The 50,276-nt window shown below is 58.4% G+C and carries 62 protein-coding genes and 1 pseudogene; 36 read left to right on the top strand and 27 right to left on the bottom strand.

Annotated features, from left to right (window positions below):
* Nucleotides 1–162: 162 nt before the first annotated feature.
* From JCM25146_RS18400 to JCM25146_RS22450, 4 genes and pseudogenes are all read right to left on the bottom strand, one after another.
* Nucleotides 163–1,412 (bottom strand): annotated as a pseudogene (locus tag JCM25146_RS18400) (IS701 family transposase).
* Nucleotides 1,413–1,496: 84 nt separating this feature from the next.
* Nucleotides 1,497–1,820 carry a HigA family addiction module antitoxin gene (locus JCM25146_RS21405; RefSeq protein ID WP_081774809.1) on the bottom strand — a complete coding sequence of 108 codons (324 nt, stop codon included), beginning with the start codon at nucleotides 1,818–1,820 and terminating at the stop codon, nucleotides 1,497–1,499.
* Between the two features lie 9 nt (nucleotides 1,821–1,829).
* Nucleotides 1,830–2,105, bottom strand: coding sequence for a type II toxin-antitoxin system RelE/ParE family toxin (locus JCM25146_RS24895; protein ID WP_035372287.1), 276 nt, complete (start codon nucleotides 2,103–2,105; stop codon nucleotides 1,830–1,832).
* Between the two features lie 158 nt (nucleotides 2,106–2,263).
* Nucleotides 2,264–2,404 carry a hypothetical protein gene (locus JCM25146_RS22450; protein WP_159101980.1) on the bottom strand — a complete coding sequence of 47 codons (141 nt, stop codon included), beginning with the start codon at nucleotides 2,402–2,404 and terminating at the stop codon, nucleotides 2,264–2,266.
* Between the two features lie 451 nt (nucleotides 2,405–2,855).
* Between JCM25146_RS22450 and JCM25146_RS08985 the strand changes: the two genes are divergently transcribed.
* From JCM25146_RS08985 to JCM25146_RS08975, 3 genes are read left to right on the top strand one after another with little or no spacing between them, the layout of a single operon-like run.
* Nucleotides 2,856–3,692 carry a hypothetical protein gene (locus JCM25146_RS08985; protein ID WP_025827432.1) on the top strand — a complete coding sequence of 279 codons (837 nt, stop codon included), beginning with the start codon at nucleotides 2,856–2,858 and terminating at the stop codon, nucleotides 3,690–3,692.
* The gene (locus tag JCM25146_RS08980; RefSeq protein WP_025827430.1) at nucleotides 3,689–3,934 is read left to right on the top strand and encodes a hypothetical protein; all 246 of its coding nucleotides are present in this window, start codon (nucleotides 3,689–3,691) and stop codon (nucleotides 3,932–3,934) included. The genes JCM25146_RS08985 and JCM25146_RS08980 overlap by 4 nt, the downstream gene beginning before the upstream one ends.
* A gap of 25 nt (nucleotides 3,935–3,959) precedes the next feature.
* Entirely contained in the window at nucleotides 3,960–4,595 is a 636-nt protein-coding gene (locus tag JCM25146_RS08975; RefSeq protein WP_025827428.1) for a hypothetical protein, read from the top strand.
* 25 nt (nucleotides 4,596–4,620) lie between these two features.
* Here JCM25146_RS08975 and JCM25146_RS22025 read toward each other — a convergent pair whose 3' ends face one another.
* Both JCM25146_RS22025 and JCM25146_RS24890 read right to left on the bottom strand, forming a co-directional pair.
* Entirely contained in the window at nucleotides 4,621–4,902 is a 282-nt protein-coding gene (locus JCM25146_RS22025) for a hypothetical protein (RefSeq protein ID WP_148299029.1), read from the bottom strand.
* 5 nt (nucleotides 4,903–4,907) lie between these two features.
* Entirely contained in the window at nucleotides 4,908–5,123 is a 216-nt protein-coding gene (locus JCM25146_RS24890; protein ID WP_025827426.1) for an antitoxin VbhA family protein, read from the bottom strand.
* A gap of 233 nt (nucleotides 5,124–5,356) precedes the next feature.
* On the opposite strand from JCM25146_RS24890, the gene JCM25146_RS08960 reads away from it, so the two are divergent.
* Genes JCM25146_RS08960 through JCM25146_RS08945 form a run of 4 tightly spaced genes read left to right on the top strand, consistent with a single transcriptional unit; the run spans nucleotide 5,357 to nucleotide 10,958 of the window.
* Nucleotides 5,357–6,145 carry an ImuA family protein gene (locus JCM25146_RS08960; protein ID WP_025827424.1) on the top strand — a complete coding sequence of 263 codons (789 nt, stop codon included), beginning with the start codon at nucleotides 5,357–5,359 and terminating at the stop codon, nucleotides 6,143–6,145.
* A 16-nt stretch (nucleotides 6,146–6,161) separates the two neighbouring features.
* A complete protein-coding gene (locus tag JCM25146_RS08955; protein WP_051544167.1) occupies nucleotides 6,162–7,559 on the top strand; it encodes a DUF6504 family protein in 1,398 nt (465 codons plus the stop codon).
* A complete protein-coding gene (locus tag JCM25146_RS21400) occupies nucleotides 7,559–7,810 on the top strand; it encodes a hypothetical protein (RefSeq protein ID WP_081774808.1) in 252 nt (83 codons plus the stop codon). The genes JCM25146_RS08955 and JCM25146_RS21400 overlap by 1 nt, the downstream gene beginning before the upstream one ends.
* The gene (locus JCM25146_RS08945; RefSeq protein ID WP_025827419.1) at nucleotides 7,803–10,958 is read left to right on the top strand and encodes an error-prone DNA polymerase; all 3,156 of its coding nucleotides are present in this window, start codon (nucleotides 7,803–7,805) and stop codon (nucleotides 10,956–10,958) included. Before JCM25146_RS21400 ends, JCM25146_RS08945 begins: the two co-directional genes overlap by 8 nt.
* A 4-nt stretch (nucleotides 10,959–10,962) precedes the next feature.
* Here the strand turns inward: JCM25146_RS08945 and JCM25146_RS18390 are convergent, their stop codons facing one another.
* The 7 genes from JCM25146_RS18390 to JCM25146_RS08910 form a co-directional block, all read right to left on the bottom strand.
* On the bottom strand, nucleotides 10,963–11,457 hold the full coding sequence (locus JCM25146_RS18390) for a MucR family transcriptional regulator (RefSeq protein ID WP_081774807.1): 495 nt from the start codon (nucleotides 11,455–11,457) through the stop codon (nucleotides 10,963–10,965).
* Between the two features lie 98 nt (nucleotides 11,458–11,555).
* The gene (locus tag JCM25146_RS08935; RefSeq protein WP_025827417.1) at nucleotides 11,556–11,747 is read right to left on the bottom strand and encodes a hypothetical protein; all 192 of its coding nucleotides are present in this window, start codon (nucleotides 11,745–11,747) and stop codon (nucleotides 11,556–11,558) included.
* Between the two features lie 441 nt (nucleotides 11,748–12,188).
* Nucleotides 12,189–12,917, bottom strand: coding sequence for a replication initiation protein RepC (gene repC / locus JCM25146_RS08925; protein ID WP_025827414.1), 729 nt, complete (start codon nucleotides 12,915–12,917; stop codon nucleotides 12,189–12,191).
* On the bottom strand, nucleotides 12,890–13,516 hold the full coding sequence (locus tag JCM25146_RS08920; RefSeq protein WP_148299028.1) for a helix-turn-helix domain-containing protein: 627 nt from the start codon (nucleotides 13,514–13,516) through the stop codon (nucleotides 12,890–12,892). Before JCM25146_RS08920 ends, repC begins: the two co-directional genes overlap by 28 nt.
* 396 nt (nucleotides 13,517–13,912) lie before the next feature.
* Complete coding sequence (locus JCM25146_RS23750) at nucleotides 13,913–14,326, bottom strand: transglycosylase SLT domain-containing protein (protein ID WP_242401025.1); 414 nt, start codon at nucleotides 14,324–14,326, stop codon at nucleotides 13,913–13,915.
* Entirely contained in the window at nucleotides 14,221–14,550 is a 330-nt protein-coding gene (locus tag JCM25146_RS23745) for a hypothetical protein (RefSeq protein WP_242401026.1), read from the bottom strand. Before JCM25146_RS23745 ends, JCM25146_RS23750 begins: the two co-directional genes overlap by 106 nt.
* A 95-nt stretch (nucleotides 14,551–14,645) precedes the next feature.
* On the bottom strand, nucleotides 14,646–15,119 hold the full coding sequence (locus tag JCM25146_RS08910; RefSeq protein WP_148299027.1) for an SH3 domain-containing protein: 474 nt from the start codon (nucleotides 15,117–15,119) through the stop codon (nucleotides 14,646–14,648).
* Between the two features lie 128 nt (nucleotides 15,120–15,247).
* Between JCM25146_RS08910 and JCM25146_RS08905 the strand changes: the two genes are divergently transcribed.
* Nucleotides 15,248–16,237 (top strand): DsbC family protein, encoded by a 990-nt coding sequence (locus tag JCM25146_RS08905; protein ID WP_148299026.1) that lies wholly within the window; start codon nucleotides 15,248–15,250, stop codon nucleotides 16,235–16,237.
* Between the two features lie 505 nt (nucleotides 16,238–16,742).
* On the opposite strand, the gene JCM25146_RS08895 is transcribed toward JCM25146_RS08905, so the two are convergent.
* The 13 genes from JCM25146_RS08895 to JCM25146_RS22435 form a co-directional block, all read right to left on the bottom strand.
* A complete protein-coding gene (locus tag JCM25146_RS08895) occupies nucleotides 16,743–17,174 on the bottom strand; it encodes a type II toxin-antitoxin system VapC family toxin (protein ID WP_025827405.1) in 432 nt (143 codons plus the stop codon).
* Complete coding sequence (locus tag JCM25146_RS21390; protein ID WP_081774806.1) at nucleotides 17,171–17,446, bottom strand: antitoxin; 276 nt, start codon at nucleotides 17,444–17,446, stop codon at nucleotides 17,171–17,173. Before JCM25146_RS21390 ends, JCM25146_RS08895 begins: the two co-directional genes overlap by 4 nt.
* Nucleotides 17,447–17,561: 115 nt before the next feature.
* A complete protein-coding gene (locus tag JCM25146_RS08890) occupies nucleotides 17,562–17,903 on the bottom strand; it encodes an XRE family transcriptional regulator (protein ID WP_025827404.1) in 342 nt (113 codons plus the stop codon).
* A complete protein-coding gene (locus JCM25146_RS08885) occupies nucleotides 17,890–18,258 on the bottom strand; it encodes a type II toxin-antitoxin system RelE/ParE family toxin (RefSeq protein ID WP_025827402.1) in 369 nt (122 codons plus the stop codon). The genes JCM25146_RS08890 and JCM25146_RS08885 overlap by 14 nt, the downstream gene beginning before the upstream one ends.
* A gap of 57 nt (nucleotides 18,259–18,315) precedes the next feature.
* Nucleotides 18,316–18,786 (bottom strand): SH3 domain-containing protein, encoded by a 471-nt coding sequence (locus JCM25146_RS22020; RefSeq protein ID WP_148299025.1) that lies wholly within the window; start codon nucleotides 18,784–18,786, stop codon nucleotides 18,316–18,318.
* A gap of 80 nt (nucleotides 18,787–18,866) precedes the next feature.
* Entirely contained in the window at nucleotides 18,867–19,034 is a 168-nt protein-coding gene (locus JCM25146_RS22440) for a hypothetical protein (protein ID WP_159101979.1), read from the bottom strand.
* 78 nt (nucleotides 19,035–19,112) lie between these two features.
* On the bottom strand, nucleotides 19,113–19,403 hold the full coding sequence (locus JCM25146_RS21385; RefSeq protein ID WP_081774805.1) for a hypothetical protein: 291 nt from the start codon (nucleotides 19,401–19,403) through the stop codon (nucleotides 19,113–19,115).
* On the bottom strand, nucleotides 19,400–19,849 hold the full coding sequence (locus JCM25146_RS08875; protein WP_025827400.1) for a hypothetical protein: 450 nt from the start codon (nucleotides 19,847–19,849) through the stop codon (nucleotides 19,400–19,402). Before JCM25146_RS08875 ends, JCM25146_RS21385 begins: the two co-directional genes overlap by 4 nt.
* Nucleotides 19,850–19,860: 11 nt before the next feature.
* Nucleotides 19,861–22,155, bottom strand: coding sequence for a DotA/TraY family protein (locus tag JCM25146_RS08870; protein WP_025827399.1), 2,295 nt, complete (start codon nucleotides 22,153–22,155; stop codon nucleotides 19,861–19,863).
* 3 nt (nucleotides 22,156–22,158) lie between these two features.
* A complete protein-coding gene (locus JCM25146_RS08865; protein ID WP_025827397.1) occupies nucleotides 22,159–24,099 on the bottom strand; it encodes a hypothetical protein in 1,941 nt (646 codons plus the stop codon).
* Nucleotides 24,100–24,115: 16 nt separating this feature from the next.
* Nucleotides 24,116–25,291 (bottom strand): hypothetical protein, encoded by a 1,176-nt coding sequence (locus JCM25146_RS08860; protein WP_025827396.1) that lies wholly within the window; start codon nucleotides 25,289–25,291, stop codon nucleotides 24,116–24,118.
* Between the two features lie 6 nt (nucleotides 25,292–25,297).
* Entirely contained in the window at nucleotides 25,298–25,852 is a 555-nt protein-coding gene (locus JCM25146_RS08855) for a hypothetical protein (RefSeq protein WP_051544162.1), read from the bottom strand.
* The gene (locus JCM25146_RS22435) at nucleotides 25,849–26,007 is read right to left on the bottom strand and encodes a hypothetical protein (RefSeq protein WP_159101978.1); all 159 of its coding nucleotides are present in this window, start codon (nucleotides 26,005–26,007) and stop codon (nucleotides 25,849–25,851) included. Before JCM25146_RS22435 ends, JCM25146_RS08855 begins: the two co-directional genes overlap by 4 nt.
* 298 nt (nucleotides 26,008–26,305) lie before the next feature.
* On the opposite strand from JCM25146_RS22435, the gene JCM25146_RS22015 reads away from it, so the two are divergent.
* The 5 genes from JCM25146_RS22015 to JCM25146_RS08825 all read left to right on the top strand — a co-directional run bounded on the left by JCM25146_RS22015 (nucleotide 26,306) and on the right by JCM25146_RS08825 (nucleotide 30,072).
* Nucleotides 26,306–27,193 carry a hypothetical protein gene (locus JCM25146_RS22015; RefSeq protein WP_148299024.1) on the top strand — a complete coding sequence of 296 codons (888 nt, stop codon included), beginning with the start codon at nucleotides 26,306–26,308 and terminating at the stop codon, nucleotides 27,191–27,193.
* A 3-nt stretch (nucleotides 27,194–27,196) separates the two neighbouring features.
* Nucleotides 27,197–27,835 carry a DotI/IcmL/TraM family protein gene (locus JCM25146_RS08840; protein WP_025827389.1) on the top strand — a complete coding sequence of 213 codons (639 nt, stop codon included), beginning with the start codon at nucleotides 27,197–27,199 and terminating at the stop codon, nucleotides 27,833–27,835.
* 29 nt (nucleotides 27,836–27,864) lie between these two features.
* Complete coding sequence (locus JCM25146_RS08835; protein WP_242401024.1) at nucleotides 27,865–28,782, top strand: DotH/IcmK family type IV secretion protein; 918 nt, start codon at nucleotides 27,865–27,867, stop codon at nucleotides 28,780–28,782.
* Between the two features lie 208 nt (nucleotides 28,783–28,990).
* Nucleotides 28,991–29,860, top strand: coding sequence for a DotG/IcmE/VirB10 family protein (locus JCM25146_RS08830; RefSeq protein WP_025827386.1), 870 nt, complete (start codon nucleotides 28,991–28,993; stop codon nucleotides 29,858–29,860).
* On the top strand, nucleotides 29,857–30,072 hold the full coding sequence (locus tag JCM25146_RS08825) for a hypothetical protein (RefSeq protein WP_148299023.1): 216 nt from the start codon (nucleotides 29,857–29,859) through the stop codon (nucleotides 30,070–30,072). The genes JCM25146_RS08830 and JCM25146_RS08825 overlap by 4 nt, the downstream gene beginning before the upstream one ends.
* A 201-nt stretch (nucleotides 30,073–30,273) precedes the next feature.
* Here JCM25146_RS08825 and JCM25146_RS20750 read toward each other — a convergent pair whose 3' ends face one another.
* A complete protein-coding gene (locus JCM25146_RS20750; RefSeq protein WP_051544160.1) occupies nucleotides 30,274–30,834 on the bottom strand; it encodes a hypothetical protein in 561 nt (186 codons plus the stop codon).
* Between the two features lie 76 nt (nucleotides 30,835–30,910).
* On the opposite strand from JCM25146_RS20750, the gene JCM25146_RS18385 reads away from it, so the two are divergent.
* From JCM25146_RS18385 to JCM25146_RS08715, 23 genes are all read left to right on the top strand, one after another.
* Nucleotides 30,911–31,405 (top strand): hypothetical protein, encoded by a 495-nt coding sequence (locus tag JCM25146_RS18385; protein ID WP_051544157.1) that lies wholly within the window; start codon nucleotides 30,911–30,913, stop codon nucleotides 31,403–31,405.
* Between the two features lie 12 nt (nucleotides 31,406–31,417).
* A complete protein-coding gene (locus tag JCM25146_RS23740; protein WP_025827380.1) occupies nucleotides 31,418–31,978 on the top strand; it encodes a hypothetical protein in 561 nt (186 codons plus the stop codon).
* 21 nt (nucleotides 31,979–31,999) lie between these two features.
* Entirely contained in the window at nucleotides 32,000–32,389 is a 390-nt protein-coding gene (locus JCM25146_RS08810) for a hypothetical protein (protein WP_025827378.1), read from the top strand.
* The gene (locus JCM25146_RS18380; RefSeq protein WP_025827376.1) at nucleotides 32,389–32,919 is read left to right on the top strand and encodes a hypothetical protein; all 531 of its coding nucleotides are present in this window, start codon (nucleotides 32,389–32,391) and stop codon (nucleotides 32,917–32,919) included. The genes JCM25146_RS08810 and JCM25146_RS18380 overlap by 1 nt, the downstream gene beginning before the upstream one ends.
* A 265-nt stretch (nucleotides 32,920–33,184) precedes the next feature.
* Complete coding sequence (locus JCM25146_RS18375; RefSeq protein WP_148299019.1) at nucleotides 33,185–36,040, top strand: type IV secretion protein DotO; 2,856 nt, start codon at nucleotides 33,185–33,187, stop codon at nucleotides 36,038–36,040.
* Between the two features lie 41 nt (nucleotides 36,041–36,081).
* A complete protein-coding gene (locus tag JCM25146_RS08795) occupies nucleotides 36,082–37,026 on the top strand; it encodes a TrbG/VirB9 family P-type conjugative transfer protein (RefSeq protein WP_025827374.1) in 945 nt (314 codons plus the stop codon).
* 702 nt (nucleotides 37,027–37,728) lie between these two features.
* Nucleotides 37,729–38,016: a TcpQ domain-containing protein gene (locus JCM25146_RS08790; RefSeq protein ID WP_025827373.1), complete on the top strand. Its 288-nt coding sequence runs from the start codon at nucleotides 37,729–37,731 to the stop codon at nucleotides 38,014–38,016.
* A 44-nt stretch (nucleotides 38,017–38,060) separates the two neighbouring features.
* A complete protein-coding gene (locus tag JCM25146_RS08785; protein ID WP_159101977.1) occupies nucleotides 38,061–39,719 on the top strand; it encodes a pilus assembly protein PilN in 1,659 nt (552 codons plus the stop codon).
* Complete coding sequence (gene pilP, locus JCM25146_RS08780) at nucleotides 39,716–40,309, top strand: type IV pilus biogenesis protein PilP (RefSeq protein ID WP_025827370.1); 594 nt, start codon at nucleotides 39,716–39,718, stop codon at nucleotides 40,307–40,309. Before JCM25146_RS08785 ends, pilP begins: the two co-directional genes overlap by 4 nt.
* A 47-nt stretch (nucleotides 40,310–40,356) precedes the next feature.
* Nucleotides 40,357–41,457: a type 4b pilus protein PilO2 gene (pilO2, locus tag JCM25146_RS08775; RefSeq protein ID WP_159101976.1), complete on the top strand. Its 1,101-nt coding sequence runs from the start codon at nucleotides 40,357–40,359 to the stop codon at nucleotides 41,455–41,457.
* The gene (locus JCM25146_RS23735) at nucleotides 41,454–42,227 is read left to right on the top strand and encodes a hypothetical protein (RefSeq protein WP_025827366.1); all 774 of its coding nucleotides are present in this window, start codon (nucleotides 41,454–41,456) and stop codon (nucleotides 42,225–42,227) included. The genes pilO2 and JCM25146_RS23735 overlap by 4 nt, the downstream gene beginning before the upstream one ends.
* Nucleotides 42,194–43,126 (top strand): ATPase, T2SS/T4P/T4SS family, encoded by a 933-nt coding sequence (locus tag JCM25146_RS08765; protein WP_242401023.1) that lies wholly within the window; start codon nucleotides 42,194–42,196, stop codon nucleotides 43,124–43,126. Before JCM25146_RS23735 ends, JCM25146_RS08765 begins: the two co-directional genes overlap by 34 nt.
* A gap of 1 nt (nucleotide 43,127) precedes the next feature.
* Nucleotides 43,128–43,721, top strand: a complete 594-nt coding sequence (locus JCM25146_RS08760; protein WP_148299016.1) for a type II secretion system F family protein — start codon at nucleotides 43,128–43,130, stop codon at nucleotides 43,719–43,721.
* A complete protein-coding gene (locus tag JCM25146_RS08755; RefSeq protein WP_148299015.1) occupies nucleotides 43,721–44,098 on the top strand; it encodes a hypothetical protein in 378 nt (125 codons plus the stop codon). Before JCM25146_RS08760 ends, JCM25146_RS08755 begins: the two co-directional genes overlap by 1 nt.
* On the top strand, nucleotides 44,053–44,238 hold the full coding sequence (locus tag JCM25146_RS22005) for a hypothetical protein (RefSeq protein WP_148299014.1): 186 nt from the start codon (nucleotides 44,053–44,055) through the stop codon (nucleotides 44,236–44,238). Before JCM25146_RS08755 ends, JCM25146_RS22005 begins: the two co-directional genes overlap by 46 nt.
* A 19-nt stretch (nucleotides 44,239–44,257) precedes the next feature.
* Nucleotides 44,258–44,767, top strand: a complete 510-nt coding sequence (locus tag JCM25146_RS08745) for a type 4 pilus major pilin (protein WP_025827358.1) — start codon at nucleotides 44,258–44,260, stop codon at nucleotides 44,765–44,767.
* 10 nt (nucleotides 44,768–44,777) lie between these two features.
* Nucleotides 44,778–45,263, top strand: a complete 486-nt coding sequence (locus JCM25146_RS08740; protein ID WP_025827356.1) for a hypothetical protein — start codon at nucleotides 44,778–44,780, stop codon at nucleotides 45,261–45,263.
* Nucleotides 45,263–46,681, top strand: coding sequence for a shufflon system plasmid conjugative transfer pilus tip adhesin PilV (gene pilV / locus JCM25146_RS08735; RefSeq protein WP_025827353.1), 1,419 nt, complete (start codon nucleotides 45,263–45,265; stop codon nucleotides 46,679–46,681). The genes JCM25146_RS08740 and pilV overlap by 1 nt, the downstream gene beginning before the upstream one ends.
* Nucleotides 46,635–47,051 carry a hypothetical protein gene (locus JCM25146_RS22000; RefSeq protein WP_148299013.1) on the top strand — a complete coding sequence of 139 codons (417 nt, stop codon included), beginning with the start codon at nucleotides 46,635–46,637 and terminating at the stop codon, nucleotides 47,049–47,051. The genes pilV and JCM25146_RS22000 overlap by 47 nt, the downstream gene beginning before the upstream one ends.
* A gap of 122 nt (nucleotides 47,052–47,173) precedes the next feature.
* On the top strand, nucleotides 47,174–47,791 hold the full coding sequence (locus JCM25146_RS08730) for a transglycosylase SLT domain-containing protein (protein WP_025827352.1): 618 nt from the start codon (nucleotides 47,174–47,176) through the stop codon (nucleotides 47,789–47,791).
* 115 nt (nucleotides 47,792–47,906) lie between these two features.
* Nucleotides 47,907–48,233: a DotD/TraH family lipoprotein gene (locus JCM25146_RS08725; protein WP_025827350.1), complete on the top strand. Its 327-nt coding sequence runs from the start codon at nucleotides 47,907–47,909 to the stop codon at nucleotides 48,231–48,233.
* The gene (locus JCM25146_RS08720) at nucleotides 48,226–49,155 is read left to right on the top strand and encodes a type IV secretory system conjugative DNA transfer family protein (RefSeq protein ID WP_025827348.1); all 930 of its coding nucleotides are present in this window, start codon (nucleotides 48,226–48,228) and stop codon (nucleotides 49,153–49,155) included. The genes JCM25146_RS08725 and JCM25146_RS08720 overlap by 8 nt, the downstream gene beginning before the upstream one ends.
* Nucleotides 49,152–50,276: secretion/conjugation apparatus DotM-related subunit (locus JCM25146_RS08715; RefSeq protein WP_025827347.1), on the top strand; the 1,125-nt coding region annotated here is incomplete at its 3' end. The genes JCM25146_RS08720 and JCM25146_RS08715, both read left to right, overlap by 4 nt.

Here is a 50,276-nt window from a genome sequence, read left to right as displayed (position 1 = left end):
AGTTCGTTATGCGATGGATTTCTGCAATCCTGTCACTGGTCTTCTAGCACTACAGTTGCATTTTGTATTGTGAGTGAGCGCGGATGGCGTTGGCCTGATGTCTTCGTCGAAAGACAGACCATCTGAGGATGTGGGCTACGGGCAGTCTGCGTTGTGAGAGTTTTACGACGAGACGCCTGATTTCCTGTATGGACCAGCAGACAAGGACTGTCGTGTCCGGTGCAGTGTTTTTTCAGTTTCATCAAGTTTGCCTGATACCGGACACTTGCCATGACGGCATAGGCGAGCATGACCAGAGAGACATGCCGATGCCAACCATGCCAGGAACGGGTTTCGTTATGATCAAGACCAAATTCGTTTTTGGCCGTCTCGAAACATTCTTCGATCCTCTAGCGCGTTCCATCGACGTTCACGAGTTCCTGCATGGTTGTTCCTTTTGGACACCATGTCGTAAAACAGGCAAGGTCTCCATCGGCGATGTTCCGGCGGATCAACAGGCCACGTGTCCATGGTCCGGCTATAGGACAGTCAAATTTTTCAGCATCCAGATCGGCAAGCGGAAGATACGCCCAGTCATACAGCCTCTCACCTTTTGTGCCGTGTCCCGCGGACAGACGGTGCCAGTCCTGCTCTGGAAGATTTGCGGCAATATCTTTGGCTTCTCCTGCAATCAGTGGGCATGTCGCCCATGACCCGAACCAGTGATTGCCTCTGGCCCCAAGGACATATCCAATTCCTGTCCGGCGAAGCGTGCGTTCCACATCGCCGACGCCATACACGGCTGTCTGCTGCAACCCAGCGGAAGGGCACACCGGCCTCAATACTCCGCTCAATCATCATCGAGGCTAACGCCGGTTTGGTTGCAAACGCCACGTTATCAGGAACGTGGGCCTGCTTCAGGCGCTCACGGCTCGCTGACCAGTCTTTTGGAAGTACAGGGCGCGGTCAACAAAGGCGTGGCCCCGCGCCGATACATAGGTGGCAAATACACCAATCTGGCAGTTCGTGATCTTGCCGGCAGAGCCCCTATACTGACGCCCCACACCGCAGGACGCCTGACCTTTCTTCAGAAAACCGGTCTCATCGATGACCAGCACGCCATCTTCAGTGCCCAGATGCTCGATCACATAATCCCTGACGACATCACGAAGGGCATCGGCATCCCAATGCCCGCGCCCCAGAAGCGCCTGCTGCCGCCATGGACCAGGATCTCCTGCGGCTTCCGCTCGCATCCATCCCGTCCTGCGTGGTTCATTACCAATCAGAACGTCAAGGAAGACACACGCAGAAGCCGCAACTCGCTTCTGCGTAAACAGCGGCACGATCCGCTCCTTGACTGCCCTAAGCCCGGACGCCCATAATTCCAGCGTCTCTTCAACAGACGCACCGCCACTCATCATATCCTGAATCATGGTTGCCTATAGATTCAGCACTCAATACAAAATGCAACTGTAGTGCTAGCCTCGGTCGTTTCGTTGTCTGGCGTTAGCCGCTCCCTACTGTCTCGCGTTCTGATGTGATGACGTTACAGCGTGCAGGGTAGGGATATTTGAAACATCCACAGCACGCTCCGCCTGCCATTCGTCATATGCCGCCTGCATCCTTATCCAAAGACTAGAACCATTCCCGAAGAGCTTGCCTAAACGTACACCGACTTCAGGGCTCACCGGCTTACGCTCTGCTAGAATGTCATAAAGATGCTGCCGGGAAATCCCAAGCAGGCGTGCAATTTCGGACTTGCTCCGTTCCGTCGCAGGAATTACGTCCTCGCGCAGCAATTCGCCTGGATGAGTCGGGCAACGACTAACATTACGAGCCATAGCTACCTCCTAGTGGTATTGTTCAAAATCAAGAACGTATGCATCGCCATCTCTGAATTCGAAGGTAATGCACCATGGGCCGTTCACATGAACTGTATAACGAGTTGGTGTATATCCCCTCAGGGCATGAAAATTGAAACCAGGAATGTTCATGTCATCCGCGCTTGTTGACGCATCAAGAGCATCCAATCGACGCAGGATCCGGCTATGAAACCTGACGTCGATCTTCGACTTCCCTGTCTCCCATAGAGCCTTGAGATGCTTGTTTGTGAAGGTCTTGATCATCTTCACACAACGTAAGCTATCAGCTTACTTTCGTCAATTAATAGCTTACACAGGTGCTCGTATTGATGGGTTATAATAGGACATCAGTATCCGGTCGTCTGATTGTCACCTGTCATAACTAGACGTCGGAGTCCAAGGCCATGACCCCCATCATTCTATCACTCATTGGAACGACGGCGATGTTCGTCTCTGGCCGAAGATACGAAACTGCGCCCGTGAAAGAGCGGCGTGTCCGAGCGATAGGGCTTGCCATTGCCGGGGCGGCCATCATTGGCATGGCTCAAGCGGGAGCGTATCATCTGGGCGTCATGAAATAAGGCATATCAGCCTGACGCCCCCTCCCCCCGAGGAAATGTTATGATCTTGACGATAGGGGCAGGCGAGCGGATCCGATGTGCAGAGAGCCGCCCGCCTGAGATTAGAGAGATGACACGCGCGACTGTGCGCCAGTCTCACGCGACACCATTCACGGGGCGAAGCTCATGGCGAAGTGCGCCAAATGCAGATCACAAGCCCGCACGGCGAGGAACATTACAACCGTAGCTACACTGCCAGCGGTTATATACAACCAATATATTATCATTCTGTCCTCCTTTAACCGCTCCATGCCATCATGAAACGTGGACAATTGTAGCCTAGATGCCTGCAAGCAATGGTTGGCCTCATTGTAGGCCGTGCGATATCGAAGGTTGGCTTTGTTACTCGTCTATAAAAATCTAAAACTTCCCGCTCACCTTAGAAGGATAACCAATGCCACCGACACTACGATTTCGTACTCCCGGAAATGAGCGAGTTGTTCTGGACCAAGCAGCCACGAAGGCCTCTATAAGTCATGTAAAAGAATGCCTTCTGGCGCTCAGTTTCCTGCAAGGTAAACTCGAAGCGTGCCAAACGAATGGTGGTGTTGATGTCCTTCTGGATGACATTTCACCTGCTTTGGGAGTCATGGAGCACAAGTGGACGGCACTTGTAGAGTTGCTGAGTGTGCCATCGGCAATAGCACGCAACGTGGCGGAGCGAAGTGCCGCGTTGCGCGAAGCAAATATGAAAATCCGGTTACTTGAAGAGAAGCTTGGCGGCGAAATAACAGGGGAACAGGTGCAATGCGCACTCTACAATGCCAGTAATGCTTTACAGCGCTGGTGGAAGGAAAATGGTTTTGCCCACATTTCATCAATCACGTTTGGAGAGTATGCCTGCACTGTTGAGTTGTCTTTGAGCATACCAGAGTTTTCTCCGTGGGAAGACGCAGAGGATCGTGGGCAGATAGCACCCGGACAAGCTATGATTTTGTGGGCACAAAGCGTGCAGCAGCATGGGTTTGTCCTTATGTCGGAAGATCACGGGCGTGACCGCTACGTTGTTGACTGTGATGCAAGCAGTGCAGCCGTGGAAAAGATCATAAAAACTGGCCTTCCCAGCGCCCAGATCAGAGAGAGGAAGACAGTAAGGCGGGGTCACGACCCACGACTGTGCCTAAATGGTGTCACCATATTTATCCGGTCAATTGAAGACATCTGGATGCTTATGAGTAAGCAGGAACAGACAGCAAATAGTCCAGCTGCAGGCGAAGGAAACGGTGCATGAACCGTAGGAATCCAACCAGTTGGAAGCAGGAAGCCCCACACAAGATTTCCCGTGCCGCCGCGTTGCTGGAACTTGACGGAGAAGCAGTAGTGATCAAGCTGTCTGCAGAAGCGTGGAGTGCCGTCCTCGCTATCGCTGCAAAAGATGCAGGAGGTGAGTTTGCTATCGCAAGAGTGCCTAATCAGACTATTTTTGATGTGATCGGTTTGCCGGAACAGACTTCTTTGAGAAAGAGGCGTTAGTGTCACTCACTGTCAGGTCTACTCGATGAGCGAGGATGAGCCTATCCAGTCCGACACCGCTGGTCTACGCACGTCAGTCCGCCGCCTTGGCCGCGAAAAGCTGGCGGAGCGGACGATTGAAACGGTCCTTCAGCTCACGCCGGATACCGAAACGGTCGCGGTGACATTCCGTGCTGCTGGCCTGCGCTTATCCCGCAAGGCCGAGGCAATCAGACGCGAGGGAGGCCGTGCTGTCCGGGCCGAAGTCAAAGGCACCGATTTTTCGATGTTCGCTGATTTCGAGGCGTTGCAGGAGCATGCGCGCCTCTGCTTGCAGGAAACGGTCGACGCCTTTCTTGGTATGGTGGCGCAGGCAGAAGATGAGCGCTTTCAGATCGAACAGATTACACAGAGCACGACTGTCGAGCAGAGGCTGTCCGATCCTGCTTTCCGTGCCAGACGGGAAGCCGCAGCCGTGGCTCTGCAGCAGGTCTGGGAGAGCGGACACTGGATTGCAGGTGCATGGGAAGCCTTTAGCAAAGTGTTCGATGCCTACCGTAAAGCAAACCCTCTCCCGCCGGCCGCTCTTGCCAGCAACGACACAAGGCCTGCCCGTCAGGATCTGGTCACGCGCCAGGTCGTCTCTCTCGATGCCTGGAAAGCCGCTGACCAGTCAGCGTAATGGGCAGCACGCGGCTCGGTGATGATCAGTCTGGCTCTGGCCAGTCGCGGGTCGGGTGCCGTGTCGGCAGTGACTGGCGATTGCAGTGTACATTCGTTGCAGGCGACAGAGTTTGCTCATGCGGCTGCCGATGAATGGCTTTGAGGAAATCAACGCCCTGCCTGTCGGGATAACCAGTTTCACGAATTTCCCATTCTCGGAAAGTCGCATGACTGGCTTCGATTTCCGCAAGAAGCTGCGGGTTATCGGTTATCCCGACTTTGTTGGCTAAGGTATTCCCATCGGACTGAAGATAAAGATCAGCCACCTGAATTAGGCTGCTCTGGTGGTTTTCTTATAACGGGGATCAGCCTGCAGGCGTGTCATGAGGCGCCGACGCGCTTCGTCAGTGGTAATTTCACCTCGGGCACACGCTTCCAGATCTGCGGCTGCCTCTGGCGGAACAGGTTGTCCTTCTCGTGCGGCACTGGCCAAGGCATCCTGAACAGCCTGTTGCCGACGAATGAGGCTTTCATGAGAGATTGTCATGATCGAGAGTTCCCCTGATTACAAATGGGATTTTACCATAAAAGCCTTACTTTGTCACCGATATTGCTGTCTGTGCGGGCTCCAAAACCATAAAAACCGAGTCACAAAAAACTGGCATTTCAGTTTTCTTTGCCAGATCAGACGGATAGCGACGCCGGGCTTATGCGTGCGTCAAAAAGGCTTGCGTTCCCTTTTTGTTCCGGTGTAGCCATGAGGGGTAAAGGAGCGACCCCATGCACCAGAACAAGACTGATACGCTGGATCTTCTGCGCGAGAAAATTCGCAGGATGGAAGCCCCCCAACCCGCATCGGCCGAGCGGCTACCAACCGGGTTTGCGGCCATCGACACGCATCTGGACGGTGGTCTTGCACGAGGCTGCGTGCATGAGGTGTTCAGCGCCGGACGAGATAGTGTTTTCTCCTCCCGCTCAGCAGCCTTCGTCGCTCATGTGCTGGCCCGCACCACCGGGCCGGTGATCTGGGCCAGCGAGGATTACCCTGACCTGTCCGCCCCGGGCATCCGCCAGTCCGGTCTCAATCCCGGTCGCCTGCTCTGCGTCACCACCCGCAAGGGCGGTCTGGAAGCCCTCTGCGAGGACGTGCTGAACGAACGCGGGGTCTGTGCTCTGGTCGCGGATATTCGAACCCCGCTCTCTCTCACCCAGTCCCGCCGCCTCGTGCTGGCCGCCAGCCGAAGTCATGTCAGTGGCTTCCTGCTCTGTCGCACGGCGGGGGCTCAGAATGATCCGCCAGCCAGCGCCAGCATGACCCGCTGGCGGATCGGAGCCAGCCCCTCAACGCTACGCACCGACCTCCCCTCCTTTTCTCCGGTTGCCGGCGCAGAGCGCTGGGCTGTCGAACTGCTGCGGCATCGCGGTGGGCCGGGCGGCACCTGGATCATTACCCCGACACGCCATGACACGACGTATTCTCTCCCTGTGGCTGCCCCTCTGGCCGATCGAGCGACACCAGAAACAGCAGCCATCCCATTCACGCACCGGACTGGCGCTCTACGCGCCTGAGCGTGGCCGACTTCTGGTGACAGCGGCAGATCCCATAGCCCTGCGACTGGGGATCTGCCGCGGGATGCCATTGGCACAGGCCCGGGCCATGCAACCGGAGCTGCACGTGGCACAGGCCCAGCCTGCCACCGATCAGGCCGCACTGGAGACGCTCACCCTATGGTGCCAGTGGCTGTCGCCCCTCACGGCCACAGATGGCACCGATGGTGTGTGGGTGGAGACCACTGGCTGTGATCATCTTTTTGGAGGCGAGGACCAGATGGCTGACCGCCTGCTTACCCGTCTTACAAAGGCCGGTTATTCTGCCCGGATCGCGATAGCAGATACAGCAGCCATGGCGGCGGCTGTCGCCCGCAGCAGCCACCGGTCCATCACCCTCATTCCCCCGGGAGGTCAGGAGAGTGTCCTGCGCGGACTGTCTCTGGCCAGTCTGCGACTTGAGCCTGAGACACTGGCAACCCTGCGCCGTCTGGGCCTTGTGCGTGTCGGCCAGCTTCTAGATATGCCCCGTGCTCCTCTGGCCCGCCGCTTCGGGCAGGCCCTGCCCGACCGGCTTGATCAGGCGATGGGACGGCTGCCTGAACCCCTCTCTTTCAGGATGGCGCCACAGTCCTTTCGCGCTTCCGGCACACTGGTTGAACCAATCAGCACGGCTCCGGCCATTGCCCGCGCTCTGGAAAAACTCGTGGCGGAACTGTCAGGCACCCTGAACCGGCGGGGGCACGGTGCACGCCAGCTGCAGGTGCAGTGCATGCGGGTCGATGGCACACTCCAGAACCTTCAGATTGGACTGTCGAACGCCAGTGCCGATCCTGTCCGCCTGAACCGGCTTCTGGCGGAGCGGATCGAAACCATCGAACCAGGCTTCGGGATTGAAGCCTTTACCCTCAGTGCGACAGAAACGGCCCCACTGGATGCCCCGGCCAACCGGGACTGGCTGACGCTCACCACCGATCCCGCAGGTCTGCCTGCCCTCCTTGATCGCCTTGGGGGACGGGTCGGGATTCAAAGCCTCTCGCGCCTGCACGATGGAGCCAGCCAGTTTCCCGAACGTGAGCAGGCTTATACCGCGCGTGAGCGTGTGCAGAGTATGGCGGAACACTCCCCAGTCGGCCCTCATGGGCCTCGGCCTGCCCGGTTACTCCCCGCCCCAGCTCCCCTTACCGTTACGGCGTTCTGGCCGGACGGTGCCCCCAAAGCCTTCATCTGGAGGCGTGCCACTCATACCATTCGGGGGCTGATCGGGCCGGAACGGGTCTGGAGCGACTGGTGGCATGATCCTCAGGAAGCCTGCGCACGCGATTACTGGGTGGCCGAGACGGCAGAAGGCGAACGCTTCTGGTTGTTCGTCGCCCATGATGGCACGGGTCCGACTAAAGGGCTGGCCGTGTGGTTCCTGCACGGGGTTTTCTGATGCAGCACCCGTCATACCTTCCCGGCCTGCGTCCGGCCCGTACAGACGACATCGCCGATGCCCTCATGCACGCACTTTGCCATGACGGACGCCGCCGGGTGCATGATGCGGACAAGCTGATGGCCCGGCTGGTAGCTGAACGACTGGTCGCCCATCTTGAACGCTGTGGCTTTGTCCTGTGTCGTGCGCAGGATACGGGCAGCCACACGGCGTCGGCCCATCCCCATCCAGCCGAGGCCCGTCGTGAATAAGGGAGGCTATGTCGAACTGCAGGTGGCAACCTGTTTTTCGTTCCTTCGCAGCGCCAGCCACCCCGATGAGCTGATGCGACAAGCCAAAGCTCTGGGCTACACGACGCTGGGCGTTACGGATTACAATTCGGTAGCCGGACTGGTGCGTGCCCACGATGCGGCCTGCGAGCAGGGTATCCGCCTTATTCCGGGGGCACGGCTGGAACTGGAAGACGGAGCTGCCCTGCTGGCTTACCCGCGGGATCGGGATGGCTGGGCATCTCTGTGTCGATTGCTGACGTTAGGCGCACGGCGCGGTCCGCATGACGCGTTCCAGCTCCGCTGGCAGGATCTGGCGCGTGACGCGCGCAATCTGGTGCTGATCCTGCTGCCGACCGATGATCTGCGTCTGCCAGCCGACATGACGCGACTAGCAGAATTGGCCCGCCAGAAAGACGACGGCCCAGCCTATGTCGCGCTCACACGGCGTTTCGAGGCGCATGAGAGCGCACGGCTGGCATGGACGGCGCGGCTTTGTGTCCAAAATGGCGTGCGTCCCGTCGTTACGGGAGATGTGCTGTGGCATGATCCGTCCCGCCAAATTCTTCATGATGTGATGACGGCCATTCGTTGCCACCGCACTCTCGCAACACTGGGAGCGGAGCGTACCCGGCATCTCTCCCGACACCTGCGCGGCCCGAGCGAGATCCATGCCCTGTTCCCCGGTTATGAGGACGCTTTGGTGCGCAGCCAGGAGATCGCCGCCGCCTGCCAGTTTTCCCTTGAGGATCTGCGCTACCAATATCCCGATGAGACCGATGGCGGCAGCGAAACACCGCAGGATGCCTTGGAACGCCTCGTCAGGGCCGGGGTGCCCTACCGCTATCCAACCGGGACACCGGCCGATGTCCGCCAGCAGCTCGACCACGAACTGGCCCTGATCGCGCGTCTTGAATATGCGCCGTATTTCCTGACGGTGAATACCATTGTCGCCTATGCCCGTTCTCGCGGCATTTTATGCCAGGGGCGCGGTTCTGCCGCCAATTCTGCCGTGTGTTACGTGCTGGGGATCACTGCCATTGATCCCGTCCGCTCCGGTCTTCTGTTCGAACGCTTTGTTTCCGAAGAGCGGCAGGAGCCACCTGACATCGATGTCGATTTCGAAGCCGACCGTCGAGAGGAAGTCATCCAGTGGATATATCGGCGCTATGGTCGCTCTCACGCGGCCCTGTGCGCCACTCTGATGCGTTTCCAGCCTAAAGGGGCGCTGCGGGAAGTCGGCAGGGCATTCGGTCTGCCAGAGGATCTTCTGGGGCAGATGTCGAAGCATCTGGCCAGTGTGCTGCATGACGATGCGCTGCTTGCCGAGCGGCTTGAACAGATTGGTCTATCCGCTGGCGACAGGCGGCTTGGCATGGTCTTGCGGCTTGCCCGGCTGCTTGTGGGGTTCCCACGCCAGTATGGCACCCACCCCGGCGGGTTCGTGCTGACCGCCGACCGGCTTGATGAGCTGGTGCCTGTCCGCCCCGCCGCTATGGCGGACCGCCAGACCCTGGTCTGGGATAAAGACGACATCGACCGGATGCGGATGATGAAGGTCGATGTCCTCGGTCTGGGCATGCTGGGCTGTCTGCGACGCTGTTTTGAGCTGATCCACTCACACTACCACTGTAAGCTCGACATGACGGCCATCCCGCCTGAAGATCGGGCGACCTATCAGATGATTGCCCGGGCAGATACGCTGGGGACGTTCCAGATCGAGAGCCGCGCGCAGATGGCGATGCTGCCGCGCACAAAGCCCGCTACGTTCTACGATCTTGTCGTGCAGGTGGCCATTGTGCGCCCCGGCCCCATCACCGGCGACATGGTGCACCCCTATTTACGGCGTAGGGCGGGAGAAGAAGCGCCAGACTGCCCGAGCCCTGCCCTGCAGCGTATACTGGGCAAGACACTCGGCATCCCGCTCTTTCAGGAACAGGCGATGCAGGTGGCCGTGCATTGCGCGGGCTTTACGGGGGGCGAGGCGGATCAGCTCCGACGCTCGATGGGAACCTTCCGTTCCACGGGTGGCGTTCATCACATGAAAGAGCGGCTACTGAGCGGCATGATTGCCAACGGTTATGATCCCGCGTTCGCTGCGCGAATTTGGACACAACTTGAAGGCTTCGGCGCGTATGGGTTCCCCGAAAGCCATGCGGCGAGTTTTGCACTGATCGCGTACGCTTCGGCATGGCTCAAATGCCACTACCCGGATGTGTTCTGCACCGCCCTGCTCAACAGTCAGCCCATGGGATTTTATGCCCCGGCCCAGATCGTGCGCGATGCGCGCGAGCATGGTGTAGAAGTCCGGCCGGTCTGTATCAATGCTTCGCGGTGGGACTGCACATTAGAGACCACGCGCGATGGACTGCGACAGGCCGTTCGTCTAGGGTTCCGGCTGGTGTCGGGCCTGTCCTGTGATGCTATGGCCAGACTGATCCTCGCACGTGGAGCAGGTTACGACAGTCTGGAAGATGTCTGGAGGCGATCGGACGTATCGCTCACCTTACTGGAAAAACTGGCGGAAGCAGATGGCTTTCGGGCACTGGGTCTCGACAGGCGGCAGGCTCTGTGGACTCTCAAGGGCTTTGGCGCGGCCCCATTGCCATTATTCGAGGCTGCCGACCGGGGACGGAACTCGCCAACCCCAGAATTGTGGGAGCCAGAGCCGAACCTGCCCGAACTTGCACCAGGCAGCGCGGTCGTGGAAGACTATCATGCGACAGGGCTGAGCCTACGTGCGCACCCGATCAGCTTCCTGCGCAACGCGCTTGCACGACAGGAAATTACGCCCATCTCCGATCTCGCGCAGGCTCGTGATGGCGCGTTCGTCAGGGTTGCCGGGCTCGTGCTGATGCGCCAGCGGCCATCCACTGCAAATGGCGTTATGTTTATGACGATCGAAGATGAAACAGGCACAGCCAATCTGGTTTTCTGGAAAGATCGGATCACAGCTCAACGGGCCATTATCGTAGGATCAGGGTTCATTGGCGCTCATGGCCTCCTCCAGCGTGAGGGCGAAGTGATCCATGTTGTTGTGCGCTTTGTTGAAGACCTGCAACCGATGCTTTCCCGTTTGAGCGAAGCCAATGGACGTGATCTCGAAACCAGATCACGGGATTTCCGTTAGGTGCCTAGTCTTGCCGTTTGCGTTTCCATTTCGATTTGGGTGGTGCAACCTTCAGCATAGGCGCTTGATTTGGGTCCTTCTTGCGCCGCACTGGCATTTCGCGTCCGTGTTTCCGTTTATACTCATTGGCAGCGCATTTCTCAGAATACGCCTTTGGCACCATCGGATAATCTGGCGGCAGCCCCCATTTTTCCCGGTATTCGTCCGGTGTCATGTTGTATATCCGCCGTAGATGGCTCTTCAGGAGCTTCATGCGACGGCCATCTTCGAGACAAATAATATAATTATGGAAAACGGATTGATCTATTGGTACCGCCGGAATTTCCGGCTCCGGCTCCTCCATAGGTATGTGTGCCTCTTCCAGAGCCGTATAAACCTGCTTGATCAACGCGGGAAGTTTGCTCGCATCCAGTGGGTTCCCGGCGAGAAATCCCTTAACGATCGTAGCCGTCATCCGTTTGAGTTCATCGGGGGGGTGCTGGTCAGCGTTGATGGACATAAGTCGAAATATTCCCTGAGTATCTAGCGCTGAGCGCATGAGCAGAACGCAGGGTCTCTGGCAGGATTCCGTGGTTTTTGAAAGGCATCGCATCCGTGTCAGTCATGGATTTCTTCCATTTTAGCGTTATTCCGTCGCATAAGAAGGGACATACCCATTCTGGCCGGCTCCTTAATCACCGTAGGCTCCTGAGTCTTTACCAGATCAAACCCGAACGACGTGGCGTTCGTCCGGAGCTTTATGCACATGGGAACTTTCCAAGGGTTTTCGGTCGTTTTGGCATCGGTCATTGAATTTTCCCGTTATCTGCAACGGGTCATAGACGATATGCGTTTTTTAAAGATCGGAGTATGGCCGGTGTTGGTTTGGCTTTATGAAACCGCGCCACGGCTTCCCAAGCATCTCTCTCAGTGAGGCAGATAGGTTCAGTTCATCCAGTCGCGTGGTTTGCGCATCAGTATGCCAGGAGTTTTCGAGGGCAGCCTCAAAAGCGCGCATCTGGCGTTCAATGGAATTATTTATCATTTGAACGCTCGCCGGCTGATCGCTGACATCCGTCGGTGTCGTTTCTCCTGCAACAGCCGGAGAAACGACACAACAGGCAAGCAGTCCCAAAATGGGAAACATCTTACGCAGGCGTGTTGCTACGCACGAGACGCATTGTATACGCGAGAATTTGTAAACCATGAGGGAAGTCCTTGCTACTGAGACAAACTATCCGGCTCCTTCCCTCATTGTATCCGCACCGGTTGTGACGCTGTTTTCACTTGGTGTGTTGCACGTGCTGGCATCTGCGACACGTCCAGCGCCAGCGTGTCCTTCAGGGCGTAAAGGCTGCGGTCAAGATGGAGTGTTCCGCGCACGCCGCGCTCAACCAGCGCCCGGAAATATGCATCAGGGTGCCGGATCTGTTCGCCCTGATCTTTCCTTGTCGCCATGACGATCACCGCGACAGCCGCCTCGAACCGGCCCAGAGCGGTGCAGCCGGTTTTCCACGACTGGTAGCCAATGCCGATCTGACCGGAGAGCAGTTCGGCCGCATCTGTGAGCTGGGCACGATCGGGTGTCGCCGAAGCGCACAGATCCCGCAAGGCCGGACACACGGTCAAGAAGAACGTGCTGGTGCCTGGGAAACCCCGTAGGATGGATGCCTCCAGCCCCTCGGATGGTTCTCGGTGAGACACCTGCCTCGCACACCGCATTGTTTCAATGCGATTGCGCCCTGTGGGCGCTACTACAACAACCTCTTTAGGTTTTTTGTTATTTCTTTTTGTATAATGGGTGCCAGATTGACCATCCATGGGTGCCGTTTTAGGGGTACACTGTGCAGTTTTTAACGACTTGCTGGCGCGGTTTTCCGCAGGCTTTTCCACAGGTTTCACACGCGCCCAGAGCGCTTTCATAGTGTCGTGGTAGCTGACCAGTGTGTCGATCAGGTCCGTACCACGCCGCAGGCGCATAATACGTGCGGCTTCCGAGCTATCGCCTCATCACCCTGCAGCTCGGCCGCCACACGCACCTGCTCATTCAGATCGGCAATTGCGTCACGCAGAAACGCCACTTCAGCGCGTTGACGTCGACCAATCTCAAGCTGGGCCTGTAGGTCCGGCCAGCGATAGCGCAGAGACGCCAGACTGAATCCAACCTGCGACATGCCGTCCTGTCCCTGCCAGCGCCGCCCCCGTTGGCCGTTCCGTCCATCACAGGGCACGATCATCCCCGCCTCGGCCAATTCTCTTACCGCTCGCCTCAAAGCCGTAAGCGACAGTCCCGTCCAGGACATTAGTGTCGCGTTATGAGCGTAGATAAAAGGGGTTGAGAGCAGCTCCCAACTCTCTGGCCGGGTTTTCTCGATCATCCGTTCCAGCAGCCCGCGTGCGCTGCGCGTCAAAGGAAAAGAACGGGGCAAGGCCCTGATCGTATTCAGGACCGCGTATTTATCCGGATAGTCCGGGGGAACGTCGAGTAGTTCGTCACGCGCCTTCAGCATAGCGGGCGTGAGGGTGCGTTTTCCCCGTCTGCGGATCGGGCAGAGGTCATTATTGTGTGTCTGGGGCACAGCTCAAAAGTTCCAGTGCTATGGGTCATAACAGACCTCTCGGCACAGGCATCTGGACAAACCTTCCCCGTTCGCAATTTGCTTGCGTTTCGAGCGGAAGCTGGCTATAGGGAAAGGGCAATTACGTTTCCCCTATAGCTTATGGTTCGTTACAGGTGCCCTGGCTTTTCCGGTTTGCCGACCGGGAGAGGCAGGGTTTTCCTTTTTGTGGCTACGTCATTGGTGGGCCTCGAATGGGGTGGCACGGACTCGCATACAGACGCGCGTCCTGTCTGCCGCTCAACCTGCCCGTGTACATGTTTTCAGACAAGATCAAAAAGTGAAAAAAACATGTGTAACACACTGTTTTTTCATCGAATTTGTGTCCAAAATTGCGCAAATTTTCAGTTTTTATCGTCATCCGGCGACGGTCTCAGATGCACCGCTGCCCATACGAGACGAAACCGTCGAAAGATATTGTCCCACCGTCCAGCCACTCATGTTGTTAGCTGCCAGAGATGAACTGGACACGAGGCTGCTCAGCGGCGTGCTGCTGGTCGCTGTTGCGATTTTTGATCCGGCTGACGTGCCAAACATATAAGCCGCATAGACTTGCGCAGACGTTGCCGATGTTCCGGTGGCTTTGGAAACAGTGCTGGCATAAGAGCTGATGATGGCACTGGCGACTTTGGCCTGCGCGGCTGGGTCATTTCGATCAGCGCTACTCAACCCGAGCTTGGACGCATACTCGTTCCAGGTGCCATCTGTAATCTGCCAAACGCCCGTGGCAGACGACGAACTGTTGCCCGTATTCTGGAAATGACTTTCGATCTGCGCGAAGGCAGCCAGTGTGTCAGGGTTGATCCGGCCGCCTTGGCCGCAGCTACAGCATCCTCGCCATAGGACTGCGACAGCAGCGTGGACATGGCATCGCTCCCTCCCCATGCCCCTGAGTAGCTCGAAGAGCTGCCCGATGTCCCTGCCGCTGCGGAGGAAGACGTGCCCGCATCCGGGAAGGTGAAAGTCGGTGCGCCTGTCTCTTCGATGCTCGGCACGATCTGGTTGGCACCTGCGCGACACTTGGCAGTGGGAGAACACACGGCGCCAACACACCCAGACCGATGCATCGGGCCAGAAAGATACCCCCGGCTCATGCGCCGGGATATGAAAAGATGATCATGCCGTCAGAGGGCCGCATACCCGCCACCGTGCAGCGTGTGCCCGGCGAGGCGGTTGTCGACGTCCAGGGCTGTAGATCTTCGGTCGGTATCCACGCGGCTTTCCCATAACCTCGCAGTATGCGTGTCCAACCGCCTGATGTTGTGGTGGTTACGGCAAGCTGAGGCGGGGCGACACCCACCTGTTTCGTCTCGGCATTCGGCCCGGCATAGACCGGTTCAAACTCCATGCGGGGCGACATGCACGTTACATGCCCGCCCAGAGGCATCAGGGGAGGTTCCGGCGCAGCTGCAGCCGGCGGCCCCCAGTCGCGCGGGCCAATAGCCTCCTGCCGCTCAGCGGACAAGCGGTCGAGTTCTGCGGGCTGCACGTCCTGAGCGAGGGCGTGCTCAACAAACAGACTGCTAGCCAGCAGCGTGAGGGTCAACATGGATCTGAGTGACATGAGGCGGCTCCTTTGCCTGTTGCTCTCTCCTCAGTATGCCCCGGACCGTTGTGACGCCATCAGTTCCCTTTTTGTTCCGAATGGCGTCACAACGCTTTGGTACATGCTGGCGAGAGAAGGAGACACCTATGCGACAATCCCGATACGCACTTCTGACGGCCACGACCCTTGTGGCTCTCTCAACACTAGCTCAAGCCCAGCAGTGCCCTTCCCCGCCGCCTGTGGAAGTGACACGAGCGCTACCCGTCCCCTCAGATGCCACCAAGCCCGGTGTCCATCCTGTCCTGCGCCCCACGCCGAGCGTACCCACTCCAAGAGTCATCCCGGCCGGGGAAATCGCGGCAAGTCCTGCACTCCGGCGCATCACCAGCACAGGGGCGACGGTCTATGAGATCGGCAGCCGATCCATGAATCATGGTCTTCAGGGCGTGTATGCCGTCAATGGCGACATCTTCCGGGTGTTCTACCTGACCCCGGACGGACAGGCCTTGATTGGTGGCGTGCTATGGGAACAGGATGGACACAACGTGACGCGCGACACCATTGCGCCGATCAAAGGGGCGATCCCCACCGTGACCATCGCCGGGGCCAAACCGGACGCGCCACCGTCCGGACAGGTGCGCTCACCCGCCAACACGACACTGTCGCCAGATCTGGCGAGACGGGTCAATCAGGCGAGTTTCGGGCTGGTTGGGCAGGACGGGCGCCCACGTCTGATCATGGTGATCGATCCGCTCTGCCCGTGGTCTATCCGCGCACTGGGGGAACTGGAGCCGTTTGTCGCACACGGCGCCATCCAGCTTGCTCTGCTGCCCATCGCCATTAACGACCATGAAAACGGTGGCGCCAGCACTCCGGCCGCAACGGCGCTGCTGTCGGCCGTTCCATACGAGATGGAGGCCGCGTGGCGTAAAATCATCGACCTGCATCATGTCACAGACGACATGCCCCATACGGCCGAGGCGGCTCTTCATCTACAGCAGAACATGGATATCGCTCATGACATTGGCGTTCGGGGAACGCCCACACTCATCTGGCACGACAAGGCGGGGGTGTCGCACGTCTCCGAGGGGCTGCCAGGGGATGTGGCGCGACTGGTGCGGGAACTCGGCCAATGAAGCGATCCACACGCTCAGCGCTGAAAGTGGGGAAATGGCTGATCTTCCCACTTTACCTGCCATTCGTGAGGACCGCGCGTGCTCTCACCCAGTCGCGCCAGTACCTGCGCGACAGGAAAGCCTTCATCGAAGCATCGGCTATAGATACGACCCTCGCACCCGTTATGAATCCGGCCACTATCCGGGCACTGGTATCCACAAGGCGCTACGGTCGGCTTTGTCTGCTCCTGCTTATGAGCACATTAGGTGTGTGGGGTTTGGTCGTGCGTTCATCAGGCGACCAGGCTGTACAGTCTCACCAGTGTGCAGTTTGCGGTCATATTACTCGTGCTGCTGGCTGAGTTCACGCGTCTAAGTTTCTCGAACTGGATGCTCCGAACCGGAGGCATTGGGGGGTTCGGCGCATTCATCGCGCAAGGGAGCAATCTCTGGCCCCGTTAGGGGCACCACGGCCAGAAACTGCAGCGGCAGCTGCCGGTCGTGAGTGCGTTTCAAGAAAACGGTTCTAGCTTTTACGCACACTGACACGAGGCGCTGCCTCCAGCCAGTTTTCGACCTCCAGCCCTCGTACGCGACAAAATTCTCGGGTGTTATCCGTGACCAGTGTCAGCTTGAGGGTATAAGCATGGGCGGCAATCAGCAGATCATTCAGGCCGATCGGCTGGCCTGCGGCTTCCAACTCGGCCCGGATTCCTCCGTATTCGCCATCAGCAGGCACGTCCAGAGGCAGAACCGGGATAATGTGCAGAACGCTCTCGACCCGTTCCAGAAGTCTGGGAGACCCTTTTTTTGCGCAGCCATAACGCAGCTCAGCCGCCACGATTACGCTAGTGAAGAGCGTCTTCGGGTTTTCTTTTGCAATGCGACACGCGGCAAGTCCGGTAGGATTACGGATCAAATCACTGATTATGTTCGTATCCAGAAGATATCCGCTCAAAAGATATCTTCCGGACTAGCTGCCTGATCATCAATGCTTGGCAACTGGTCATCTGGGCCGAGCGGATCTTCGGTCGTCCATTGAGCCAGAAGCCCTGCTAGTGTCGTGGGGCGCTCTGTCGGCTCAATGATAAGTCTGTTGCCTTCGCGTCGGATTAGCGCCCGGTCTCCCGGTAGTTCAAACTCGACAGGAATCCTGACCGCCTGACTGCGGTTATTACGGAACAACCTGACTTCTTTCGGACGTGAGGAAGAAGGGGATGGCATTGGCATGGAGGCATCTCCTTGTATATGCCATCTTGTATATGTATTGGACCAAAATTTCCAGAACAAATTGGAACGGCCCTATCTCCGGCCTGAACGCCGGAGATAGGGCCTGAAAAATAGGTCAGGCAGAATATGTATCCGCCGCCGTAGCAATCGCGGAGAAACTTCTGATTGGAACGGCATGTGCTGGAAATTTTGCGACAATCTCCAGCTCTCCGCCCATCGCTTCAATGTAGCTACGGAGCGTGCTGATATACATGTCAGTGCGCTTTTCCATTTTTGCAACAGATGCCTGATTTATCCCAAGAAGTGCTGCGATCTGCTTCTGCGACATCACTTGAGCACGCCGCAGTTCTGCCAAATCCATGGCATCCGACATGGCACGTGCCTTCAGGGCGGCTCTTTCGCGGGCCTCTGGGGACAGCTTTTCCGCCAGAGACGCCAGTGCCTTACGGTTTTTCATGTCCCTTCTCCTGTTCCAGTTCCTGTAGGTGCATGTCGTACAAGTTGTCCGCTACAGGCACCAGATTGACGTAAAAACGGTCGTCACCAGTCTTATCACCGCCGATAAGCAATATCGCAGCACGACGAGGATCAAAGGCATAGAAGATACGAAGTGGCTTTCCTCCGCTCTGAACCCTTAATTCACGCATGTGACTGTGCCGCGAACCCTTTATGCCAGACGACATTGGGTGTCTTAGGTTGGGACCGCGTTGCTCCAGCAGAAGGCCGGAGGCATAAACGTCCTCCTGCTCGCTGCTGGAAAGTGAGTCAAACCAGAGTTCGAACTCGTTTGTATGTTCGACCAGCCACGTCATAAGCCTCACCATATATGCCCTCTAGGGCATATTCAAGTGGCATTGAAGCTGCGTTGTTCACTGTGGATAAGAAAACACCACCATGCCATCCGATGGACGAATGCCTGAGACGGTGCACCGTGTGCCCGCTTTGGCGGTTGTTGAGTGCCATGGCAGGACGTCCGCCGTCGGAATCCATGCCAAGTTTCCGTGAGCGCGGACGATCTGCGTCCACGCACCCGACGTCGTCGCCGTCACGGCAATCTGCGGCGGCGCAATCCCTATTTTTTTCGCGCGTCCGCTCGGTCCGGCATAGACAGGCTCAAACTCAGTGCGGGGCGACATGCAGGTGACTTTACCGCTGAGAGGCACTGGTGGCGCTTCGGGAGCGGCTGCGACTGGCGCACCCCAATCGCGCGGGCCGATCTCGGCCTGCCGTTGGGCGGAAAGTCGATCCAGTTCAGCAGATGACGGGGTCTGGGCTTGTGCGGCCGACACGAGGAGGCCGGTGGAAAGCAGGACAATAGCCAGTTTGGGCGTAGTCGACACGGGAAAACCCCTCTTGGTGGTTGAACATGTCGATTAGCATGCGGCTTGTCTGGAAAGAAGATTCCAGTGCGCAGATCAGCCTACTCGTCTGGGGTACGATCCTGCAAAGTCTGGGCCGCACGGCGGTTCAGATGCTCTGCAAGTAGAGCGGCCAGCGTAGTTTGCAACGGGGGCTGTAGCGTTTCGGACGACTGGTCCAGTCGTTCAGCAGTTTTGGACACACTGGAAAGCACTGTTTCTGCACACATAAAAAAGCTCCATAAAAATCAGGGCAGGCGATTGCCTTGCTTCCCGATCAGTATGAAGCTTCAATTTGTGACGGCGGTTTAGAAGGTGCCCGCGCGTCCTGCTACCTGTGACACCGCCCATCTGGCGTGTTCGTAATCCGGGCGATCGGCCTGATCTACAGGATCAGTCGGGCGGACGATTGTGCCCTCGCGGGAGGCGACAGAGGGCGACCAGTATGCAGGAGATGAACCATAAGGCGCATACGGGTCATACTGCGCTTGACGCACCAGCGGTGGTTTGAGTGGTCTGTCATTAGCGGACCGTAGATTGCCATGTGCACAACCAGAAAGGGTCAGACCGCAGACCACCAGAAGAATAGGTGCCCTCACGCCTTCTGTCCGTTCAGTTCCGCTTCAAGGGCGGCAATCAACGCGACTGCGTTACCCGGCTGAGCTTTAATTGCATTTAGGCAGCCGACCAGCCGATTAGATTTGCGCACCAGCTTATTATGCTGCTTAACACCCTCATTGAATTCATCATTCCGCAGTTTTTTTTCAGCCCGCAAGGCTTCCTGCGCCTGAGCAAGCTGCTGGCGCAGATCGGCAGAAACCTGCTCCTCTTCCCCTAGATACTCGAGGTTCTTCTTCCCCCAAGCTTTCCACTCGGCAAGCTGCTTCTGGAGGTTGAAAGCCGTGGTCTGCCAGTGGTTGGCGACCTGTGTCTGCTGTGCGAGTGCTGACACTGTACGGTTCTGCTGTTCGAGATCATTGGCAACCCGACGGAGTGATCCGCGAATACCACCTAATGCACCAGCTGTTACAAAATCACCGCTCATGGGTCACGCCCTCAAACATCGGTCTGTGTAATGGGCCGCACCTGTGCAGCCGTCGTCGTATCCATTTGGGGCAGTGTACCACCAGAACCGCCCCCGCCACCACTTTTTTTTGCCTCGTCCTTCAATCCTTCGAGATACTGTGTGCCAACCTGCCGACCCGTATCTGCTCCTTGTTCTACCGGGCGCGTAGAGGATTTCTCGAAGTCTTCCGCATCCACGCGGCTGGCCGCACCAAACCCGACCATGGAGGCCATGTGATGTGGCAATGTCGTGATCAGCCGGAAAGACAATGTTGCTGTCGTCATTTCTACGGCTGAATACATGATCAACATGGCAATCAGGCCGACCCAGTTATCGGTGAGATAGCCGTGGTCAAGCGTAAAGGTCGAGGCCACCAGAAAGCTTTTCATCAGCAGCCAGGAAAAGGCGGAGAATATCGTGTAGCTGAACACCATACCGATCACCATCATCGACGGCCGAAAGAGAATGGTAAAGAGAATCTCGTAGCCGCGCACCCCTTTGCCATGGAAGCCATCTCCTGCGAACGTCATATGGGCGAGGAACCATAGCGACGCATAGGCAACCGCCTCAACATCCAGAAGGAACCAGCCCGTTACACCGGCAATCCAGTACAGATAGGGCATCATAGGCAGAACATAAGCCAGCGTGACCCCGGCTGAGAGCAGAAACAGGCAGGCCGTAAAGATCACCGGAAGCAGCCGGGTGATGGTTCCACTCAGAAAGGTCGCCACAGCAGCGGTGGCCGTAGCGCCCCATTGCCCTGTTACGAAGGACGCCACCCCGGCTCCAACATCAAGAGAAACACTTCCGCTTGCCGCCGCCAGCGCAATGGCTGTAAGCGCAAGATGGATGAGGAGATGCCCGATGCCGATCATGGCCCCGAGAGGATCAACCCAGTCTGTACCGGAACTCCCCATCACCAGATGGTTCATGATGAGTTCCAATGCACCAGGGCCGAGGTTCAGGTAGTTCAGAACCTTTGTCCAGATCGCTGTGCTATCTGAGGAGACATGGGCGTTGGCATATAGTCGTGGGGAAGTACTGTTAGGCGCCGGTTCATCTGCTGTCTGAAGTGTTGCATCCATTTTGCCGAGATAACTGGATACACTCTGGATGAACGGCATCAGATCCTGCCCCAAATACGGACCTGTGCCGGCCCATGACGGTGCTACGACAGCGGGCGTAATCGACGACACTGAAATGACTTCTGCGTTCAGGCGCGATATTTCCAGATAATAGGCGCCAAGCCCGGTCCAGCCGAGAGAACGGAGTTCCGCCGTCGCTGAATTGTCACTGGCTGTTGACCCGGCAGCACTACGAACTGCCGCGACCACGCTCGAGGCAATACTTGTCAGCTGGCCGTTAAGATAGTTCGACTGGGCCACGAACACAGTGTTGAGTGTTCCCAGTGTCGCGACATCGCGCGTCTCCCACAGGGAAGTTATGGTATTCTGCAGACCGGAGCGGATATTGGTAGTTAGCGTTTTGAGGGACTGTATCTGCTGGCTGCTGACCCCACTGAAATCAATGCTCTGGTACTCGGCCGTGGTCGCGGTTTTGATGGGCGTGCTGATGGAGACAAGCCCACAGGTCGGCATGGCTGTACCATTACCGTTTGCCATGTTGTAGGTAATGGACACCGTGCCATTGCCGTCATCAGTGATAGTGGGCTCAGGAACCATGTCAGGATTATGGGATGCCTTATTGATGAGAGCCCGACATATCTCGCTTTCCATGACGCCAAGCACCACCTGACGTGACCCCGGGATCATAGGCGTTGCAAGAGGAAGTGCCTGCGGCCCCACCGCGTCGAACACCACTTTTTCCTCGATTGTCGCCATGCCGATAGACGCTTTGGCGAAGTTTACGATTAGGTTCTGCCCGAGGGAAAAGCCATTGAGAACCGGCAGCATCATAATGACGCTGCCGACGGCACGCACCGGTACCCAGCCACTAAAACTGGCGGAGAAGACCTTTCCGGTTTCAGCCGTTTTGTGAATCTGCCAGAGAATGGAATACATGATCCAGAAAAATGCCATGATCCCGACAAAGGAGGTAAACCATTGTAGGAGCGTACCCGTAGCCGTATCCGCGGTGCCATCCATGGGGAACAGGCTGTCGAGAACACGGGAAGACCAGTCATCAGTCGCAATAAGGTCGGCCCAGCTCACATTTTCAAACCCACTTGCCGCGCGGGCTGGACCTGCATGAAGCAGACCCAGACCTCCAAATAACGCTGCCAGCAGGCGCTGCGACAGCCGCGCCATTTTGGACACACCGCGCATAGCTTAGGCTCCCATGGACGGGCTGGTATCGCGACCCTGCTCACGCCCCTGGGTGAGGGCCAAAAAACGTGATTTCACCTTCTCCATGATGCGTTCGAGAGCGCCGCCGATGCTCTTGATCAGACTTTCGCCCGGTTTGCGGCCGGGCACGTCCTCCATCTCCATTGCCTTTTTACCGGCCCGCTCTTCGACATCAAGCACCGACTGAGCGTTCGTTGCACCCCGTTCAGAAGCCTCGCTTTGAAGCGAGCCGAGATTGCGGCGCATATCCTGCAGTGTTTGCCCCAGATCGCTGTAAGCCTTGCCCACTGTGTCGTTGGACAGGCGCAGTTTCTCGAACTCCTGCCACAGTCCATGATGCTTGCCACCCTCACCCATGCTGGCCATCAGTGCAGCCGGTTTGACACCTTCCTTCTGCGCTGTTTCATCCATTTTCTTGAAGAACGGGGCTGCGGTCTGTCTGAGGTCCTGATACCGAGTGTCTGCCATACGAATGTTGCCGTCCACGGCGGCGACAAGACTGTCTATCCGACGTTGATCCGAAGCCGTCTGATGCTTCGCGCCCCATGACTTGAAGGCGCTGGCGGCTTTGGAAACAGCATGCGTGGCCAGACTGCCCACTGGAGCCTGCGCTGGTTGAGCCGCCTGAGCTTGCGCTGGCGCAGCAGCCTGCCCCTGTTCTGCTGATGTGGCGCTGGCCTCTAATTGCTCGCCCTGTGCGCTTTGAGTTTCTCTGCGAGGCTTAGCTTGTTCCTTCTGCCCACCGGCCTGTTCCGCCTGCTTCGGCTTTGGTGCGTCCCCTTGCGGCTCAGGAGGGGTGTTTTGGGCGGTTTTTTGGTTATTCATGTCTTCGTTGCGGATCTCGCGTTCTTGGTCTTCTGTCATCCCAGCGTGGGCAGGTTGTTCACTCCCGGCCGGGCCAGCATCCTGTGCAGGCGGTGCCGCATGAGGCTCCGGCTTTTCGGTGGACGCCCGTGTTGCTTCGTGTGGCTCGGGCGCAGAGGCTCCGCCCATAATGTCATCGCCAATCGGAATATCCTGCATCGCATGTTCAGCAGAGGCATTGCCGTGGTCAGCATTGTCCAGGCCCTGCATGGGTGCGTGGTCACCGGCCGCCATTCCTGTGCCAGCCGCGGCCTCACGAGAGGTGGCCTGTGCCGCACTTTCAGCGGCCACAGCCCCCTCAACAGACTGTGCGGTCTGATTGGCATAATCAGCACTCATGCCACGCATAGCCAATTCCTCGGACGTAGGTTCATTTTCGCCCGCCACGACAAAAGACGGCGCTTCCTCCTGCCTGCCCAGATCGGCAACATTAGGCTCAGCCTGAGCAACTGCCGGGTTAGGCTGCACAACGGTTTCTTGGACAGTTTCCGGTGCGACAACGGGGGCCACTGGCACTGTCTTAGGAACTGGCTCGGGCTGCACGACGGGAGACGGCTGCGGAACCGGGGTCACACCGGCCTGCGCAGCTCGGGCTTCAAGAGCGTTTACCCCGGCAGAAATCAGGAAAGATGTCTGCTGTTCCGCAGGCAAGGCTCCCAGCTCCACGCTGGCGTTACGGATGTCCGCGACAAGCTGGCGATCATCTATGCCGGCAGTCTGCTGGAGCATGGATATCACCTGCGGGTTACTCATGCCGGGATACTGGCCCGCCATCGCGTTAAGACCCGCATGGAGCAGCGGCGACACCTGCACCGCCTGTCCCGTGCCGCTGAATTTCGGCCAGTCCTGAACCAGCCATGCCATCTGCGTGGCAAATTTCGGGTCGCTCTCCAATGACGGATCGTTCTCGAGCTGCTCCTGAAGTTCCTTGAGCCGATCCGCCAGCCCGCGCTGATCTTCAGGTACGGACTGCTGCTGCTGGCCCATCGCCTGCAGCACACCGGCCATAGTGGAGGCCGGGGTAGCCGCAGGCTGCACGGCCGAGAGTGTTTCGGACATGGTGTTTCCTTTGTATTTACAGATTAGGAACCGGCAGGGCGCCGGCAGAATGGCGACTGAGCGCGTCGTCAGCCTCGATAGCGAGGCGTTTGGCCTCGGCGACGGCAGTCATTTCCTGTAGCTTGTAAGAGTTCCACAGCAGGTAATTGCGCTGTGCATCGAGCAGCGCGATCTGGATCAGGACTGACTTGTCCGACGACATGGCCTGCAGATCGGCCTGCCAGTCCGTACCGGAATACTTCCGGTTCACCTCCAGTTCGGTCTCCTCCCACGATGACCCCTTATCGGTCACCGTAATCCCTTCACGCTGGGCTTCGGCTTTCTGCGCGGCTGTCAGCGTGACGGTCTCAGCGCGTTGGCTGAGCACATGGTCGACAATCATGTGTGACAGGTGCATCGCCGCATTATAGGAGCGGCGGAACGGCATGAGCTGCTGCCCCTGCGTCGATGTAATGGCACTCCCGCGTTGGGCAGCAGGCGCAACCGGTTCAATCAGGGTGACCGCATAGGCATTGGCCCGATCAATCGCCTCCTGACCGGTATAAACAAGCGGAGTAAACATACTTGTTGCGGCCTGATCTGCCCCCTTCATGGTGGTGTTGGTGGGCAGGGAGCACAGACCAGCGTCAGCCTCGGCATCGTCGCAGTATTTGCCGAAATGAGCATTGTTGTTGGCCTGCGCCCCTTGGCCGCCACCAACCCAGGACGGCGTGCCTTTTTCGGCACGCGTGCGTTGGCCCTTTGTAACGTCCAGTGCAAGAGCAACATCATCAGACTTACGGGCGGCGACAATCTGTGCCTGCCCCCCTTCGAGGTTCAGGCAGTCCTGACGGTTGACCGCATGCAGATCCTGAATTTCCGCATGGCGAACTTCTTTGGCCAGCTCCGCGTGCACCATGTTATTGGCATCAGCAATCTGCTGCTGCGCACCAACCTGCCCCTTCATGTAGTTGGTGAGTTGGCCGAACCCCTTTCCAAGATCACCATCAATCCCGCCAAGAGTATTGTTCAGCACTTGTTTAGCCGTATTCGTGGCCGTACTCAGAGCGCTCTGAGCTGCGCTAATCGCTGCCAGAATGGGACCGATATCAATACCAAAGGCCCGTGCGGGTGTGGGCGCGAAGAGTTGCCCCATACCAAAAGCGGCGATCAGCATGGCAGCCGACGCCAGACGTGAAGAAAAGCGGGACATAATCAATTACTCCCCCGCAAGGCCAAAAGCCGTGGCCGCATCACCGAGCGAGTAGCCATCAGGTAATTGCGTGGAGCCGCTCACGTCCCAGTTATTGGAACCAGAACCGTTTGTTCCACTGTTAATCAGCGTGTCGCCGCCGCCGCCAAAACTAAGCGTTGGACAGACTGTTCCCGTACCCAGACCAAGGTCGAAGTTATTATCTGGCCCCGTCAGTGTAAGCCCGCATTCTGCTGACCCTTCCAAACTGCTCCAGGCCGAGCTGACCTCAGAGCAGATTTTCCCCATGGTGCTTTGCGCGATGGACGACACATCAAGCCCGCTGGTAAGCATGTCCAATCCGACACCATTGAAGAAACTGTCGAGACAAGTGAATTTGGTCACGGACTCTGGCTGGTGGATAAGCGCATCATCAGCCTTCATCTGGGCAGCCGCACCCGTTGCTGCCGCCTGAACGAGCGCCTGACAGCCTTCAGATGCGGCTGAAGCGACATTTGCGCACAACATCAGGCCGATGAGAGCGGGAAGCGACAGGCATGGCATGCGCCCCCATTTCATCATGTTGCTTCCCCCTGCGGGGCTGCAGGAGCCGAGGCGGCAGGAGGAGGGCTGTCGCCCGGAAAGCGGATGCCGCTAAGAATACGCCCGGCATAAGCTGGTGTGAGCCACTCTGGAGTGCCTGACGTCGGTTTCGCCTGTGGCTTTTGAACGGTCATAAGTCTGTCCTTGTGATGTTTCACAAAGTCAGTATGCGCTCAGCCGTTGTGACGCCGGTTGGGGTTCGCCAGAATGTTCCTCAAAAAAAAAGCACATCTATAAAGGAGATATTCTATGGACTGTTTCTGGCATCCAGGAGAGCCCAATGTGTCTCTCCCTGAACAGCAATAAAGGTGCCTCACTTTTAAGGGGCTTGAAGTCATAAAGCGCCGTTTTAGCTATGCGCGCAGTACAGAGCAGGGCGGACAAAATGTTAGGCGAGGCAGAAAACGGTAATATACCTTCAATCTTTAAAACTTGGGTTTCCATAGGCTGCTGTACAAAACAGATAAAAACAGATGCGTAAAACGATTCCGTTATGATAACGGTGAACAGATATTCGATCTCGACATTGCTGGAGCCCATATAGTGCAGAGCCTGCTCAGGAGAACGACCCCATCCACGCAATTGTCGTGGTTGTTCGCCCCTTCACCTCATAAGGGAGGGGGAACAGGCTTTCCGAACCCGGCGACAACGCGGGGTGGGTGGTCTAGCGATGAAGAGATTTATCTCGCCCGCTCCTATCCAACTGCCACTGAAGTTCCGTTCATTTCAAAACTGATCGGACGTACACTTGGTGCCGTACGCCGCAAGGCTCAACGCCTTGGGCTGCGGCGACCGCTACGCGGTCGGGCGGCTAACGCCCGCCTTTGCATTGACGCCCCCCCCCCCGCACAATCTGGGATAACTTCAAGTTGCCATCACGCGTTTTCTGATTATTTTTCCTCCATCCGTCGTACATCTTCCGGGCGACTCATATGGGATGGCACGGCGATTGATCTTCTCGCCGATCTCTGGAAACGCCTGTTTTCCGTCACATGCATCGCCCAAATGCTGGGCCTCAAGCGTACTGCCGTCTCAGAAGCAGCACGACGTGCCGGACTACCAGAACGCGCGGGCCTGACCCTTAAGCATACCATCCCGCAGGGCAGCCCTCAGGACGTTCCCGTTAATGATACAATTGCCAGCCAGATAATCCGAAAAATCTGCAAAATTACAGGACGTCCATTTTTCGTCCGACCCCGCGATGTAAAGAAAATTCATTATAGTTTCCTCGGGAAACTGTTTATCGCGCGCCACCATGGCACTCTGGAAAGTGTCGGTGAGTATGTTTCACATGCCTTCAACACCGACTGCCTCGCCTGAACCATGCGCAATACCTATGACGCCGTAACCAGACGGCTCAATGACCCCGCCTTTGCCCGGCAGGTCATCCGCTATGTATGTATAGCCCTGCTAGCCGCACTTTGCGAAAGTTGCACTGTATCATCAGCCCTTTTGTACGAGGTCACACACAGACCAAAGCCCCAGCACATCTACCATGACCCTTTCGGAAAGCCTCGCGAACTGATCGTAACCGATCAACCGTACTTTACGGACTCTCAGATCATGAACTGGGCCACCGACAAGATCACTAACCTCTATACGTTCAATTATCTTGATTATGGGAAACATCTTGACAGTTGTGCAGGAGATTTCACCAGCGACGCTTGGAACAGCTGGGCGGCGGCATTTCAAGGGCCGGGGAATATCGAGTTCATCCGCACGAAACAGGTTCTCCTGACGGCCGCTATCAAGACTGCAGCCAGCATCGAAAGTTCCGGGCTGAACCGGCAGGGTGCGTTCGAGTGGCATGTCGTCTTTCCAATGTACCTGAAATGGACCAACGCTGCCGGTGAAAAAACTGATGTTCTGGCCGTCAGAGTAACTATCCAAAGGACAAATGATCCCCTTCATCCCGGCGGACTGATTATCACTCAGCTAAATGCTCCCAAGGCGACATCCTGATGCACCGAAACAGGATGTCTCTCGTGCTCATGATGGGCATGCTGCTCTGCGCGACCTCTGTAGCGTGCGCACAGTCCCGACAGAACGGTATCCCGGACGATCGGGACAAAGATCACATTGATCCTATCTATGCTGGATCACTGCCACCGCCTCCCTCTGTGCGGGAAAATCTTTACGATCGCTACGACGCTGGTCAGAGAGCCCTTGATGCGGAAGACGACCCGCACACACTCGCCAGCCCCGCCTCAAGGTCGCTGAATGTGTCGTTCGAACCGGGGGCACAAATCCCCATCGTACGCCTTGCACAGGGCTACCCGGCCGCCATCACCTTTCTGGATGCGACTGGTCAGCCATGGCCAATCGCGTGGGATATTGCGACTAACAAAGCGTCCAACTGCGATGGAGACGGCAAAGGCAGCGACAAGTCGCCCATCCGCGCCGTCGGCATCAATGCCTGTGTTCCGCAGCCAGGTTCCAATATCCTGCAGATCTCGCCAATAACGCGCTACCCCCGCGGCGGCCTGTTGGTCACGCTCAAGGACGCTCCCAAACCCATCAGCTTCATGATTGTCGCAGGCACAGGGTCGTATGACGCCGATCTCACCGTAAAGATCACCAAAAGGGGGCCAAACGCCAAGGATCAGGCATCAATGCTTGGCACCGTCCCGGATACTTCTGACCCCATCCTGAACAATCTGCTCGATGGCACTCCGCCCATGGAAGCGGTTCCCCTGCTGGTCTCTGGTGTAAGCGCAGATCGTTTACGCGCATGGAAACTGAAAAATACCATGTATATACGCACGACCTTCGAACTATCCTCACCGGCGGCAACTGCGCATGTTAGCGAGTTTGACGTGACGGCGTATGCCGCACCGTTTTCTTCGCGGCTCCTGGTGTCGATAGGCGAGCGTCTTGTTCCGGTGTCCGTACAGGAGGACGGCCCGTGAGCAACGAACCACAGAACCGCGGTCTGGAATCGCTCAAATCCTCATTCGACGGTGTTCGCAGGCTGCTTCCATGGGTTGGCGGCGGTCTTCTTACGATTTTGGTGGGAAGTTATTTTTTATTCGGCCCCACCACCCACGCTCCTGAATCCGCACAGATTACGCACCCTGACATGAAAAGCCCCGCTGGCGGTCCAATCATTCCAAAACCATGGACGAATTGGCACGCAAGCGCGACGAACAGGCATCGCAGGCAGCATGGAAGGCCGGGAAATCTTATACCAGCGCGCTTTCCGGTCAGGATTTGCCCGATCCACAGGGAGCTGTTGCAGAAATCGGCGACACTCCTGAAAGCGCCCAGAAATCCCCACCACCTGCGCCGCCTCCAGAACACCACGCAGCACCCCCTCAACCTGCGGCCCCGGCGACATCCGTCACACCCGGGCCTCCTCGTGCGCAAATGGGCCATTTCAATACATCTCCCGCTGAAAAACCTCCAGAACCGGGGCAGATGTCCGAACGTGCGCAGATGGAACTGATTGCCGCGTGGTCCGGTAGAGCATCGGTCTCCGTCGAAGTGCCCGGCGCTGAACGCGGTCGGGCTGGCTCTGGTGCGAATGGTTTTCAGGCGGCAGCCGCTTCCCCGGCGACGTTCACGCCGACAGCAGCACCCGTCCCTGCGGCGGCAACAGACGCGGCAAGAAGCGCTTCGACACTTTCCAGTGATGCTGCGTCAGGACATGGCAAGGGCACATTGCTACTCCCGGCCGGACGCGGTGTTTACGGTCATTCCGTTATTACGACAAATAGCGATCTGGGTACCGATGTGCTGGTCGAAATCGACAGTGGCCCATTCGCCAAGGCCCGCATCAGCGGAACCTCTCAGATGAAAAGTGAGAAATTGGTCATCAAGTTTAACAAATTGATGATTGGAGATGCGGACCCTATTTCCGTCTCTGGCTACGCAGTGTCACCGAAAACTGCTGAAGCCGGTGTCGCATCCGACGTCCGGGAACACAACTTAACGCGAATCATCCTGCCTGCGGCCTCATCATTTGTCGAAGGTCTGGGCAATGCATGATGAATTCCAACACGACAAATTACAGCAACGGTTCAGGCATGTCGTCCTTCACGCACCTCAATCTGGGCGAACAGATGGGTGCCGCTGCCGGCACAATGGGACAGCAGCTCGGGCAGATCATTCAGAAACAGACACCCCAGCAAGCCACAGTACTACTCAAACAGAATGATGGCCTTGGGATCATCTTTGATGAGCCGGTCTATCGCCCATGACGGCCGTCACAACCGAATGGGCAATACTGAGAAAAGACATTCACGAAAGAGGACACTCATGAGAACGCTTTTTGCGATGCTTGCAACCTTTCCTACGTTTGCACCGCCCGCTCATGCCGACGGGGCTGGCGAACGCCTTGGGACGCTGACGAGGAACACCGTTCCCTCAGTCACACCGTCGCAGACACCTAACTAATCACCTCAAGGAGCTACCATGGGAGCCCTCGCCATGAGCACAGAACCCCAAACCGGGTCTGTCACGATGCTACGCAAACCGGCCACAGCCGCAGACGGGCCACAGGTCGCCCAGTCGGAAGCGCCAAAACCTGTTGAACCACTAGCGACTACCGCATCCCCCGCCACTGCACAGGCCTTACCTGCGGCTGCATCTGACCTCGGGATCGTGCAACGGATCGCCAGATCAAAAGCCCTTTGGGTGGGCGTCGCTGTTGTCGCACTGCCGGCCATCGGCGCATCGGGGTGGTACACCGTATCACACCGCAGCCCTACCCCACACGCAACACGGGCAGCACAAATGACTGATACGAGCAGCGCTGCTGCGAACAGTTCGGGCATCACACCGCCAGATCTGGGAACGCCTCCTGCCGCCGCTCTCAAGCAGGCGACGATACCGTCAACGAGCACAGCCACCGCAACACCCCCCAACGCCCCAGTAACACCTGCAGCGGTAGCACCTATCACCGCACCGTCATCCACGCCCGCAGTGCAGCCCCTAACAACACCCTCGGCACCGACAGGCACCGAGGCAACTGTTCCTGACACTCAACCGGAACAGCCATCCACGCGGTCGACAACCTCAGGTGAAGATCAGTTGTTCATGGAAATGAGCCGCAAACTCACCGAAATGACAAACCGGATCGACACGCTCGAACAAAAACTCGACGCCGGCCAGCATGCTCAGCACGATCAACTCGTTTCCGGATTAGGCACCCTCGGCGGCCGGCTCGACGAACTGCGCCACCGTGAAGATACACTGGAGGCCAGTCAGAACGCCCATGTGGTAGCGGCCCCGGCTGCTACCACCAGTGCGTCGGCGACACCGGCGCCGCCACGAAACAGTGCACACAAAAGTGGCGACGTTGCCGCGACACATCACATACCATCTGACGCACCGCCCGCTGAACACCCGGCTCCGCGCCCGCATTACACCGTTCAGGCCGGTGCGCCCGACATCGCCATTCTGGAAAACCCTCAGGGCCAACCGGTCCGCGTCCAGCCCGGGTCCGTGTTGGACGGTTGGGGCTCGGTCACCGCAATTACACAGTCCGGCAGTAGCTGGGTGGTCCACACCGAACACGGCATCATCCGCTAAGGCGCGCAAACCATGTTGCAGGACCTTCTAGATTTCGCCGGCTCAATCGGCAACGCCGCCGCAATCGCTCTACCAACGCTGTGCTATATCAGCGGTTCCGCCTGCCTGCTGGGCAGCCTTTTTGGTTTCTACAGACGAGGCACCGGGGCAACAGGCGCAAGCAGCAGTCTCCCAGTCTGCGTTGCCCTGATCGCCTTCGGAGCCTCGCTCCTCTCCTTTACCGAATTCCTCAACATGGGCAATGCCACGTTGGGCCTCTCCGCAACGGCCAGCGTAGGCGGGGTCAACTCCGCAGGTCAGGTCACATTTTCTGCCGAGAGCCTCAAGTCGGCGATTTCCCAAGGGCCAACCGCGACACTCACCGCGATACTGCATGTCTTCCGATACTACTTCATGAGTTATGGCGCTTTCTGGGTCTACGTCTCCATCATGCGCCAGCTCAGCTCAATGCAAGGTCGGAGCAATACGTCAACGACCACCAATCTGTGCATGGTCATTGGTGGCTTTCTGCTGATGAACGCCGACACGATAGGGCCAGCGCTCGCAAAGAAACTTCATCTTCTTTCCTCTTAATTTCTAAAAGGACACAAATACATGAACGTACGGATCAAAAGCCACGTCGCCCTCGCTCTGGGCGCAACCGCTCTTGTCGTGCCGGCGCTGACTGGGGTCGGTCACGCACAGGCCATCGACGAAATGATGCAGACCGCGACCGGCCATGTGAACACGGCTTGGGGCTATCTGATCAATTCGGTTGGTTTTATCGGGGGCGGCGGTCTGCTGATTGGTTCTCTTTTCAGCGCCTACAAGAAACACAACGGCATGGGGGGGAACAACACCAGCTACGGCAAAATCCTCGGCGCCGCCGTCGTCGGCACCTGTCTTCTGGCCCTGCCATTCTACGAACGGACAGCAAGCACCACGCTCTGGGGATCTAAAGCAACGATTACGGGCGAACAGCAGACAATCAAATTCAACCAGTAATGCACGATCTGGTCACTCATTTCCGTGCGCCCAAGGGGAGCCTGACTACCCGGTTGCTCCCCCCTAATACTCAGACCGCATGCGCCTGCTGCGGTCTGTCTGGCGCAACCCTCACGATCAACGACAGCGCGCTCTGCCTTGTTTGCGCACCAGCCTATGCGGCCGACGAAGAACAGATCGACCGACACGCCGCCATCATCTGGCTACCGCAGCTCGATCAGGGCAGCCTCTCACGCCTGCTTAGCGCAGCGTGGACTGCCCTGCTGGTGAGACGTTCTGGCCAGCCGGCGCACAACCATGCGCTGACGATCCTCGACGATCTTTCCGCCAAGCGTGAAACCGCCATCGAGAAAGTCGGCACCTACTACCCGTCGCGTCTACGTCTCGCGGCGTCCTCGCTCGCACCCCATCATATATTCAAACGTCACCACGCCGTCTCGGGTTTGCGCATCCTGCCCGTCGCCGCATGGCGCGAGCAGCATAGCGAGGCCCTGCGCACACTCCTGATCAACCGGAACCACTCCCCATGAAACGCCTGTGGCAGAAAAAACCTACCACGACACCCGCACCACCAGCGTTAGCGACAGGTGGCCCCACGGCTGAACAGGAAAATCCTGCCCCGCTCAAGGGCGGTTTCCGACCGCTGGATCTGCTGCTGCGGGGTCTTGGCTATCTGTCACAGATGTCAAAGCGGGATTTGTCGTCCTTTTGCGATCTTGCGACATGCGACGAACACGGCTCATTACCTTTAGTGGTGACTATGTCACCCTGCTGCGCGTCAAAGGGCTGCGGCAGATGGCCAACCGCACCGAGATTGAGGACAAGGCCCGTGCCTTACGCCAGGCCATGGGCGGGCAGATGGACGGCCCAGGTCACGCTTTGCAGTTTTTCTATATGGCTGAACCTGACGCCTCAGCCTTCGTGAACCGCAATCTGAGTGAGCGACGCAGAATTGCCGCCGCCCTGAACGCGCAGTTCGAGGACATCCTCTCCGAACGTGAGCGCGTTCTTATTCCCAAAATGCGCCACGAACGTACATGGCTGGCCCTGTGGAGCCGGCAGGGATGTCTGTCCAAACAGGAACTGGCCGCCAGCAAGGCCGCCCGCGCAGAGGCATCAAAACTTCTACCCGATCTGGGTGACGGCCAGAACCCGCTCATGGGCTCAACGGAACTCGCGACCATCCACACAGCCTTTGTCACTCACATCCGTCACGTTTTCGAGCATCAGGGCGTCCTGATGGATGAGCTCACACCGGATGATGCGCTGCGCGCCATCCGTGAAGAGATCTACCCCGAAGTCCATGGCTCACGCTGGACACCCTCTACGCCTAACAGACGGCCACCCTCCATCATTCCCGACAAGGAGCGGCCCGCCAATGCCGCAGATGCACTCTGGGCGCCCTTGCGCGAACAGATCTTCATGGATGACGCCTATAAGCCGAATTTTTCCACCGTTACGCTGGGCACCCGGGACTGGCGCCCGGTCGATCTGGAGTTGATGTCCGAGACCCCCACACCCTTTGTCGAATTGTCCTCCAGGCTCGCCGCCCACCGTATGCCATGGCGCATGAACACAACCATTCAGGGAACAGGCCCTCTCTTTATGGGCTGGAAAAAAGAGGTGGCGACCATCCTGCGCTTTGGGCTCAACCACGCGGTCTATGACGCATTTAAAGATCTCGAGCGGCGACGCAAGGCGGGCGAGACCGTCATTTCCGCCCGCACGTCCTTTGCCACCTGTGCGACAACGGGTGAGCGCGTCCAGCTGGCCAGACGCGCCTCAACCCTCGAACAGGCTATCGGCGGCTGGGGTGGCGCCTCGGCAAGTCGCCTGTGCGGCGACCCTATGGCCGGCGTCATGTCATCCATTCCGGGTATAGCGCTGGCCTCGACAGCTCCCGCGACAGCAGCACCCCTTGATGAAACCCTGCTGACCATGCCGTGTTTCCGGATGGCCGCCCCCTGGCCGGATGGCGCGGCGCTGCTGCGCGCCAATGACGGGACCATCGTGCCCTTCGACCCCACCGGTAGCGGGCGTGTTGCGACACTTGACCTCTTCGTAGCACCATCCCGGAGTGGCAAGTCTATGCTGGCGAACTCCCTGCTGCTCGCCACCGTTCTAAGTACCGCCTCCCTGACTGATGCCGGCCCGCGCCTCCCCCTCATCGGCAAACTCGACATCGGGGACGCAGCCAGTGGTTTCATCGACATGGTGCGCAACGGATTGCGCGCCGAAGACGCCCATCAGGCCCAATTCATCCCGTTCGACTTCATTGACGATCATGCCTACAATATCTTCGATACGGAAGCCTGCTGTCGCCAGCCGCTTGAACACCATCGCGCGTTTCTGACGAACTTCCTCTCGACCGTGTGTATGCCGCTGACAGGTATGCCCTTCGAGGGAATGAACCAGATCATCGATGCGACCATATTCGCCGCCTATGAGATGTGTTCGGATGAGACCTACTCGACGCACATCAAAAAATACCGCCAGACCGACAACCCCCTGATAGACGAAGCTATCGCGCGACAGGGGGTTGAGACAAACGACCACACAACCTGGTGGGACATTGCCGACAGTTTCGCAGCGCGTAACAACATGCGAATGGCGCGGATAGCGACACAGCACGCTGTGCCAATAGTTGAGGATCTGATTGCTGCCACTTACCTGCCGCAGGTGAGCGACAATTACGGCTCCAATACGCCCACATCAGGCGGTGAAACGGGCCTTGAAGTCTTCAGGCGTTATATTGACGCGTTCATCGGCAAATATCCGACACTGAACCGGCCCACCCGTCTTGATCTGGGCGATGCGCGTATTGTCGCACTCGATATCGGCCGTGTCGCCCCCGAAGGGATCGGTGAGAACGCACGTCAGTCCGAGCTGATGTATCTGCTCGGGTTTCAGATCATCGGACGGAATTTCTTTCTCTCCCCCGAGGAGGCGGACAAGGTGCCCGCCCATGTGCGCGACATCCACCGCGAACGCTTCCGCGAATTCCGTGAAAGCTACAAGCGCCTCGAATGCGACGAATTCCAGCGTGCAGCTCAGGCACCTTTCGTGCTGCAGCTCTTCGAAGAGGCGGCACGTCGCGCCGCCAAGCTCGCTGTCCATCTTGGCCTGACCAGCCAGAAGATCACCGACTTTGGCCCCTATCTCACCGCCCATTCGACAGCCCGATTCATTCTGGGAGCCGCCAACCCCCCCGAGGCCGATGAAGCCGCCGACCTGTTGGGCCTGAGTGCCGCCGGACGACAGATTGTCCACAACGCCCTGCAGGGGCCCCGTCCCGATGGCAGCGGCGCGCCTCTGCTGCTGCAGATCAAGGTAGGCGAAGACTGGTACGAAATGTACCTCCTCAACACTCTCGGTCCTGTCGAACTCTGGGCGCTGTCCACTAAGCCGGAGGATGCCGCCCTACGCCGCCGTGTCTACAGTGCTCTGGGCTCCGTCGAAGCACGTCGCCGCCTGTCGCGCGTATTTCCCAAAGGCACTGCGGCCGATGAAATCAAGCGGCGCACCAATGCCCAGCTGAACGACACGAACTCCCTTGACGCACAGGCCGCAATGGGCGGCGTCGTCACCGGTCTGGCGCGCGAGATCTGTGATGCGGTCGGTCTGGGTGCAACGCTGAGGGAGGCTGCCTGAGGCCTGCGCGCCGTCACAACGGCCTGCGCGATACTGGCCTTATGAAGAAGGCACACCTCCTCGTCGCGCTGTGTATCCTGAGTGGATGCACGCACGACCATGACGCTGATACCGCCCCGGTGCGCGTCGATACACCTGGGATGCCGTCGGCTGAGCTTGCGTTGCAGCAAAGCATCGACCGCGTCCATGGATTCATCACAAACATGCAGCAGCGGCTTGGCGACGACCCGGCGTTGCGTATCCTGCCGGGCAGCGCACGAAGCACCGTCGCAACCGCCACCAGGCCTTCGGCGACGGCTAATAATCCCCCCACGTCTGGCACGCCGCCTGCGACACCAGCAGCCTCCTCGCACGGTGCCATCAATGCAACGCCGCTCATCGGTAAAGGCGGCATCACATGGTTTGCCTTCGGTGATGGGAGACCCACCGTCACCTGTCAGTATCCGGCAATCTGTCTTGTCCGTCTCGAACTCGGCGAAACCGCTCAGGCCAGCCAGATCACCCTGAGCGACACAGAACACTGGCACACCGATCTGGTGCGCGGCACACACGGGATCCATGCGGGATGGGCTCTGGCCATCGAACCCGGCCCAGAGGCGCGTGAGGCCCAGATCAGCCTGCCAACAAGCCGGCGAACCTACAACATCCAACTGGTCGCCAGCACTCCCAGCATGACCAGTATCGCCTTCACCCACGCCCCCAACGATCCTCTGTCGCAGCCCCCCTTCGCGCCCGCCAGCCCGCTTGCGGCCTACGGGCGTTCCAACCCTGATTTCCGCTACACGCTCAGTGGCGCAACACCGCCATGGACACCATTACGCGTCTATCGCGATGCGGGTCACACCTTCATCGACTTCCCGCAGGGCCAGATTGTTCACCGCCCCCAGCTTGTCATCCTCGCGCCACATATCGCCCAAGCCAATGCCTACCATGTCGCCGGTGATTCCTACGTCTCGATGCCGTCATCGACGACCTTCAGCTGGTAGGCACCGAAACCACCCATCCCACCGTGCGCGCTACCTACGGAACCCGCCCATGATCTCCAGACACACGAGTGCAGCACTACTGTGCCTTACAGCCCTCAGCGCCTGCACAACATTACAGCAAGACAACAGCTCGCGGATTGCTGGCGTCAGTGTGCCCGATGCGCAGGCACTAAGCATACAGGCCAGTGACATCCTCACGGCGAGCATGGATCCGCGCCAGACAACACTGCGCGTTCTGCGCTTCATCCCGGCAAATGCCAGTGTGCAGCAAACTCTGGACAACGCGCTACGCGCACGTGGCTTCGCGCTTGCACCAGATGGCATGCCCTACCCGGGTGCACTGACAATCCACCTTGATCTACAGGCGATACCTCAGCACCTCCTGATGACCGTACATGCCGGCGATGGGGAGATGACCTGCTCCTACGTCCATGACACAGCCGGACAGCTCGTACGCAAGTCCGGCTGCACCCTACTCGAGGGTACGGCCGTCACTCTACGTGCTCCTCAGGTTCAGACGATCCCAGTCACTGCTTCGTTCACGACACAACCCGCCCGGACAGTGCCAGCCGTTATCGCGCCCGAACCGATCTCATCCCCTATCTCACCCGTCTACCCCTCAGGATCAACACCACGGAACCAACGACACGCCAATATCCAGTACCTACACAAACACCTGCACCGCTCCCTGAGACCCAGAACATGCCCTCAGCCCCTGACCCGGCGCGACAGTGGGTGCTCACACATGGTGAACCCATCCGTGAACAGGTCATCGCATGGGGGGCTCAGGTAGGCTGGATTGTCGAATGGCCCGAGGACATCAACTGGAACATTCCCGCGACGGCCGTATTCACCGGTGATTTTGAGGACAAGGAACACGGTCCGATCGAACAGATCGTCGATGCCCTCGCCGAGCAAGGTCGCGCCATCAAGGTGAACTTCCATTTTCCCAACAAGACTCTCGTAATCACCCACGGAGACGTTCGGTAATGCGCTTGCGCCCTCTCACTCTCTCCGCAACCGCACTCCTCACCTTGAGCGGCTGCGCAGAGTTCAATGAAGCCCGCCATCAGGAAAAGCGCTATTATGAGCATGCAGAAAATACTCATATCCCGACGCGCGAACTGATCTCTTCGAGTGACAAGCCCTATCTGATCGGTGAGTCCGTCAAACCCGCAACTGTGATTCCGCCCATACTACGTGAAGCCATCACGGTGTCATGGTCCCGGCCTTTGTCACTACGCGAGGCTGCAACGCAACTCAGCATACGGACCGGCATTCCCATCCGGGTGCGACCCGACGCTGACGACACCTTAACACCTCCTCAGACCACCACCCAAAATGCACTAAGCGGGTTAAACGCGCCTACCTTTAATGGCACATCGCTGCCGGCGCCACCGGCCATACAATCAGCATCCCCCCAGCCCACATCGCATGTAAGCCTACACCATCCAACCTATGTCCAGACATCGTCCGCACGTGGCCCATGGCTCGAATATACCGGTACCCGCCACGGCCTGTTCGCAACACTTGCCACACGCTTCGGAGTGAGCGAGCGCTTTAAGGACGGCACGGAGGAGTTCTTCCGCAACATCACCAAAACCTACGTAATCCCTGCCTTTGATGGCCAGACCAGCAATACCTCGGCGATTACCGCCGTCACAGGCGGTGGCGGCTCTGGTAATTCCAGTTCGGGCATGGGCGGGATGGGTGGCGGGATGTCGTCTGGCTCCAGCATGGGCATGGGATCGGGCAACAGCTCGGGGAGCGGCAGCCAGTCTCAGGGCATGACCGGCGTATGGGAGCAGATCAAAACCGATCGTCTGGCTCATTTGCAAGAAGCCGCCCAGATCGCAGGCAACGGCGCTGACGTCCTGGTGGATCCAGGTCTGGGAACTCTGACAGTCTCCGGCACCCCCGACCAGCTAGTGGGGATCGATGAATGGTACGATGGCCTCAAAACCATGCTGACCAAACAGGTCGCCATCACAGTGCGGGTCTGGGCGCTCAAGTTCGACCGCGAAAGCAATTACGGTGTCAGTCCTCAGGTCGCGGCCAAAGAGTTCTCCAAGTATTTCGTCGCCAGTGCAACCCCGGCCGCTATCCCGCTGATCCAGTCGCAGACCACCCCGTTCAGCTTCGGTGCCCAGATCGTCAAGGGCAAGATGAGCGGCACGGATCTTTCCGTGCAGGCCCTGCAATCGCTCAACAACGCGACCGAACTCGACGAACGCGGTGTCGTCACCACCAACGGCGTGCCCGCACCCTTCCAGCACGGCACCAACACGACCTACGTGCAGTACGCCGCATCCTATCTCGCCACCAATGCAGGTTCCTCTTCGTCCCAGTCGCCCGGCGTCGTCATGTCCGGGTTTGAGGGGTCGGTCACGCCGCGCATCAGCGATGACCAGATCGTCCTCAATCTGCATTTCCTGATCCAGACTGTGCTGTCGATCGACCTTGCCAACAGCACCACTGGCATGCAGCTCCCCAAAACATCAGGCACCACCCTGACCGACAACATCGTCCTCAAGAATGGCGAAATGCTCGTGCTCTCCGGTTACTCGGGCGACAGCACCTCACGTCAGATGAACGGCGTCGGTTCTCCCTACAACTGGATCTTCGGCGGCGGCGGCGATGCCGACACCATCAAGAACCGTATCCTCATCACCGTTGAGGCCCACACCCTATGAGACAGATCCTGCCCGTCATCGCCTGCACTCTGGCGATCCCCGTTTTCATGGCGACACCCTCGCACGCCACTGACTGTTCGGGCGTCATGATCGCACCCGCTCCAGGCGAGACCCTGCCTATAGCTGCCCTCGACGCGAACAATGCCTGCGTCACCTATCTGCAGCAACGCTCCACAGCTGCTGATCTGAGTGCAAAAATCGCCGATGCTGAACGTAAGGCTAAAGGGGAGAAGTCAGGCGACAAGACCATCAACACACCCCCACCACCCCCTCAGCCCGTTGAGCCCACACCTGCCCCCGCGCTGCCCCAGACAGACTCCCTCTACGTCGATCAGCATGGCGCCAGTGCGACGCTGGTTTTCGTGGACGGCAGCACGGCCGAGGTGACAACCGGCACGGGCTTACCGGACGGGCTAAAGGTCACAGCCATCACCCGGACAGGCGTTTTTGTCCGTAATGCCGATGGCCAGACCATACGCCTCAATGACGCGACAAGCAGTTTCCCGGCCCAACCCGTGCGGACAGCAGCACCGTCACATCAGCCTCAGACGACCCCCTCGCCGTTTGGCGCCATGCCAGGGATGCCCTAGCATGGCCAGAATCCTTCCCCTTAACGGCCATGATGTGGTGCGCGGACATGGTCTGGCGCGATTACGGCACACGTCCGAGCGGCGCAACATTGCGTGCCGAAGGACGCCTCGCCCACGCAACCCACTATGCCCGTTATCCCGGGCGCCCCCAGAGTGCGGCCTTCATCACCATCAGCCGCGGCCATGCAGGCAGCGGCCTCAACAGTCTCGCCATCGCGACCGCTGCCGTTCTGGGGCCCCTCTCCTATGCCGAATTCGACATGGGCGGGGGCGCTCTATGGGTCGTCGCAACAGACGAAGACGGGGAACTGCTACCGGGATCGGACCAGTTCTATGACAGCGAGACAATCAACACACTGCGTGAAGCACTCGCCGGCCAGACTTACACATCCAAACACAGTATTGCCGAAACAGACCTCGAAAGCTGGTTCGCACGCCTCAGCCCCGCTCCTATTACCCTACGCCCGGTGTCCTTACGCACCGTCTACATCCTGTTGGCAACAAGTGGGCTGATCGGCCTTGTCGCGCTAACAGGCTGGGGGTTGTATAGCGCCCATGAAGCGGAGCGCCTCGCCCGAGAGGCCCGTGAAGCAGCCCTGCGCAACATTAAACCAACTGTCGCGCCTAGTGGACCTGCGGAAATCATCACAGCTTGCATGGAGGCTATCGCGCCCATCAGGCCCCACTCACACGGATGGGCGCTGGCCAGCCTGCAATGCGATCAGGGCGGCCTAAATACGCGCTGGATCCGCGCGGGCGGCACTCTGCTCGATGCCCCCCCCGGTCAGGTGTCCGGCAACGCCGACGCCGACGATCTGCTCACAGCCATTCACCCGCAACCCGGTCGCACTGGCACACCGCAGCAGGGTGATCCGATCCGCCTCTTTGTGGGCATGCTGCAGGCCGCCGGAATTTCACCCGCCATCGCCTCGGGTAAAACGCAGACCACAGGCACCACCGCGCAAAGTGTTCAGTTCATCTCCGTGCGCTTTCCCTGGCACGCCGACCCAAGGGCCATCGCTTGGAACAGCTTTCCCCGTCTCGATCGGGTCAGCCTGAGGCGGACGGTCATGACCCCAACCCTTGGCGCCGTGAGCGACGGCTACGACATCACCGCAATTTTTGCCACCATGGGAGCTAAGCCATGAGCTTCATCGACAAGATCACCAACGTCGTGCCGTGGAAGACCGCTACGGGCGACGATCAGGCAGTCGACGGGATCAGAACACCCGCCGACCTGCGCGGACAGTTCCACCTCGACGATGTCCACTCCTATCTCACAGTCAACGAAGCGCTCAAAACGCGGCGTGACGTCCTGCAATGGGTCGACGATCTCAGGCGAGCACGTGCCGGACACATAAAGATCGAATGGGTCGCCCTCAGCGTGGTCGCTGCGAAACTCGCTCAGTCCCACCACACCATCATGCTACAGGGAGCCGGTGCGGGGCTCGACATGCGCGCACGTGCCAAGGCACTCCTCAAAACGGGATGTGATCTCGGCGCCAGCGATATCGATATCCGCCGCCTCGCAGGCCATGCCGTCATCGAGGTTCATATCGACGGCACCATCCTCCAGTACGACGAAATCACCACAGAATACGCCGACAAGCTGATCAACGCACTGTTCATGCTGACCAAACAGCAATATCGCCGGAAGCAATCTCAGGACGCTCCATCGCCGGACGGGATCTCATGGGCACAGGTCTGGTCAATGTGCGTCTCGCCCGGACTCCCATCGCGCCGATCGACGCCGATGCCCAATGGCTCAACATGCGTCTTCAGGCGGGCGTTCAGAAAGTACCGGCTGTCGATGCCCTCAAAGGGCTCAAACGCATCGCTCCACCTCCCGGCAGCCTTGACCTTATCAGTTCGGGCTGGACCGAAATGCAGGCTGAACTACTGCAGACCTTCGTATTGAATGCCACCGGCACCATAATTTTTACCGGCCCGCCAGGGTCGGGTAAAACCCATGTCATGCACCGGCTGAGCGAACACATTGCCCGCACCCGGCCGGGGCAGCGTCAGGCCTTTATCGAACAGCCCGTCGAAACCATTCTACCGCATGCCCCCCAGCTCAACATCCTCGACACGCTCACCGCCAAAGCGGCGGGCGAGGCCTACGCCCACAGAACTCGACTTGTTCTGCGTATGGCCGTCAACATTCTAGGGCTCGGGGAAATTCGCGACCCGCTGGTCGCCACCACATGGCTCTCTGCGGCCGAAACCGGCATGCTCATGATGAGCACCATGCACACCGCCCACCCGTTTCTGGCCATCCCGCGTCTGCGAGACATGGACCCGGACCGACTAGCGCTCCCCATCATCTGTGACCCCGCCATTATCTGCGGTCTGGTCGGTCAGCGTCTGGTGCCTATCCTGTGTGACCATTGCGCCCTGCCATGGGATCAGGACGATCCCCGGCTCACCAAAATGATGCGCGACGCCATCCTGACATGGCAACGTCCAGACTGGCAGGCCTCAAACATCCGCCGGCTCGGCCCCGGCTGCCCCCACTGCGCATGGAAAGGTACCGCCCGACGACAGGTCGTTGCCGAGGTGGTTGATCCTGACGAAACCCTCATGGCCGACTTCATTCAGTATGGCCCGACCCTCGCACGACACCGCTATCACACGCGTTCGGACTCTGACAGCACCATGCTGGAAAAGGGGATGGAACTCGTCTTTCAGGGACGGATGGACCCCTTTGACGTGCCTTTGAAGATCGAGCGGATCAGGTCCTACGACTTCCTTCAACGCGAACGCGAACGCGCGCTCAAAGGCCTTGAAACCATGGCGTTTATTGGAGGAGGGCACTGACGTGGCCATCGAAATCGTCTTCGACGACAACACGCGCGAGGAGAGCGAGGGACGCCTGAACCTCTGGCTCGACCAGAGAATTGGCTTCTCCCTCAAACGCCGCCTGGCCCTCTACCGCACCCTGTCGCGCAAACTGCGCAATGGCGAAATGATCAACCGGGTGTTGCTCAACCGGGCGGAACAGGCTGAGAAATTCAGCAATATCTGGGAAGCCCGGATGTTGCGGCGCATCGAACGTATCCTCAACAACGAAGGCACCACCTTCTCCTACACGCTTCAGCCCTACATCCCCGAAGATGAGTTCACCATGCTGCTCTCGGGGGAACAGGCTGATGACCTGCCCTCGGCTCTCGACATGATCTGCGACACCCGCACCCGTGTCGCAGCCTTGCAGAAAGAATTCCGTGGCGCATGGCTGGAGCCCGCAGGCTACATAGCCATCGTGGTCATCACGCTCTCAATCGCAGCCCAGTCCGCTCTACCGCAACTGGCGCGCACGTTCGAGCATAGCGGCACGTCCAGCACAGCGCTGAACCTCATGCTCCTCATGACCAGCATCGGCACGATACCAGTCACTCTGTGCCTCGTCGCCTGATGATCGGTGCCACCGTTGCCGTGCGCTGGAGCCTGCCACGCATAAAAGGACGGGTGCGGGTCTGGCTTGAAGTCGTACCGCCATGGTCCGTCTATCGCGACATTCAGGGCTATCTGTGGATCTGCAGTTTTCTGGCGCAGTGCAAGATCGGCGTCGCCGATGTCGACGTGCTCGAAAATCAGGCCGAAGAAAGCCGCTCCCCATGGCTCGCCGAACGGATGCGGACCCTGCGTGACACGATGGTGAATGAAGGCGTCACCCTGCCGCGCGCCATGGAAATGAGCCGCCTGCATTTCCCCAACCCCGAGATCATCCGCGAGATCGACGATGTGTGGGGGATGAGGGCGATTACGACACACTGCTCGCCCACAGCCTGATCTGGGTCAACCAGATTGAAGACAGAACACGCGCCCAGATCCGGGCCGTGCGCGGCGTCACAAACTTTCTCTCCATAATGCTCGTCGGAGCAGTCGTGCTGCTCGAAATTTTCATCGGCCAGGACATGATCCCGCGCTGATCCAACAGGAAGTAAAAACATGAGAGATATGCTTGGTCTGATCGTCGCTACATTGGCCGGGCTACTAGGCTTGGCCGCCGTAGCCCTAGCCATCTGGGAAGGTGATCACGTATATATGGTCTGGGTCGCCTCGTCCTATGAAAGCCAGCTCGCCAACAAAATCGATAAGACCTACAGGCTTGTCGGCGCCATGAATGCGTCCAACCTGTCCAACTCTGCTGCCATCAACGGCGGCATGGTGCCTGAAGGACTTCTCACCGGCGATGGTAGCACCCTCAAAGGCCCTTGGTCGGGTTCAACAGTAACGGTCTCCGGACTGGCATCAGGTGGTTTCCAGAGCGCATGGACAGGCGTGTCCGCCCATGACTGTGCCTCGTTCGCGGGTGGCCAGCACAGCAATGGCGGCGTCACGATCAACGGCACGACCATCACCTTCGGTAATGGCGGCGACACTGTAACGCAGATTGCATCGGCCTGTAACGCCAGCAGCGCCAGCACGGCCACCATCACCTTCCTCTATCCCGCATAAGGAGGAAGTCATGGGTTTCGGAATAGGCTTCGCCTTTGCCATGCTCAGCCTTCTTGGACTGTCAATCGAGACCTACCGGGCTTTGGATGGACTGATCTCCGTACAGAACCAGCCCCTGCATCTCGCACTCCCCGAAGATCAGGCCTTTCTGGCGTTCAAGGCCGTTCTGCTCGCCTATGTCGCAGCCCATCCGGAGATTACGGGTGCAATCCCTGTGAGCGCCCTTGATCTGGAGGTTCCCGTCAGCGCCGCACTGAAGGATGCAGGCGCATATGTGACCAACGCAAACGGTGTCGTCACACTCCAGAGCTGGGCCGCAATGTCCCAAGTCAACATCCTCAAAACCATTACCCGCGCAAGAGGCGACCTCAGTATCGGCTCGGCACAGGGCACCACATGGACAACCCCGCTTGCCGGCACCATGGGCGCGCTGCCGATTGCAGTCACGACAGGCCATGTCGTCTCGGTCGTGACCTTCAGCAAAGGATCATTCTGATGTGGCAGCTCCTCGGCTCAGCCGTCGCCGGGCTCATGATTATTCTGGCCATGCCGGTTTACAATGACATTCAGGCCAATAATCTTAACGACACCGTGGATGCCGATGCGGCGAGCCAGTTCCAGACTATTCTGGCCGGCGCGCAAAAATATGTCGTCGCCCAGAAAGATACGCTCACCGATGAACTGAGTATCGGCGACGCCTACCAGGAAGTGCCGTTCGCTGATCTGCTCAATACACAAACACTACCCGGGGGGTTCAGCCAGACCAATGTTCTGGGGGCAACATGGCATGTCTATGTCCAACAGCCAGCATCGGGCGCCATCCGCACCATGGTCGCAGCCACCGGCGGGCGCACGCTCAAACAGAGCGATCTGATCAATATCGCAGGCCTGACCGGGGATCAGGGAGGCTATGTGCCTTATGACGGTATGCTCGGCGACCTCAGCTCATCCGAAGCCCATGGCACGACGTGGAACCTCCCCCTCACAGGCCTGCCCTCACCAGGCGCTGGCCATCTGTTTGGCACAGTTACCGTAGGCGATGCCGCCTCCCCCACCATCGACACTAATGATTTCCTCTACCGTGTCGGGGTGCCCGGGCATGATGAACTCAACACCATGGGTGTCGCTCTGAACATGGGTGCAAACAACATCAATAACGTCGCAACACTCAATGCACAGCAAGGCATTTTTTCCAATAACGTGAGCGTTACAGCCGTCGGATGCGCGTTCAATGCACCGGGTGCCTGTCTGTATGGCGATGGAACGAACACCGCCCTGCGAACCAAAGGCACGGTTTATTTCCAGCATATGGACGGGTCACAAGCCGATACCAATGCAAATCACGCATCTATGCAGGCAGCAATTACAGGCACGGATAACGGCACTGCCATAATCGGCGGAGCCTGTACGCCAAACGGCGCTTTTGCGTCCAACGTTGATGGCAGCGGATCACACCTAGAATGTGTTAATGGTGTTTGGGCAAATCTAGGCGGTGGAGAAATAACGACCTACGCCGTCGGTGGTATAGTGCAAATTTCTAATGGAGCATATCTTATCCCAGGAAGCCCATTAGTCGTTAGTAATGGCGCTGCTCAATATTTAAAGGACGAATTAGAAAGTAAGAATATACCATATTATATTGGGTCTATGCCCTCAGCACTATCATACGAATCTTCCTCATATACTGCTTTCTATACGTTCGTGAATAAAAATACGAAGTCCTACTCATGTCCGCAGGGAGATAAAGATGTCGTTTCTTTTGTGTCTCCGCTGATTTCACTTTCTAGCGGATCATATGGAGCAACAAGCTCTTCTGCGTGGTTTAACCGATTAGGACAGAGCACACTTAGTGGAACCAATATTCTCGATGGAACGCAAAGTGGTGCTGAATTTCATGTTTGCTACCCTAGTTAACACCAGAGCTAGGGGAAGCTTCGTGCCTTTATTGGCTATATACTTAATTACCACACCTAGAGAAATAGTGAGTAACAATATGAATGTTCCACAAAATTCTGATTCTCAAATTGAAAACTTCTATGGAGAAGCTGCCTCTCATTTGTACAACATCATGTCAGCCGAATGTTTGAGTGCCGGGCCGAAAGACGGAAAACTATCGGTATTTGATGAAATACTTATCCGAGATGGTTTTCTGACTTTAACGAAAAACAATATTTTCTGTTTAACCGAAGCCGGCCAGTTACTCGCTCAAGGATGGTTAGCTTCCCAAGAAAGCCGGTATGCACGTGAACGAAAAGCTCTTTTGGGAACACCAAACGATACCTAACGGAACAAAAACAAATGGCCTTACCTCCCTCATGTAGCCATATAGTTGCTGCGTACTACAATGTTCCAGACACAATCATTGAAACCGTCATGGCACATTCATCTGGCCACGGTGTCGGACCCATGGGAATTGATGCTGGCTGGTTGCCGATCTTGGAACAGGCTGGTTTCGATAAAGAAAAAATTCAAAGCAATACCTGCGTCAACATAGCAGCCGGTGCATGGATCCTTGCATGGAGTGGGGCCAGCACAACATCGCCAACACATACCAACCCGGCCCACCAACCACCGTGGAGAACGCCACCGCCCTCACCATCCAGCCCTTTATCCTCTGACCTCAAATCCTGCGCTCTCGCCGCTGCCCGACACTACCATGTCCATGAACAGCTCTTCCTTGCCGTGCTGGCAACAGAAGGCGGTCGGGTTGGACAGACCGTCCGCAACCGCGATGGCAGCTACGACATGGGTCCGGCCCAGATCAATTCCATCCACCTGCCCGAGCTAGCCCGACTGGGAATCACCCGCGATCAGGTCGTCAATGACGGCTGTCTCAATCTGCAGATCGGCGCATGGATCCTCGCACGCGCACTCGATGGGCAGAGCCCGTCCAACCCGGGCGAGTTCTGGCGTCGCGTGGGTAACTACAACTCGGCAACGCCCACGCATAACGTCACCTATCAGGCGAAAGTCTGGAGTCATCTGGTAGCCAACACAGCGTCACAACGGATGCGCGCACAATGAGGGAATGGACAACATATCTCTCAGAGGCGTCATGCTCATTCTCCCTGTTTCTCTTGCCCTCGCCGCCTGCCACCACATCCCACCACCTCCAGTCCTACCCACCCTCGGCCAACAGATGGCCATCCTCGACGCACAGGCCAACGCACTGGCCGAGACCCGCTACCCCGTGCGACGCCCCGGCTCCGTTCTGCCCGCCGAGATGGAAAAGCCCGTCAGCTGGCACTGGACAGGTACGCTTCGCGATGGGCTGAGCATGGTAGCCGGCCAGACCGGTTATCATCTCATCATGGACGATACAGGGCCCGGCCCTGTTGTCGCCATCCATGAGACAAACGCGACCCAGGCCAGTCTCATCGACGAACTCAACCTCGCCGCCGGCCCTCGCTACAGCGTGTACATCGACGTGCCCACCCGCGAGATCCGGGTGTCGTATCATGGCTAAACCCTCCACGATCCTGTCATGCGGCCTGCTCGCACTGGCCCTGACGACGCCCTCCCTCGCGGCCTCCGACGGGCCAGTCGCCCTCCCCGTGCCGTCCAATCCAACCCTGTCGCCTGGGGCTGCAAGCCCCATCGACACACCGCTGACCGGGGCCACTGAAATCCCCCGGATCAGCGATGCGACACGCCCGCCCTCCATGGAGGCCCTGATGGCCGTGCGACCGGGCTACTCGCCCCGCCCGGATACTGGCACGGACCATGACGACGCTGTGCGCCATGCAGCGTGGGCATACGGTGCGCAAGGCGGTCTGGCTGCCCGCTCTTTCGCGCTGAACGCCATGCTGGATCGCTATGAGGTGACACTCGATCAGGCCTACGACTTCCGGTCCCTCGTCCTGCCGGCTGGCGGCGGGCAGGCCTTTCTTCGGCCTCCTGTTATCTCGGAGGCCCAGATGGCCATAGCCATTGATCCATCCGGGCAGACGGCGCGCGAAACACGCCGGATCTTCCGCGTCACACGCGAAGCGCAACTTGTCACAAGTCCTCCCCAGTGGCGCACCTGGCTGGTCCGCTCCATCACCATGCCCGAAACGCCGCCCGATGCGGTGCGCCCCAGAACCCGCCATGAGGTCGAAGTCTGGCGCGAAGGTGTCGCACGCGGCTGGGCCGCCGGGGAGCGACAGGCCGTCGAAATCTTCCTCGACGATCTCGCCCGCCTTGAACGCGACCTGATCGGCATGGCCCGCTACCGCCTGCTCCTGAAAGCTGGCAAGGTTGAAGCTCCTGACATTGCCTTTGTTCAGCGCGACGTCGATGGCGGGAAGAACGTACTGTTCGAAGACGATACGAACATGCGCTTTCGTTCCCAGCCCGGCCTCGATGCAAACCGCGCCCACTGGCATGTCGGGGAGGACGCGCCATGAGCCGCATGAACGCGTCAGGACGCGAGATCGGGCCGGAACAGATCCTGTTCATTATTGGCGGATCACTCTTCATGCTCTGTGTCGCCGCCTACCTGCTGTGGCAGGTGGGGCATACGCAGATCGTCATGGCCGTCCTGTTCGAGCAGCGCATGATCTTGCACACCGCCTCCCTGTTTACGGACAGCTACGCCCCCCTGCTCGATAAGATGGCACGCGCTGAGCCCGCGAAAGTCAGCGCCGCAACACTCTGGCAGCTTCTGGGCATTACGGGCTTTCTGACTCTGTGGCCGGTCCTGCTGCTGTTCGTAGTTCTGGGATTTGCCTGTGTAACACGCTCCCCGCGCGCGCTGTACCGCGCCCAGTTTGGTCTGGGCGGCATGAAACAGGCCCTCGCACAGATCCATCCCATCGGACAGGCGTGGATCGGTTACAGCGCAAAGCTCCGCGAACCCCCGCCGCCCTCGGCCCCGCTCAGACCCATGGACCCGTTCTTGCAACCTGACGAATGGCTCGCTCGCTACGCCAGCTATGAGCCGGGCACCCCGGCTCACGCGCAAGCCGCCCAGAACGCACTGGCCGCACAACTCGGCACTCCATGGACAGACCCGCAGGCCCTCAGCCCCGTCGAACAATGCCTGTTCATGGTTTTCACACTTGTCTGTGCGCGTCGGGGCGAAGAGGCTGGAAAACTACTCGAGACCCTGTCACTGGCCCTGTCGGGCCGATGGGACAAAGGCGAGCTCATCGCCCCGCTCACCATCCCGGCCCGGACAGTGAAAGCGTTTCGAAAAAGCCTCTCCGCAGGCGACTGGCAGATCGGAAGACAGATCGCGCAGGGTCATGGCTGGTCACGCACGGTGCTGATAGCGCTCCTGCAGGAAGCCCGCCAGAAGGCCGGCGTCCTCAACGCCAGTCTGTTCTCCGTGATCCAGCTCGTCGATCGCGACCTCTGGCTCATCCTCAGTGCTCTGCCCTACCCCATGCCCGGGCGCCCCGTACACTCGGTCATTACCACGGCCTGCACAGAAGCTGCCGGTGCGCTTGAACACTGGCGTGCAGAATGCCGTCAGCAGCAACCACTCTCCGAGCCGAATGTCAGCGCCACGCTCGACACCCTACTC

The sequence above is a fragment of the Acetobacter okinawensis JCM 25146 genome (assembly GCF_000613865.1).
In the GTDB taxonomy this organism is placed as follows: domain Bacteria; phylum Pseudomonadota; class Alphaproteobacteria; order Acetobacterales; family Acetobacteraceae; genus Acetobacter; species Acetobacter okinawensis.
The sequence above is the reverse complement of the archived record's forward strand: the minus strand, read 5'-3'. Positions and strand labels throughout refer to the sequence as shown.

What these genes read in the sequence shown, in the direction of transcription:
- JCM25146_RS21405 (WP_081774809.1), bottom strand. Translation starts at nt 1,820, where the DNA reads ATGGCTCGTAATGTTAGTCGTTGCCCGACTCATCCAGGCGAATTGCTG.
- JCM25146_RS24895 (WP_035372287.1), bottom strand. Translation starts at nt 2,105, where the DNA reads ATGATCAAGACCTTCACAAACAAGCATCTCAAGGCTCTATGGGAGACA.
- JCM25146_RS22450 (WP_159101980.1), bottom strand. Translation starts at nt 2,404, where the DNA reads ATGATACGCTCCCGCTTGAGCCATGCCAATGATGGCCGCCCCGGCAAT.
- JCM25146_RS08985 (WP_025827432.1), top strand. Translation starts at nt 2,856, where the DNA reads ATGCCACCGACACTACGATTTCGTACTCCCGGAAATGAGCGAGTTGTT.
- JCM25146_RS08980 (WP_025827430.1), top strand. Translation starts at nt 3,689, where the DNA reads ATGAACCGTAGGAATCCAACCAGTTGGAAGCAGGAAGCCCCACACAAG.
- JCM25146_RS08975 (WP_025827428.1), top strand. Translation starts at nt 3,960, where the DNA reads ATGAGCGAGGATGAGCCTATCCAGTCCGACACCGCTGGTCTACGCACG.
- JCM25146_RS24890 (WP_025827426.1), bottom strand. Translation starts at nt 5,123, where the DNA reads ATGACAATCTCTCATGAAAGCCTCATTCGTCGGCAACAGGCTGTTCAG.
- JCM25146_RS08960 (WP_025827424.1), top strand. Translation starts at nt 5,357, where the DNA reads ATGCACCAGAACAAGACTGATACGCTGGATCTTCTGCGCGAGAAAATT.
- JCM25146_RS21400 (WP_081774808.1), top strand. Translation starts at nt 7,559, where the DNA reads ATGCAGCACCCGTCATACCTTCCCGGCCTGCGTCCGGCCCGTACAGAC.
- JCM25146_RS18390 (WP_081774807.1), bottom strand. Translation starts at nt 11,457, where the DNA reads ATGTCCATCAACGCTGACCAGCACCCCCCCGATGAACTCAAACGGATG.
- JCM25146_RS08935 (WP_025827417.1), bottom strand. Translation starts at nt 11,747, where the DNA reads ATGACCGATGCCAAAACGACCGAAAACCCTTGGAAAGTTCCCATGTGC.
- repC (WP_025827414.1), bottom strand. Translation starts at nt 12,917, where the DNA reads ATGCGCCTGCGGCGTGGTACGGACCTGATCGACACACTGGTCAGCTAC.
- JCM25146_RS08910 (WP_148299027.1), bottom strand. Translation starts at nt 15,119, where the DNA reads ATGTCACTCAGATCCATGTTGACCCTCACGCTGCTGGCTAGCAGTCTG.
- JCM25146_RS08905 (WP_148299026.1), top strand. Translation starts at nt 15,248, where the DNA reads ATGCGACAATCCCGATACGCACTTCTGACGGCCACGACCCTTGTGGCT.
- JCM25146_RS21390 (WP_081774806.1), bottom strand. Translation starts at nt 17,446, where the DNA reads ATGCCAATGCCATCCCCTTCTTCCTCACGTCCGAAAGAAGTCAGGTTG.
- JCM25146_RS08890 (WP_025827404.1), bottom strand. Translation starts at nt 17,903, where the DNA reads ATGAAAAACCGTAAGGCACTGGCGTCTCTGGCGGAAAAGCTGTCCCCA.
- JCM25146_RS08885 (WP_025827402.1), bottom strand. Translation starts at nt 18,258, where the DNA reads ATGACGTGGCTGGTCGAACATACAAACGAGTTCGAACTCTGGTTTGAC.
- JCM25146_RS22440 (WP_159101979.1), bottom strand. Translation starts at nt 19,034, where the DNA reads ATGTGTGCAGAAACAGTGCTTTCCAGTGTGTCCAAAACTGCTGAACGA.
- JCM25146_RS08875 (WP_025827400.1), bottom strand. Translation starts at nt 19,849, where the DNA reads ATGAGCGGTGATTTTGTAACAGCTGGTGCATTAGGTGGTATTCGCGGA.
- JCM25146_RS08870 (WP_025827399.1), bottom strand. Translation starts at nt 22,155, where the DNA reads ATGCGCGGTGTGTCCAAAATGGCGCGGCTGTCGCAGCGCCTGCTGGCA.
- JCM25146_RS08865 (WP_025827397.1), bottom strand. Translation starts at nt 24,099, where the DNA reads ATGTCCGAAACACTCTCGGCCGTGCAGCCTGCGGCTACCCCGGCCTCC.
- JCM25146_RS08860 (WP_025827396.1), bottom strand. Translation starts at nt 25,291, where the DNA reads ATGTCCCGCTTTTCTTCACGTCTGGCGTCGGCTGCCATGCTGATCGCC.
- JCM25146_RS08855 (WP_051544162.1), bottom strand. Translation starts at nt 25,852, where the DNA reads ATGATGAAATGGGGGCGCATGCCATGCCTGTCGCTTCCCGCTCTCATC.
- JCM25146_RS22435 (WP_159101978.1), bottom strand. Translation starts at nt 26,007, where the DNA reads ATGACCGTTCAAAAGCCACAGGCGAAACCGACGTCAGGCACTCCAGAG.
- JCM25146_RS08840 (WP_025827389.1), top strand. Translation starts at nt 27,197, where the DNA reads ATGCGCAATACCTATGACGCCGTAACCAGACGGCTCAATGACCCCGCC.
- JCM25146_RS08835 (WP_242401024.1), top strand. Translation starts at nt 27,865, where the DNA reads ATGATGGGCATGCTGCTCTGCGCGACCTCTGTAGCGTGCGCACAGTCC.
- JCM25146_RS08830 (WP_025827386.1), top strand. Translation starts at nt 28,991, where the DNA reads ATGGACGAATTGGCACGCAAGCGCGACGAACAGGCATCGCAGGCAGCA.
- JCM25146_RS08825 (WP_148299023.1), top strand. Translation starts at nt 29,857, where the DNA reads ATGATGAATTCCAACACGACAAATTACAGCAACGGTTCAGGCATGTCG.
- JCM25146_RS18385 (WP_051544157.1), top strand. Translation starts at nt 30,911, where the DNA reads ATGGAAATGAGCCGCAAACTCACCGAAATGACAAACCGGATCGACACG.
- JCM25146_RS23740 (WP_025827380.1), top strand. Translation starts at nt 31,418, where the DNA reads ATGTTGCAGGACCTTCTAGATTTCGCCGGCTCAATCGGCAACGCCGCC.
- JCM25146_RS08810 (WP_025827378.1), top strand. Translation starts at nt 32,000, where the DNA reads ATGAACGTACGGATCAAAAGCCACGTCGCCCTCGCTCTGGGCGCAACC.
- JCM25146_RS18380 (WP_025827376.1), top strand. Translation starts at nt 32,389, where the DNA reads ATGCACGATCTGGTCACTCATTTCCGTGCGCCCAAGGGGAGCCTGACT.
- JCM25146_RS18375 (WP_148299019.1), top strand. Translation starts at nt 33,185, where the DNA reads ATGGCCAACCGCACCGAGATTGAGGACAAGGCCCGTGCCTTACGCCAG.
- JCM25146_RS08795 (WP_025827374.1), top strand. Translation starts at nt 36,082, where the DNA reads ATGAAGAAGGCACACCTCCTCGTCGCGCTGTGTATCCTGAGTGGATGC.
- JCM25146_RS08790 (WP_025827373.1), top strand. Translation starts at nt 37,729, where the DNA reads ATGCCCTCAGCCCCTGACCCGGCGCGACAGTGGGTGCTCACACATGGT.
- pilP (WP_025827370.1), top strand. Translation starts at nt 39,716, where the DNA reads ATGAGACAGATCCTGCCCGTCATCGCCTGCACTCTGGCGATCCCCGTT.
- pilO2 (WP_159101976.1), top strand. Translation starts at nt 40,357, where the DNA reads ATGGTCTGGCGCGATTACGGCACACGTCCGAGCGGCGCAACATTGCGT.
- JCM25146_RS23735 (WP_025827366.1), top strand. Translation starts at nt 41,454, where the DNA reads ATGAGCTTCATCGACAAGATCACCAACGTCGTGCCGTGGAAGACCGCT.
- JCM25146_RS08765 (WP_242401023.1), top strand. Translation starts at nt 42,194, where the DNA reads ATGCAGGCTGAACTACTGCAGACCTTCGTATTGAATGCCACCGGCACC.
- JCM25146_RS08755 (WP_148299015.1), top strand. Translation starts at nt 43,721, where the DNA reads ATGATCGGTGCCACCGTTGCCGTGCGCTGGAGCCTGCCACGCATAAAA.
- JCM25146_RS08745 (WP_025827358.1), top strand. Translation starts at nt 44,258, where the DNA reads ATGAGAGATATGCTTGGTCTGATCGTCGCTACATTGGCCGGGCTACTA.
- JCM25146_RS08740 (WP_025827356.1), top strand. Translation starts at nt 44,778, where the DNA reads ATGGGTTTCGGAATAGGCTTCGCCTTTGCCATGCTCAGCCTTCTTGGA.
- pilV (WP_025827353.1), top strand. Translation starts at nt 45,263, where the DNA reads ATGTGGCAGCTCCTCGGCTCAGCCGTCGCCGGGCTCATGATTATTCTG.
- JCM25146_RS22000 (WP_148299013.1), top strand. Translation starts at nt 46,635, where the DNA reads ATGGAACGCAAAGTGGTGCTGAATTTCATGTTTGCTACCCTAGTTAAC.
- JCM25146_RS08730 (WP_025827352.1), top strand. Translation starts at nt 47,174, where the DNA reads ATGGGAATTGATGCTGGCTGGTTGCCGATCTTGGAACAGGCTGGTTTC.
- JCM25146_RS08725 (WP_025827350.1), top strand. Translation starts at nt 47,907, where the DNA reads ATGGCCATCCTCGACGCACAGGCCAACGCACTGGCCGAGACCCGCTAC.
- JCM25146_RS08720 (WP_025827348.1), top strand. Translation starts at nt 48,226, where the DNA reads ATGGCTAAACCCTCCACGATCCTGTCATGCGGCCTGCTCGCACTGGCC.